This is a genomic window from Devosia sp. Micro-HW1 (assembly GCF_056341075.1).
This window is the reverse complement of the sequence record NZ_CP094375.1, coordinates 1,086,321-1,141,047: the sequence shown is the minus strand read 5'-3', so window position 1 is coordinate 1,141,047 and position 54,727 is coordinate 1,086,321. Positions and strand designations below refer to the sequence as shown.

General features: G+C 62.8%; 62 protein-coding genes (2 of these 62 only partly in view). 29 read left to right on the top strand and 33 right to left on the bottom strand.

The features are described from left to right. From MQW79_RS05315 to MQW79_RS05295, 5 genes are all read right to left on the bottom strand, one after another. On the bottom strand, nt 1-216 hold the start of the coding sequence (locus tag MQW79_RS05315) for a flagellin N-terminal helical domain-containing protein (RefSeq protein ID WP_476587259.1). The gene continues 1,686 nt to the left of window position 1, outside the view; 216 of the gene's 1,902 nt are visible here — the first part of the coding sequence; its start codon is at nt 214-216; its stop codon lies beyond the left edge, outside the window. A 210-nt stretch (nt 217-426) separates the two neighbouring features. Next, nucleotides 427-774 (bottom strand): hypothetical protein, encoded by a 348-nt coding sequence (locus MQW79_RS05310; protein WP_476587257.1) that lies wholly within the window; start codon nt 772-774, stop codon nt 427-429. Between the two features lie 97 nt (nt 775-871). Next, nucleotides 872-1,339 carry a hypothetical protein gene (locus MQW79_RS05305; RefSeq protein WP_476587256.1) on the bottom strand — a complete coding sequence of 156 codons (468 nt, stop codon included), beginning with the start codon at nt 1,337-1,339 and terminating at the stop codon, nt 872-874. Further along, nucleotides 1,336-1,677: a rod-binding protein gene (locus tag MQW79_RS05300; protein ID WP_476587255.1), complete on the bottom strand. Its 342-nt coding sequence runs from the start codon at nt 1,675-1,677 to the stop codon at nt 1,336-1,338. Before MQW79_RS05300 ends, MQW79_RS05305 begins: the two co-directional genes overlap by 4 nt. Next, nucleotides 1,677-2,801 (bottom strand): flagellar basal body P-ring protein FlgI, encoded by a 1,125-nt coding sequence (locus MQW79_RS05295; RefSeq protein WP_476587254.1) that lies wholly within the window; start codon nt 2,799-2,801, stop codon nt 1,677-1,679. Before MQW79_RS05295 ends, MQW79_RS05300 begins: the two co-directional genes overlap by 1 nt. 248 nt (nt 2,802-3,049) lie before the next feature. Here MQW79_RS05295 and MQW79_RS05290 point away from each other — a divergent pair, with 248 nt between their 5' ends. Together MQW79_RS05290 and dksA are read left to right on the top strand one after the other, a co-directional pair. Further along, complete coding sequence (locus MQW79_RS05290; protein WP_476587253.1) at nt 3,050-3,469, top strand: flagellar assembly protein FliX; 420 nt, start codon at nt 3,050-3,052, stop codon at nt 3,467-3,469. A 166-nt stretch (nt 3,470-3,635) separates the two neighbouring features. Next, on the top strand, nt 3,636-4,052 hold the full coding sequence (gene dksA / locus MQW79_RS05285; protein WP_476587252.1) for an RNA polymerase-binding protein DksA: 417 nt from the start codon (nt 3,636-3,638) through the stop codon (nt 4,050-4,052). A gap of 83 nt (nt 4,053-4,135) precedes the next feature. Here dksA and MQW79_RS05280 read toward each other — a convergent pair whose 3' ends face one another. From MQW79_RS05280 to flgF, 11 genes are all read right to left on the bottom strand, one after another. Next, nucleotides 4,136-4,555: a YciI family protein gene (locus MQW79_RS05280; protein ID WP_476587251.1), complete on the bottom strand. Its 420-nt coding sequence runs from the start codon at nt 4,553-4,555 to the stop codon at nt 4,136-4,138. A gap of 157 nt (nt 4,556-4,712) precedes the next feature. Further along, nucleotides 4,713-5,123 (bottom strand): curlin, encoded by a 411-nt coding sequence (locus MQW79_RS05275; protein ID WP_476587250.1) that lies wholly within the window; start codon nt 5,121-5,123, stop codon nt 4,713-4,715. 225 nt (nt 5,124-5,348) lie between these two features. Then, nucleotides 5,349-5,729 (bottom strand): curli-like amyloid fiber formation chaperone CsgH, encoded by a 381-nt coding sequence (gene csgH, locus MQW79_RS05270; RefSeq protein ID WP_476587249.1) that lies wholly within the window; start codon nt 5,727-5,729, stop codon nt 5,349-5,351. A gap of 59 nt (nt 5,730-5,788) precedes the next feature. After that, on the bottom strand, nt 5,789-6,223 hold the full coding sequence (locus MQW79_RS05265) for a curlin (RefSeq protein WP_476587248.1): 435 nt from the start codon (nt 6,221-6,223) through the stop codon (nt 5,789-5,791). Between the two features lie 176 nt (nt 6,224-6,399). Further along, nucleotides 6,400-6,744, bottom strand: coding sequence for a VOC family protein (locus tag MQW79_RS05260; protein WP_476587247.1), 345 nt, complete (start codon nt 6,742-6,744; stop codon nt 6,400-6,402). A gap of 25 nt (nt 6,745-6,769) precedes the next feature. Beyond that, nucleotides 6,770-8,269: a carboxypeptidase M32 gene (locus tag MQW79_RS05255; protein ID WP_476587246.1), complete on the bottom strand. Its 1,500-nt coding sequence runs from the start codon at nt 8,267-8,269 to the stop codon at nt 6,770-6,772. 51 nt (nt 8,270-8,320) lie between these two features. Then, nucleotides 8,321-8,491, bottom strand: a complete 171-nt coding sequence (locus MQW79_RS05250) for a glycine zipper domain-containing protein (RefSeq protein WP_476587243.1) — start codon at nt 8,489-8,491, stop codon at nt 8,321-8,323. Between the two features lie 231 nt (nt 8,492-8,722). Beyond that, nucleotides 8,723-9,460 (bottom strand): flagellar basal body L-ring protein FlgH, encoded by a 738-nt coding sequence (gene flgH / locus MQW79_RS05245; RefSeq protein ID WP_476587242.1) that lies wholly within the window; start codon nt 9,458-9,460, stop codon nt 8,723-8,725. A gap of 18 nt (nt 9,461-9,478) precedes the next feature. Then, nucleotides 9,479-10,426: a flagellar basal body P-ring formation chaperone FlgA gene (gene flgA, locus MQW79_RS05240; RefSeq protein WP_476587241.1), complete on the bottom strand. Its 948-nt coding sequence runs from the start codon at nt 10,424-10,426 to the stop codon at nt 9,479-9,481. Between the two features lie 11 nt (nt 10,427-10,437). Then, nucleotides 10,438-11,223, bottom strand: coding sequence for a flagellar basal-body rod protein FlgG (gene flgG / locus MQW79_RS05235; RefSeq protein ID WP_476587240.1), 786 nt, complete (start codon nt 11,221-11,223; stop codon nt 10,438-10,440). A gap of 18 nt (nt 11,224-11,241) precedes the next feature. Then, nucleotides 11,242-11,979, bottom strand: coding sequence for a flagellar basal-body rod protein FlgF (flgF, locus tag MQW79_RS05230; protein WP_476588188.1), 738 nt, complete (start codon nt 11,977-11,979; stop codon nt 11,242-11,244). Between the two features lie 286 nt (nt 11,980-12,265). On the opposite strand from flgF, the gene MQW79_RS05225 reads away from it, so the two are divergent. From MQW79_RS05225 to MQW79_RS05205, 5 genes are all read left to right on the top strand, one after another. Then, nucleotides 12,266-12,766, top strand: a complete 501-nt coding sequence (locus MQW79_RS05225; RefSeq protein WP_476587238.1) for a flagellar basal body-associated FliL family protein — start codon at nt 12,266-12,268, stop codon at nt 12,764-12,766. Next, complete coding sequence (gene fliM, locus MQW79_RS05220; protein WP_476587237.1) at nt 12,766-13,953, top strand: flagellar motor switch protein FliM; 1,188 nt, start codon at nt 12,766-12,768, stop codon at nt 13,951-13,953. The genes MQW79_RS05225 and fliM overlap by 1 nt, the downstream gene beginning before the upstream one ends. Nucleotides 13,954-13,991: 38 nt before the next feature. Next, entirely contained in the window at nt 13,992-14,381 is a 390-nt protein-coding gene (locus MQW79_RS05215) for a DUF6468 domain-containing protein (protein WP_476587235.1), read from the top strand. Next, nucleotides 14,378-15,400 (top strand): MotE family protein, encoded by a 1,023-nt coding sequence (locus MQW79_RS05210; protein ID WP_476587234.1) that lies wholly within the window; start codon nt 14,378-14,380, stop codon nt 15,398-15,400. The genes MQW79_RS05215 and MQW79_RS05210 overlap by 4 nt, the downstream gene beginning before the upstream one ends. Before the next feature lie 181 nt (nt 15,401-15,581). After that, nucleotides 15,582-18,926: a hypothetical protein gene (locus MQW79_RS05205; RefSeq protein ID WP_476587232.1), complete on the top strand. Its 3,345-nt coding sequence runs from the start codon at nt 15,582-15,584 to the stop codon at nt 18,924-18,926. Here MQW79_RS05205 and MQW79_RS05200 read toward each other — a convergent pair. The 3 genes from MQW79_RS05200 to MQW79_RS05190 are packed head-to-tail and all read right to left on the bottom strand — an operon-like array spanning nt 18,923 to nt 20,801. Further along, nucleotides 18,923-19,375, bottom strand: a complete 453-nt coding sequence (locus tag MQW79_RS05200) for a hypothetical protein (protein ID WP_476587230.1) — start codon at nt 19,373-19,375, stop codon at nt 18,923-18,925. The genes MQW79_RS05205 and MQW79_RS05200 overlap by 4 nt on opposite strands. Nucleotides 19,376-19,384: 9 nt before the next feature. After that, nucleotides 19,385-20,116, bottom strand: coding sequence for a flagellar type III secretion system pore protein FliP (gene fliP / locus MQW79_RS05195; protein WP_476588187.1), 732 nt, complete (start codon nt 20,114-20,116; stop codon nt 19,385-19,387). A gap of 25 nt (nt 20,117-20,141) precedes the next feature. Further along, nucleotides 20,142-20,801, bottom strand: coding sequence for a FliO/MopB family protein (locus MQW79_RS05190; protein WP_476587229.1), 660 nt, complete (start codon nt 20,799-20,801; stop codon nt 20,142-20,144). 221 nt (nt 20,802-21,022) lie between these two features. Here MQW79_RS05190 and flgB point away from each other — a divergent pair, with 221 nt between their 5' ends. The 8 genes from flgB (at nt 21,023) to MQW79_RS05150 (ending at nt 27,901) form a co-directional block, all read left to right on the top strand. Beyond that, nucleotides 21,023-21,430 (top strand): flagellar basal body rod protein FlgB, encoded by a 408-nt coding sequence (gene flgB, locus MQW79_RS05185; RefSeq protein WP_476587228.1) that lies wholly within the window; start codon nt 21,023-21,025, stop codon nt 21,428-21,430. 10 nt (nt 21,431-21,440) lie between these two features. After that, the gene (gene flgC, locus MQW79_RS05180; RefSeq protein WP_476587226.1) at nt 21,441-21,851 is read left to right on the top strand and encodes a flagellar basal body rod protein FlgC; all 411 of its coding nucleotides are present in this window, start codon (nt 21,441-21,443) and stop codon (nt 21,849-21,851) included. 22 nt (nt 21,852-21,873) lie between these two features. After that, nucleotides 21,874-22,206 (top strand): flagellar hook-basal body complex protein FliE, encoded by a 333-nt coding sequence (gene fliE, locus MQW79_RS05175; protein ID WP_476587225.1) that lies wholly within the window; start codon nt 21,874-21,876, stop codon nt 22,204-22,206. A 162-nt stretch (nt 22,207-22,368) separates the two neighbouring features. After that, on the top strand, nt 22,369-22,635 hold the full coding sequence (gene fliQ, locus MQW79_RS05170) for a flagellar biosynthesis protein FliQ (RefSeq protein WP_476587224.1): 267 nt from the start codon (nt 22,369-22,371) through the stop codon (nt 22,633-22,635). A gap of 2 nt (nt 22,636-22,637) precedes the next feature. After that, on the top strand, nt 22,638-23,405 hold the full coding sequence (gene fliR / locus MQW79_RS05165; protein ID WP_476587223.1) for a flagellar biosynthetic protein FliR: 768 nt from the start codon (nt 22,638-22,640) through the stop codon (nt 23,403-23,405). A 3-nt stretch (nt 23,406-23,408) separates the two neighbouring features. Then, nucleotides 23,409-24,497 carry a flagellar biosynthesis protein FlhB gene (gene flhB / locus MQW79_RS05160; RefSeq protein ID WP_476587222.1) on the top strand — a complete coding sequence of 363 codons (1,089 nt, stop codon included), beginning with the start codon at nt 23,409-23,411 and terminating at the stop codon, nt 24,495-24,497. 271 nt (nt 24,498-24,768) lie between these two features. After that, on the top strand, nt 24,769-27,336 hold the full coding sequence (cckA, locus tag MQW79_RS05155; protein WP_476587221.1) for a cell cycle histidine kinase CckA: 2,568 nt from the start codon (nt 24,769-24,771) through the stop codon (nt 27,334-27,336). A gap of 169 nt (nt 27,337-27,505) precedes the next feature. Then, nucleotides 27,506-27,901, top strand: coding sequence for a DUF2237 family protein (locus tag MQW79_RS05150; RefSeq protein WP_476587220.1), 396 nt, complete (start codon nt 27,506-27,508; stop codon nt 27,899-27,901). 178 nt (nt 27,902-28,079) lie between these two features. Here MQW79_RS05150 and MQW79_RS05145 read toward each other — a convergent pair whose 3' ends face one another. The 4 genes from MQW79_RS05145 to araD1 all read right to left on the bottom strand — a co-directional run bounded on the left by MQW79_RS05145 (nt 28,080) and on the right by araD1 (nt 31,206). After that, nucleotides 28,080-28,568 carry an SRPBCC domain-containing protein gene (locus tag MQW79_RS05145; protein WP_476587219.1) on the bottom strand — a complete coding sequence of 163 codons (489 nt, stop codon included), beginning with the start codon at nt 28,566-28,568 and terminating at the stop codon, nt 28,080-28,082. A 9-nt stretch (nt 28,569-28,577) separates the two neighbouring features. After that, the gene (locus MQW79_RS05140) at nt 28,578-28,931 is read right to left on the bottom strand and encodes an ArsR/SmtB family transcription factor (protein ID WP_476587218.1); all 354 of its coding nucleotides are present in this window, start codon (nt 28,929-28,931) and stop codon (nt 28,578-28,580) included. A 58-nt stretch (nt 28,932-28,989) separates the two neighbouring features. Next, the gene (locus tag MQW79_RS05135; protein ID WP_476587217.1) at nt 28,990-30,012 is read right to left on the bottom strand and encodes an aldo/keto reductase; all 1,023 of its coding nucleotides are present in this window, start codon (nt 30,010-30,012) and stop codon (nt 28,990-28,992) included. A 201-nt stretch (nt 30,013-30,213) separates the two neighbouring features. Beyond that, nucleotides 30,214-31,206 (bottom strand): AraD1 family protein, encoded by a 993-nt coding sequence (araD1, locus tag MQW79_RS05130; RefSeq protein WP_476587216.1) that lies wholly within the window; start codon nt 31,204-31,206, stop codon nt 30,214-30,216. A gap of 278 nt (nt 31,207-31,484) precedes the next feature. Here araD1 and recA point away from each other — a divergent pair, with 278 nt between their 5' ends. The 3 genes from recA to alaS all read left to right on the top strand — a co-directional run bounded on the left by recA (nt 31,485) and on the right by alaS (nt 35,878). After that, nucleotides 31,485-32,561, top strand: coding sequence for a recombinase RecA (recA, locus tag MQW79_RS05125; protein WP_476587215.1), 1,077 nt, complete (start codon nt 31,485-31,487; stop codon nt 32,559-32,561). Nucleotides 32,562-32,683: 122 nt separating this feature from the next. Next, nucleotides 32,684-33,178 (top strand): endonuclease domain-containing protein, encoded by a 495-nt coding sequence (locus MQW79_RS05120; RefSeq protein ID WP_476587214.1) that lies wholly within the window; start codon nt 32,684-32,686, stop codon nt 33,176-33,178. Between the two features lie 57 nt (nt 33,179-33,235). Then, nucleotides 33,236-35,878, top strand: coding sequence for an alanine--tRNA ligase (alaS, locus tag MQW79_RS05115; RefSeq protein WP_476587212.1), 2,643 nt, complete (start codon nt 33,236-33,238; stop codon nt 35,876-35,878). Between the two features lie 67 nt (nt 35,879-35,945). Here alaS and MQW79_RS05110 read toward each other — a convergent pair whose 3' ends face one another. From MQW79_RS05110 to MQW79_RS05085, 6 genes are all read right to left on the bottom strand, one after another. After that, on the bottom strand, nt 35,946-36,830 hold the full coding sequence (locus MQW79_RS05110; RefSeq protein WP_476587211.1) for a DMT family transporter: 885 nt from the start codon (nt 36,828-36,830) through the stop codon (nt 35,946-35,948). A gap of 74 nt (nt 36,831-36,904) precedes the next feature. Further along, nucleotides 36,905-37,912 (bottom strand): glycerophosphodiester phosphodiesterase family protein, encoded by a 1,008-nt coding sequence (locus tag MQW79_RS05105; protein ID WP_476587209.1) that lies wholly within the window; start codon nt 37,910-37,912, stop codon nt 36,905-36,907. A 98-nt stretch (nt 37,913-38,010) separates the two neighbouring features. After that, nucleotides 38,011-38,745 carry a GIN domain-containing protein gene (locus MQW79_RS05100; protein WP_476587208.1) on the bottom strand — a complete coding sequence of 245 codons (735 nt, stop codon included), beginning with the start codon at nt 38,743-38,745 and terminating at the stop codon, nt 38,011-38,013. 169 nt (nt 38,746-38,914) lie between these two features. After that, nucleotides 38,915-40,126 (bottom strand): NADP-dependent isocitrate dehydrogenase, encoded by a 1,212-nt coding sequence (locus tag MQW79_RS05095; protein ID WP_476587207.1) that lies wholly within the window; start codon nt 40,124-40,126, stop codon nt 38,915-38,917. 290 nt (nt 40,127-40,416) lie between these two features. Further along, nucleotides 40,417-40,746 (bottom strand): TfoX/Sxy family protein, encoded by a 330-nt coding sequence (locus tag MQW79_RS05090; protein ID WP_476588186.1) that lies wholly within the window; start codon nt 40,744-40,746, stop codon nt 40,417-40,419. Nucleotides 40,747-40,748: 2 nt separating this feature from the next. Continuing rightward, a complete protein-coding gene (locus MQW79_RS05085; protein WP_476587206.1) occupies nt 40,749-41,177 on the bottom strand; it encodes a GFA family protein in 429 nt (142 codons plus the stop codon). 110 nt (nt 41,178-41,287) lie between these two features. Here MQW79_RS05085 and MQW79_RS05080 point away from each other — a divergent pair, with 110 nt between their 5' ends. The 5 genes from MQW79_RS05080 to rpsD all read left to right on the top strand — a co-directional run bounded on the left by MQW79_RS05080 (nt 41,288) and on the right by rpsD (nt 45,704). Beyond that, complete coding sequence (locus tag MQW79_RS05080; RefSeq protein WP_476587205.1) at nt 41,288-41,866, top strand: GNAT family N-acetyltransferase; 579 nt, start codon at nt 41,288-41,290, stop codon at nt 41,864-41,866. A gap of 109 nt (nt 41,867-41,975) precedes the next feature. Next, nucleotides 41,976-42,593, top strand: a complete 618-nt coding sequence (locus tag MQW79_RS05075; protein WP_476587204.1) for a GNAT family N-acetyltransferase — start codon at nt 41,976-41,978, stop codon at nt 42,591-42,593. 36 nt (nt 42,594-42,629) lie between these two features. Further along, nucleotides 42,630-43,445 carry an RNA methyltransferase gene (locus MQW79_RS05070; protein ID WP_476587203.1) on the top strand — a complete coding sequence of 272 codons (816 nt, stop codon included), beginning with the start codon at nt 42,630-42,632 and terminating at the stop codon, nt 43,443-43,445. A gap of 193 nt (nt 43,446-43,638) precedes the next feature. Further along, nucleotides 43,639-44,931, top strand: a complete 1,293-nt coding sequence (locus tag MQW79_RS05065) for an MFS transporter (protein ID WP_476587202.1) — start codon at nt 43,639-43,641, stop codon at nt 44,929-44,931. A gap of 155 nt (nt 44,932-45,086) precedes the next feature. Continuing rightward, entirely contained in the window at nt 45,087-45,704 is a 618-nt protein-coding gene (gene rpsD / locus MQW79_RS05060; RefSeq protein ID WP_476587201.1) for a 30S ribosomal protein S4, read from the top strand. 199 nt (nt 45,705-45,903) lie between these two features. Here the strand turns inward: rpsD and sbmA are convergent, their stop codons facing one another. Beyond that, nucleotides 45,904-47,220, bottom strand: coding sequence for a peptide antibiotic transporter SbmA (sbmA, locus tag MQW79_RS05055; protein WP_476587200.1), 1,317 nt, complete (start codon nt 47,218-47,220; stop codon nt 45,904-45,906). A 218-nt stretch (nt 47,221-47,438) separates the two neighbouring features. Between sbmA and ttcA the strand changes: the two genes are divergently transcribed. The 3 genes from ttcA to MQW79_RS05040 all read left to right on the top strand — a co-directional run bounded on the left by ttcA (nt 47,439) and on the right by MQW79_RS05040 (nt 49,904). Further along, nucleotides 47,439-48,302: a tRNA 2-thiocytidine(32) synthetase TtcA gene (gene ttcA / locus MQW79_RS05050; protein WP_476588185.1), complete on the top strand. Its 864-nt coding sequence runs from the start codon at nt 47,439-47,441 to the stop codon at nt 48,300-48,302. A 133-nt stretch (nt 48,303-48,435) separates the two neighbouring features. Then, nucleotides 48,436-49,248 carry an inositol monophosphatase family protein gene (locus tag MQW79_RS05045; RefSeq protein ID WP_476587199.1) on the top strand — a complete coding sequence of 271 codons (813 nt, stop codon included), beginning with the start codon at nt 48,436-48,438 and terminating at the stop codon, nt 49,246-49,248. A 365-nt stretch (nt 49,249-49,613) separates the two neighbouring features. Then, nucleotides 49,614-49,904: a DUF4287 domain-containing protein gene (locus MQW79_RS05040; RefSeq protein ID WP_476587198.1), complete on the top strand. Its 291-nt coding sequence runs from the start codon at nt 49,614-49,616 to the stop codon at nt 49,902-49,904. Here the strand turns inward: MQW79_RS05040 and MQW79_RS05035 are convergent. Further along, a complete protein-coding gene (locus MQW79_RS05035; protein ID WP_476587197.1) occupies nt 49,891-51,090 on the bottom strand; it encodes a pyridoxal-phosphate-dependent aminotransferase family protein in 1,200 nt (399 codons plus the stop codon). The two genes, MQW79_RS05040 and MQW79_RS05035, sit on opposite strands and share 14 nt — an antisense overlap. A 99-nt stretch (nt 51,091-51,189) precedes the next feature. On the opposite strand from MQW79_RS05035, the gene MQW79_RS05030 reads away from it, so the two are divergent. Genes MQW79_RS05030 through MQW79_RS05020 form a run of 3 tightly spaced genes read left to right on the top strand, consistent with a single transcriptional unit; the run spans nt 51,190 to nt 52,487 of the window. Then, on the top strand, nt 51,190-51,504 hold the full coding sequence (locus MQW79_RS05030; RefSeq protein WP_476587195.1) for an ArsR/SmtB family transcription factor: 315 nt from the start codon (nt 51,190-51,192) through the stop codon (nt 51,502-51,504). Then, on the top strand, nt 51,501-51,815 hold the full coding sequence (locus MQW79_RS05025) for an SRPBCC family protein (RefSeq protein ID WP_476587194.1): 315 nt from the start codon (nt 51,501-51,503) through the stop codon (nt 51,813-51,815). Before MQW79_RS05030 ends, MQW79_RS05025 begins: the two co-directional genes overlap by 4 nt. 45 nt (nt 51,816-51,860) lie before the next feature. Further along, complete coding sequence (locus MQW79_RS05020) at nt 51,861-52,487, top strand: ATP-dependent Clp protease proteolytic subunit (protein ID WP_476587192.1); 627 nt, start codon at nt 51,861-51,863, stop codon at nt 52,485-52,487. Between the two features lie 3 nt (nt 52,488-52,490). On the opposite strand, the gene MQW79_RS05015 is transcribed toward MQW79_RS05020, so the two are convergent. Together MQW79_RS05015 and MQW79_RS05010 are read right to left on the bottom strand one after the other, a co-directional pair. Next, entirely contained in the window at nt 52,491-53,747 is a 1,257-nt protein-coding gene (locus MQW79_RS05015) for a multidrug effflux MFS transporter (protein ID WP_476587191.1), read from the bottom strand. Nucleotides 53,748-53,864: 117 nt separating this feature from the next. Continuing rightward, nucleotides 53,865-54,727 carry the 3' portion of an MFS transporter gene (locus MQW79_RS05010; RefSeq protein WP_476587190.1) on the bottom strand. The gene runs 367 nt beyond the window's last position, so the window shows 863 of its 1,230 coding nt (coding positions 368-1,230); its start codon lies off the right edge, out of view — the gene reads right to left on this strand; its stop codon occupies nt 53,865-53,867.

Below are 54,727 nucleotides of genomic sequence, written 5' to 3'. Positions count from 1 at the left end.
CTTGACGCCATTGGCCATGGAGTCGAGCAGGGAACCCAGATCGCTTGCGCGGTTGGTGAGGCCCTTGGCAGTGAACCAGCTGGAGGGATTGTCCAGAGCCGAGTTCACCTTGTTACCAGTGGCGAGGCGGTTCTGGGTGGAAGCCATCATGTCGGCAGTGCCCTTGAGGGACAGCAGGTTCGAACGGACGGCTTTCGAAAGAGAGATATCAGCCATTTGGCTTTTCCTTTTCTAGGATACGCAAACAAAAACACCTCTTCCTGAGGCTGAGGCGATCCTCATCCGGCAGGCTCTAAGGAACGGTTAAATGGATGCCGAAATATTGGGCAAATACTGCGCGAGAATTTATGTGCCCAGAATAGAAAAGCCCCGGAAACCGGGGCTTTTGCGTAAGGTGACGAATGGGAGTTCTAGCAAAGCGTTAACTTAAGCCAGAAGGTCCTTGAGCCGCGCCTGGGACTCCTGCGGGATTTCCGCCGAACCGATGCGACGGAGCAGCTCTTCCATGGACCTGGGCGTCGGCGACAGGGCGCCGGCAATGACGGCGGCGGCGAAATCGGCCGTGCGATTGCGCTCGGGTTCGACCGGCACGTCCTTGGCATTGGACTTCCGGCCGAAGGGCAGGGACTCGCGATCGCCCGGCTTGGCATTGGCCGCCGGCTTCTGCGGTCCTTCGGGCAGCACTGTCCGCTCGCCCATGGCGGGGCGATAGCGGAATTCACTCATCTGAGCAGCGCCCGAAGATACGGGCTCGACGGCGAGGTTCAAAACCATGACGTTCCCCCGAATGCACCTATTCGCGGAAACCCTAAGTGATGCCCCTTATGCTCGCGTAACCATCGCGTTGCGCATTTGAGTTAAATGTTCGGGATTACAAGGCGCGGTTGATGGCGATGCCTTTGGCCGAGGAGCTGGCGTCCGAGGATACCGTTCCGGCCGTGCCATAGGTCTTGGCGCGGTTCTGCTGGCCCACCATGCGCGCCACGTCCGTCAGCACGTCCTCGGTGACCGATTTGGCCGTGGCCAGAACGCGCAGGTTCTCGGCCATCTGGGTGGCAAGGCTTTCGTGGCCGGCCCGCAGGCGTTCCACCAAGGCAGGTGCTTCGACCGAAAGGCGGGCGCTCTGGCGCTGGATGGCGCGTGCGAACGTCACGTAGTCCTGGGCCAGGCGCGTCTTGTCGGGCGTCAACTGCCCGGCCTGGCGCAGGTGGCCGGCGCGCAGCAGCGTGGTCTCCTGGTTCATAACGTCGACGAGGGAGGCGAGCGCCTGTTCGGCATGGGTGCACAGCTCTACGGCCGGCAGGGCATCGAGAGCGGCAAGGCGGGCGGCTGCGGTCATTTTCCGTACACTCCGGTACTAGCGACAATATTGGATTGGGTGAGGCCACGGCTGGCATTGGCGGCTTCCTGCAGGGCGATCATCTGCCCCATCAGGTCGTCGGCCAGGCCAATGCCGCCGCTCTGGGCCATGGTGTTGGCGAGCTGTTCGGCCTGCATGGAGCGCCATGTCTCCTCGCCAAAGCCGCCGCCGAAATTCTCGTCGCCCTTGATCGAGGCGAACATTTCCTTGGTCAGCATGTTGAGAAACACGCCTTCAAGTTCCTCCGCCTGCTTGCGGATGGTCAGCCGCTGCGCGGGTGACAGGCTGCTGGACGCTGCGGGAGTTGCAATCGCCATCACAACACCTCGATCTCGGCCTGTAGGGCGCCGGTAGCCTTGATCGCCTGGAGGATGGCGATGAGGTCGCGCGGTGAGATACCCAGCGCGTTGAGTCCATCGACCAGCTGCTGCAGCGTCACCGATTCATTCACCACCTGGAGCGCGGTGTCGGACTGGTTGACGTTAAGATTGGTATTGGGCTCCTCGGCGGTCACCCCGAAGCTCAGCGGGTTGGGCTGAACCACTTCGGGGTTTTCGGCGATGGTAACGGTCAGGTTGGACTGGGCCACGGCGACGCTCGACACGCGCACGTCCTTGCCCATGACGATGATTCCGGAATTTTCGTCGATGACGATCTTGGCGGGCTGGTCGGTCTGCACCACCAGTTGCTCAATGTCGGTCAGCAGGTCGACGATATTACCGTTGAAATTGCGGGGCAGGGTGAGACGCACGGTGGCCGGGTCTTCCGGCACGGCGGTCGGGGCCCCAATGAAATCGTTGACCGCCAAAGCGATGCGGCGGGCCGTCGTCAGGTCCGGATTGCGCAGGGCGAGGCGAAGCGAGTGCTGCGAGCCGAGGTGAAACTCGATTTCGCGCTCGATAAGGGCGCCCGAAGACACTCGACCGGTTGTGGGTACACCCGAGACCACGCTGGCCGCGTCGCCCTCGGCGCTAAAGCCATTGATGGTCACGGCGCCCTGGGCGATGGCATAGACTTCGCCATCGGCGCCGAGCAGGGGGGTTGCCAGCAGAGTGCCGCCCTGCAGGCTGTCGGAGTCGCCGAGCGCTGCAACGGACACGTCCAGGCGCGAGCCCTGTGTGGCGAAGGGTGGCAGGTTGGCAGTGACCATCACGGCGGCAACATTTGCCGTGCGGACATTCTCGCCCTGAGTGTTGACGCCCAGCCGTTCCAGCATCGACTGCAGGGACTGCTTGGTGAAGGGGGAATTGTTGAGGCTGTCGCCAGTGCCATTGAGGCCAACCACAAGGCCATAGCCGAGCAACTGGTTCTCGCGGATGCCTTCCATATCCACAATGTCCTTGATGCGCGCCGGTGCAGCATGGGCGGGGGTCAGCGGCGTCACGATCAGCGCGGCGCTGAAAAGTGTGGCAACGATGGTTCTGAACAGGCGGTTCGGCATTTTTGTCCCCGAATGATGCCGCTCCATCCCCATGGCGCGGCCTTCGCAGTGATCAATGCCAGAAGCGTGCCAGTTTCTGCTTCCTCTTCTAGGTTGTTGAAATTGCAGGCATTTGCCGAGCATCTTGCCCTTTTCCGCCGCACATGGCTGCCATGGACTGCAATTCTTGCCGGGTGCGTTAATGCCTTGTTAACCGCGGTGGGCAGATTTTGCCGTCATTGCCATGCTTGCTGAGTGAGTCAGGACCCTTGCGCATTGATGCCCCCAATCGATCCAGCGGCGTTGCTGGCCGGAGTGCCGTCGGCAAGGCCGGCAGCGGGCCTGCCTTCGTGCCTGCAGGCGAGCAGGGCGCTGCACGGGTCAACACTGCGGCGCCGGTAGCGCCTGCCGCTGGCCTTGATGCCATTCTCGCGCTGCAGGCGGTTGGCGACTTCTCCGAGAGCCGGCGCAAGGCGGTCAAGCGAGGGGCGAGCCTGCTTGATCTGCTCGAGGAGATGAAGGCGGACCTCCTCATTGGGCGGGCCTCGCCGGAGCGGCTCGATGCGATGGTCACCCAGCTCGGTGCGTTGCGCGAGCGGGTCGAGCCCGGGCTCGATGGGCTGCTCGACGACATCGAACTCCGCGTCCGGGTCGAATTGGCCAAGATGGGGCGCTTTCCTCAGTTGTGATTTTGCAACGTTTTGGGCTTTCGTCATCAAGCTGTTGCGAGTTGGGAGCTATGCGCCTGATGCAACGAAGTTTCTTGCGTTAACGAGTCGTAACTTGTGCGCTTGCCGGGCGAGGCCGAGGCGCATATATAGGCCGCCAAGGGCGCATTGGAGGTTGAGTCTGCTGATGTCTTCGGTTGAACTTACGGAATATCGACCCAGCGAGGACGAGCCGTTTATGAACCCGCGCCAGCGGGAATACTTCCGGAATAAGCTTCATGCCTGGAAGGACGAGATTCTGCGCGAGAGCCGCCTGACTCTCGAAAATCTCCAGGAAGAAAGCCAGAACCACCCGGATATGGCTGATCGGGCCAGTTCCGAAAGCGATCGTTCGCTCGAACTGCGCACTCGTGATCGGCAGCGCAAGCTGATCTCCAAGATCGACGCAGCGCTCAAGCGTATCGACGACGGGACCTATGGCTATTGCGAGGAAACCGGCGATCCGATCGGTCTGGCGCGGCTCGATGCCCGTCCCACCGCGACGCTGAGCCTGGAAGCCCAGGAGCTGCATGAGCGCCGCGAGAAGGTCTATCGCGACGAATAAGTGGGTCACCTGCAAGAAGTGAAGAAGCCCGCAGCGATGCGGGCTTTTTGCTTTTCGTCCAGTCGGCGTGCCGGCCGTGGCACCTAGCGTTCGAAATTTTCGCGGTTCCTGTCGTGTATGGCCTGGATTTCCGGCGTCATGTGCTCTTCGAATGCGTCGAGTTCGAAGACCGGGCGGATTTCGATCTCGCTGTCTTCCATCATCGGGTTGGGGCAGCGCTTCACCCAGGCGACGGCTTCGTCCATGTCGCGCACTTCCCAGATCCAGTAGCCGGAGACCAGTTCCTTGGTCTCGGCAAACGGTCCGTCGATTACCGAGCGATCCGAACCGCTGAAGCGGACGCGCTTGGCATTGATCGAGGGTTGTAGCCCGTCGCCGCCCAGCATGATGCCGGCATTGATCAATTCCTCATTGTACCGGCCCATGGCTTCCAGCAATTCGCTGGGCGGCATGATGCCCTGTTCGCTGTCGGCGGTGGCTTTTACGAAAACGACTACGCGCATTGTTCTGCTCCTCGGAACGAAGGCGAAATTGCCTTCCTGCCGAGCCGACGAGTGGCCCGGTAGGGCTTCGACATTTTTTCTCGCACATTTTTCCCGGGGCGAAAACAAAAGGCGGGACCCGGAGGTCCCGCCGCTTCTTTGGTCGTTCGGATGCGGTTCAGAAGCCGAAGACAGTGGTGATGCCGGACTCGTTGCCGTTCTGGACGCATTGCGCGTCAGTGGCCTGGCCGAACTGGAACAGGCCGCAGCTGTTGTTGTTGCCGCTCTGGTGGATGGTACCGTTGTGGCCATTGCCTTCCTGCCAGACGACACCGTGATTGCCCCAGCCGCTCTGGCTGCCGCCGGCGGAATTGCCATTGCCATTCTGGTAGACGTTGGCGCCGGTGCCGGAGAAGCCCTTGACCAGCGAAAAGACCTGCAGGCCGATCCCGAGGGCCTTGGCCTTGTCCGGATCGGTCGGCGAAAAGCCGATGGCGATCTGGCCGCCGGCCATGGCCGGGGCAGCAGACAGGCCGAGCAGGGTGGCGGTGAGGGCGGCGGCGAAAGTCCTGGTGAAGCGAGTGGTCATTGAAAGTCTCCCGAAAGGTGTCTGGCGTTCCCGTTGGCTGGCCTTCCCAGCGCTTGAAATGACCCTATCGGGGCGGTGCTGAACCGGTTCGGAGCGGTGCGTTCAGACATCGTTCATCCGGCATGAGACAGCCCCGGGTCGCTTCCCGGGGACGGTGGTGTCCGGGTAAAAAATGGCCCCGCCGAAGCGGGGCAGTGGGGGAGGAATGGGGGCATTTGGGGGCGATCAGGTGCGGGTCGCAAGCGGGGAAGAGCAGTCAAACTGCTTGCCGTCGACAGTAATCGTGAAGTCGATGTCGATATTGCTGCTGGCATTGACCATTACCTGACCTACCGAGGCCGGGCTGTTGGCGGCGGCCGAAAACTGGCCGCCCTGGTTGATATTGGACGACCCGCCACCGCCCATGCTCCTGAGAGCAAAGCGATATTCGCCTTGGATAGTGGTGGGGCTGGTGACCACCCCGGCCACCGAGAGCATGCCGTTGCTGGTCTTGCTGTCGATACCGCAGTCAAAGGCGGGCGCGTTGCCATTGGCCTGGGCGGCGACGCCGGCAAGGGCCAGGGCACCCACAGCCACGGCGGCAATTCGGAAACTGGACTGAACCATGGTGTCCTCCTCGGGACGCGGGGTGGGGCCGGTTCAGTACCGACCCCAAGCCATTGGAATTACGGGCAGACCTGCACGAAGGCGCTGACATTATTGGAGCCGTTCTGGGAGATGTTGGCGTTGCAGCCATTGCCCACCTGCACGCCAGCGGCGACATTGCCATTGCCATCCTGGGTCAGGACCGTGGTATGGTTCTTGCCGAACTGGCCGACGCCGCCCTGGTTGTTCCAGCCATTCTGCCAGACATCACCGGTGTTGTTCTTGCCCTGCTGGCCAATGGCGGAAGTATTGTTGCCGCCATTCTGGTTAGAAATGGCCGTGTTCCACTTGCCATTCTGGTAGGCGCCGAACTTGTTGTTCCAGCCATTCTGCCCACCGCCGGCGGCATTTCCCCAGCCATACTGTTCGATGTAGAGGCCATTGGCCATGGCAGGGGCGGCTGCACCGATGAGGGCAGTGGCGGTCAGGGCGGTGATGAGAAGCTTGCGGATCATTTTTCGACGTCTCCTTGGGTTTATCTGCGGTCCCTCCGACCGCGTCCTTGATAGAGACTGTTTTAGACGGGTGATTTGGAACCGCTCATGAAGTGTCGATTCAGTTTGGGTTCATCAACAAGGCAGCGGAAAGTGATTCCACTGCCTAAGGTAATGTTCTGAAATGTCTGGTGTTTTTATTCGGGCTGACGCAGGCCGAACAGCGTGCCGTTGGGGTCGCTGACATAGGCCAGGCGCCCCTGGCCGGGGATGTCGTTGATGTCTCCCACCTGTGAACCGCCGCCTGCGACGGCCTTGGCCAGGGCGGCGTCGAGATCGTCGACGGCGAACCAGGCGATGACTGGCTGGGCCTTGTAGGTCTTGTCCATCACCGCGCCCACCGGGCCGTGTTTGGCAGTGAGCATCGTATAATTGGGTGCATAGGGCGACGGGTCGCTCCTGATGCCCAGGACCTCCGCATAGAAATCCGCCGTCGCCGCCACATCGGTGGCGGTGATTTCGACATGTACGAGCTTGGCCATTTGGGTCTCCTTGGTCAGGGACAGGTCAGTTGCCGCCGTAGCGCCGCCTCAGATGCGCCTTGAAGTGCTCGGCATTGAGCGGTTCACCGGTGGCCCGGGTAACAAGATCCGGCGTCGAGTAACGAGATGCCGGGGTCCAGACTTTGTCGGCGCGCCACTGGTTGATCGCGCCGAATTCGCCCTGGCGCATCTGGTCGCGCATGTCCGGAATGTCCTTCGTCATAGCTGCACCGAGCTGGGCCGCGATCATCGCACCCAACGTATAGCTGGGGAAATAGCCGAAGGCGCCGCCAGGCCAATGCACATCCTGCATCGGTCCGTCCTTGGGATTGTTGATCGTGGAAATGCCGAGATACTCGGTCATCTTCGCATCCCAGGCCTCTGGAATCTGGCTGGCCTCAAGCGTTCCGGAGACCAGCGCCTGCTCCAGCTCGTAGCGCAGGATAACATGGAGCGGGTAGGTGACTTCATCGGCATCGACGCGAATATAGCCGCGTTCGACATGGTTCACTTCGTTCAGCACGTCGGCAATGTCCCAGCCAGCGATGGCCTCCTCGCCCAGGTGCTGGTGCACCAGCGGCAGCAGGAATTCCCAGAATTCGGGGCTGCGGGCGAGTTGCATCTCCACGAACAGGCTCTGGCTTTCATGCATGCCCATGCCGCGCGCCTTGCCCAGCGGCCAATGCGACCAGTCCTTGGGCAGGCCCTGCTCATAAAGCGCGTGGCCGGTTTCATGCAGCACCCCCATCAGCGAAGACAGGAATTCGTCGGTGCGGTAGCGCGTGGTCATGCGTACATCTGATGGCACGCCGCCGCAGAAGGGGTGATGCGAGACAGCCAGCGAGCCATGGGTAAAGTCGAAGCCGACGGCGCGCATGGCAGCCAGGCCCAGTTCGCGCTGCTTTTCGATGGGGAAGGGGGCATTGAGAGACTTGCGTGGACGAGCGGCAAGGCGTCGCTCCTGCATGTCCAGTGCAGTGGGTACAAAATCCCGCAGGAAGCTCTTCAAATCGGCAAACACGGCGTCGATGTCGGCGGTGCGGTTGCCTGGATCATATTGATCCATCAGCGCGTCATAGGGCGCCAGTCCCGTTGCCGCAGAGCGCAGGGCTGCCTCCTCGCGCACCAGCGACACCACACCTTCGAGGGCGGGAAGAAAACTGTCCCAATCGCCCTTGCCGCGCAGGTCGCGCCAGAGCTGTTCGGAGCGCATCGTCGCCGCCGTCCGGCGCTCGACGAATTCAGTCGGGAGGCAGGTCGCGTTGATATAGGAGCGTTCGAACTCATTGAGGGCGAGTTTCTGGTCTTCGTTCAGGTCTTCGTCGCGCGCGGCATCGATCCAGTCAGCGATATCGGGCGCGCTGACCTGTGCGTGATACATGCCAGCCAGGTTGGCCATCGCCTCGGCCCGCTTCTCGCCGCCGCCGACGGCCATATGGGTCGCCTCGTCGGCCCCGAGAATAGATAGCGCGTGTTCGAGCGCCTCCAGCTTGCGGCCGAGATCATCGAGTTTTTGGAAGGACATGGCAGGCTCCAGATAGCGGTGTCCGATCTCTTCCATAGCCAGCCGAGGGGATCAAGACTTGTCAGCCGGTGGGCTCTTGGCGCCGCCGCGGGCCTGAAAGGCCAGGCTGATGGCGATGCCGAGAGCAAGGCCGATGCCGATCCCCATGGCCAGGTTGTCCAGCGCGATGCCGCCCCCTGCGCCAATGGCGATGCCGATGGCTATTCCGGCTGCGAGGGTCATGGTCTCCTCCTCTCCGATGAGCCAACACATCCGGCACGGGTCGGTTGCACCAGAAAAGGGAGAGGCGCAGCCGGGGAAGCTGCGCCTCGTGGGGAAAGGGCTCCGCGCCTGGGGAAGCTGGAGCCACAGAGAAGGCCCGGCGCTTTCTGCGCTTGGGGCCGTGCCGTTCCATTCTGGTCCGGCCGGGAAGCGGCGGCGCGATGGGGGATGCGCCGCCGGATGGGGTGATTTCTAGAAGGGCAGGATCGCGTCGAGGGCCTGCTGGCCGTAGCGAGGTTGCTGCACGTCGGTGATCTGGCCACGGCCACCGTAGGAGATACGGGCTTCGGCGATCTTGGTGGAGGGAATGGTGTTGTTCGCCTGGATATCGGAGGGGCGGACGATGCCTGCCACGATCAGGTCGCGAACCTCGAAATTCACGCGCACTTCCTGGCGGCCCTCGATGACCAGGTTGCCGTTGGGCAGGACCTGCGTGACGACCGCGGCAACCGAGGTCTCCAGCGCTTCGCTGCGGTTGACCGAACCATTGCCGGCGTCTCGCATCCCGGAGGTGAGGTCGACTGCCGATGTCGGGTCGATCTGGCCCTGGGAGATATTGTCGACCACGGCGCCGAAAATGCCGCCCATGCCAGCCGAGTTGGACGAGGTCCGGTTGCGGCTGGTGGTGTTGCTGATCTGGGCGCTGTCGTCGATGGTCACCATGACAGTGAGGATGTCGCCGACGCGGTGGGCGCGCTCGTCCTTGAAGAAGCCCTTGGCCGAGGTGCGGTAGAGCGAATTGGCCTGGTAGGTATCGGCGATGGGTTCCGGCATGGGCATGCGCACCGGCTGGTAGCCTGCCGTGGTGGTCGGATCGGCAATGGCGGTCAGGGCCGGAGCCTGGCCGACACTGGCGAGGCGATCCATGGTGTTGCAGCCGGCGAGGGCGGCGGTGAGGGTCAGGATGGTGGCGATCTTTGCGATGTTCATTTTCATCTGTCCCTTGAACTAGAGGCCGGCGAGAGTGACGGGGGCGGTGGAAACTTCCACGGCGCCGGGGGAGACGACGGTGGCACTGATGACGCGCCGGGAGACGAGGTTGAGGATTTGCACCGGGGCGCCGGCAGCGGCGCTGGTGACGGCCTGACCCTTGACGGTCAGGGTCATGGGGCCCTGGCGGTAGAAAATGGTCACAAGGTCATTCTTGGCGATAGCGAGCGGAGTGGAAACGTCGCTGGCGCGGAGCAGCATGCCATCCCGGCTCTGGCGGTTGAGCGCCATGCCCACCAATTGATCGAGCGAGGCGACGCCCTGGGCATCGGCCTGCTGGATCGGCAGGGCGCGCATGACGATATGCTCGGGGCGCAGGATCGTGCCCGCAGCAAGGCCCTGGGCGAGGTGCGGTGCTTCAATGCTGAGTTCCACTTTGCCGGTCAGGTCGAGCGGCTGATCGATGCCCGACAGCAGGAAGCGGGCGGAGAACGTCCCGTTGCCGGGCAGGTAGCGCAGGCTTTCCAGCCTGGCCGGGGCGTCGGTCGTGGCCACATTGATGGTGCCCACAGGATCGGTGAACAAAAGCGCGGCGCTCATGCCATTGCCCAGAATGCCGCGGTTGCGAAGGTCGTCGGTGATCAGGCCCGCCAGCAGGTCATGATCGACGGCTGCGGCAGAGCGGGACACGCGAACCTGCGACAGGCCATTGGCTTCGAACCGGGTGAGACCGATGCGGGTGGTGGCCGACCGAATGGCGGCAAGGTCGACATTGCCGGTTGTTCCGGGCAGGGGGGCGCGGAACAGCGGCTGTTCTGCCAGCAGACCCGCATCGTTGAACATGTCGCCGACGGTGACGACCGGACCTGTAATCACGATATCGGCCTTGAGCACGGGCGCTGCGCCGGCGATGCCGGTCGAGAGGACCAGGCCCAGGGCGATGGCAAGTGTGCGGATGGTGTTCATCGTCCCTCTCCTTAGCTCAGCTGGCTCGTGGCCTGCATCATCTGGTCGGCGCCGGAGATGACACGGGCGTTCATCTCGTAGGCGCGCTGGGCAGCGATGAGGTCGGCGATCTCGGTAACCGAATTGACGTTGGCCATTTCGAGATAGCCCTGCAGCAGGTTGCCCGTGCCATCGATATTGGGCACGCTCACCTGAGCCGGGCCGCTGGCGGCGGTTTCGAGGAACAGGTTGTCGCCCATCGATTCAAGGCCGGACTTGTTGACGAAGCGGGCGAGCTGCAGCTGGCCGATCTGGGTCGGCAGGGTGTCGGTGCCGACATAGGCTTCGACGGTGCCGTCGGGTGAAATCGACACGCCGCGCGCATCGCCGGGAATGGAGATGCCCGGGTCGAGCGTATAGCCGCTGGAATTGACGAGTGTGCCTTCAGCGTCGCGCAGGAAAGAGCCGTCGCGGGTATAGGCCGTGCGGCCATCGGGCAACTGCACCATGAAGAAGCCTTCGCCGCGGATCGCAACGTCGAGTTCGCCCTCGGTCATGTTGACTGAGCCCTGGCTCATCACGCGGGGCGTGGCCACGGTGCGCACGCCCGAACCGATCTCGAGGCCGGCTGGCACCATTGTGCCCTCGGCCGAGGTCTGTGATCCGGCGCGGGTGATCTGCTGGTAGAGCAGGTCCTGAAACTCCGCACGCTGGCGCTTGTAGCCAGTGGTGCGCATGTTCGCGATGTTGTTGGAGATGACTTCGACATTGCGTTCCTGAGCGCCCATGCCGGTCGATGCGATGTAGAGAGCTTTCATCGGTCTTGGTCCTCAGGTTCAGGCGTTGGCGTCGCCGAGACGCTGGATGGCGCTGCGGCGCATTTCATCCTGCTTCTGGGCCATGGAGGCAGCAGACTCGTAAGCGCGCTGCACGCGGATCATTTCGGCCATTTCCGACACGCCGGAGACGTTGGAACGCTCGACATGACCCTGCATGGCGCGGGTGTCGACGGCGGCCCGCGGCTCGCCGCCGGAGAAAAGGTTCGAGCCTTCGCGCTTCAGCTCCTGGGCATTGGCGAATTCGACGATGCGCAGTTGGCCCTTGGCGCCAGCGCTCGAAGCGATTGAGCCATCGGCGGCGATGGTGATGCCTGTCTCTTCCGGACCGAAGGTGATCGGGCCGCCGGTGCCGAGCACCGGATTGCCGGAAAGATCGACCAGATTGCCCTGATTGTTGATCTGGAAAGAGCCGGCGCGGGTCCAGCGTTCGCCGGCGGCAGTCTGGACTGCGAAGAAGCCCTCGCCGTTGAGTGCGACGTCCAGCTCGTTTCCGGTCTGAGTCACGGCGCCGCCGCTGAGGTCATGCACGGTGGCCCAGTCCTGCACGTAGGACAGGGGCTGGTCGAGTGTGGGGAAATTCTGATCGCGGGCGACCGGCATCACATATTCTTCGAACAGGATCTGCTCGGCCTTGAAGCCCGATGTGTTGAGGTTGGCGATATTGTTCGCCACCACATCCATCTGGCGCTGCAAGGCGATCTGCCTGGAAAGGCCGATGAGTTGCGCGTTCTCGATCATGTTAATCCCCGGTTGGTCCCCGAGACAGCCCACTTCCCCAAGCTGGCTGCCTCACCCGTTTACTTTGCAGAAACCATGCCAGGTCGGTAACATATTCAAAATCAATGGTTTAGAAATTTACCTCGTTTCACCAGCGGCAGGCATTGCCGTGCTGACCGGCAAATCTTGCTCGGCAAAATCTGCCGGTCAGGGGTAGTTTGTAACCTTTCGTTAACCAAGTGGGCCTTAGCTGGGCAGTGAGCCGGAATCGTCCGGAATTGCGCGCGTTTACAGGGCCTAGCACATGGCTGCGGAAGCAGAAGTCGGATCAGAAGCGCCAGCCAAGAAGGGCATTCCGAAGCTCTTCATCATTATTGGCGCGGCCGTCGTGGTTCTGCTGCTCGCCGGTGGCGGGTTGTTCTTCTTCCTCTCGTCCTCGGGTGGGGGAGAGGCGGCGGAGGGGCATGGGGAGGCTCCTGCAGCGGCGGAAGTGCATGACACCTTCATCTTCAACCTTCCGCCAATGATGGTGAATTTGAACACGCCGGCAGGCGAGGCAGCTTCGTTCATGAAACTGACCATAGCCCTGGAGGTCGCGGATGAACACATGATGACCGAGATCCAGCCGCGCCTGGCCAAGGTCACCGACGCGTTCCAGGTCTACCTGCGCGAGCTGCGCAAGAGCGATCTCGAAGGGTCAGCCGGCATCTATCGGCTCAAGGAAGAACTGTTGCGCCGCGTGAACCTGGCCATCTATCCGGCTCACGTCGAAAGCGTGCTGTTCAAGGAAATCCTGGTGCAGTAATGGCCGGACCGAGCGATCAGGACAAATTGAGCGAAGACTGGGGGCTGGACGATATCGGGTCAGCCGCCGGCAACGCCGCGCCCGATGAAAGCGAGATGACCGACGAGGAGCGCGCTGCTGCGGCTGCTGCCGAATGGGCCGCCATGCTCGAAGGCGGCGACGGCGACGGTGAAGGCGGGGCCGACCGCGTCCTCAATCAGGACGAGATCGACAGCCTTCTCGGCTTCGACGCCAGCGCCGGCAGCAATGTCGAGCTGACCGGCGTTCAGGCGCTGATCAATTCGGCGCTGGTGAGCTACGAGCGTCTGCCGATGCTCGAAATCGTCTTCGACCGCCTCGTGCGCCTGTCGACGACCTCACTGCGCAATTTCACGTCCGACAATGTCGAAGTCACCATGGATTCCATTTCCTCGGTGCGCTTCGGGGACTATCTCAATTCCATCCCGCTGCCGGCCATTCTCTCGGTCATCAAGGCCGAGGAATGGGAGAATTACGGCCTGCTGACGGTCGATTCCAACCTCATCTACTCGATGATCGACGTACTGCTCGGCGGCCGCCGGATCGGCGGCAATATCCGCGTCGAGGGCCGGCCCTACACGACCATCGAGATGGCACTGGCGCGCAAGATGATCGAGATCATTCTCGAGGACACGCACCGCGCCTTCGAGCCGGTGACGCAGATCAATTTCAAGCTTGAGCGCATGGAGACCAATCCGCGCTTCGCCGCTATTTCGCGGCCGGGCAATGCCGCAATCCTGATCGAGTTGCGCATCGAAATGGACGATCGCGGCGGCAAGATCGAAATTCTGCTGCCCTATGCCACCATCGAGCCGATCCGCGAACAGCTCCTGCAGATGTTCATGGGTGAAAAGTTCGGCCGCGACCCGATCTGGGAAGGGCATCTGGCCACCGAGATTTTCCAGGCCGATGTCGAGATCGAGGCCGTGCTGCACGAGCAGGAGCTGCCGCTCGCGAAGCTCCTCGACTTGAAGCCGGGCCAGACGCTGATGTTCGAGCGCAGCCCGTCCGATCCGGTGCGTCTGCGCTGCGGCGATGTCGAACTGACCGAGGCCATTATGGGCCATATCGGCAACCACGTATCCGTGCGGGTCACACAACCGCTCAACCCGCCCAAGGTCACCATGGCGGCCTTTGAGGCAATCGACGAGACTATGGAAGGACGATGATGTTCGGGCTGCCTCTTGGACTATTTGTGGAAGGCGCTGTGGCAATCCTGCTGGCCTTGACCATCGGTTATTGCGTCCTGCTCAACCGCAGCCTCAAGCGGCTGCATCAGGACAAGGATGCGATGCGCCAGATGGTGGCCGATCTGGTCAGCGCCACCAATCTCGCCAATCAGGCGATCAAGGAACTCAAGTCCACCGCAGTGGAGGCCGATCTCGCCCTGACGTCGCGCCTTGAGGAGGCAGAGCGTTTTGGCGTCGAGCTGGCCAACCATGTCACGGCGGGTTCGGTGCTGATGGAGCGTATCGCGAAGATCACCAGCGTGGCGCGCCATAGCCAGGCCATCGAGCCGGTGGAGCCGCCGAACAAGGTGCAGAACGCGCTGGCCCAGCTCTCCGAGCGCGTGCGTAGCCGCGGAGCCGCTGCGTGACCAATATTCGTCTGCTCCCGGTCGTCATCATGGCCGTTGCCGCCCTCCTGGTCCTCAAGACCATCGGGCTGGTGACCGAAGGCGGCTATGTGCTGACCGGGGTCAGCGTTGCGCAGGCCGCCGGTGGGGGCGGAGGCGGGAGCCATGGCGCGAGTGCCGCGCCGGGTGAAACCGTCACCCTGCCCAGCGAGCCGACGATCGAAGACAATAGCCCGACACTGGCCGACGGCACGCCCACTCTGGGCGAGGCAGCGGCAAGCGGTGGCCATGGGGCGCCAGCTGCTGCCGGTCATGGCGCGCCAGCGGCCGGGCATGGGGATGCCGCAGCAGGCGAGGCGGAAGCCGGCCACGCCGAGGCGCCTGCCGATGGCCATGGCGAGCCACCGGCCAATCAGGTCGCCAATGACAATGCCTGTGCGCCGCGTTCCGTGGCCAAGGAAGGCGAGGAAGATACGTCGGAAGGCCAGCTCCTGGTCATCCCGGGGGACTGCCCGCCCCTGACCGACGCACTGCCGCAGATCGTGACGCCCGATGGCACCCAGGAACTCGCCGCCGGGGAGTCCTCCCTGACCGAGCAGGTTCTCCTGGAGCGTCTCTCGACCCGCCGGACCGAGCTCGACTCCTATGAGCAGGAACTGGCCATGCGCGCCTCGCTGGTTGAAGCCGCGGAAAAGCGCATCGAGGAACGCCAGGCGACCCTGGAGGCCATCGAAGGTCAGATTGCCTCCCTCGTCGAGCAGCGCAAGGAAATGGAAGAGGGACAGTTCGCGGGCATCGTGGCGATGTATGAAACCATGAAGCCCAAGGATGCGGCCAATATCTTCAATGCGCTCGACATCGAAGTGCTGTTGCGGGTCGCCAAGATGATGAGCCCGCGCAAGATGGCGCCGATCCTGGCGGAAATGGACACGATGCGGGCGCAGGAACTCACCGTGCGCATGGCCTCGGCCACCACCGATCCGCTCGACCAGATGGCGCCGGAAGATCTCGCCTCGCTGCCGCAAATCGTGGGCCAGTAGCAATTGCGGTCATCCCCTTAGGGGGGTGTTAAGCAGCCATGGCTAGGGTGCAAACTCAGGCGCCCCACCCGTCAAGAACGACGGCAGGCGACTGAATGTTGTAACCCTCGCGTTTTTGAGGACTTCGGGAGCTTTCCCGTGTTCAATTTGCGCGACATGTGCGTCGGGCGGGCAGAAGGCCGTGAAGACTGCAATCATGTCAGGCTGGCGGCGGACACTTGGTGTCCTGGTCGCCTCGGCGCTGGTCAGCATGCTGGCCATGGCGACCTCGGCTTTCGCCCAGAATCAGGGTCAGCTCTATGCCACAGAGGAAGACGGCTATGCCCGTCTGATCCTCAGCTTTCCTTCGCTTGATGAATTGCCTCCCTACGAATTCCGCGTCGACAATGGCGTGCTCTCCGTGGAATTCGAGAGCCCGGTAGACATTCTTCTGCCCGATGTCGCCGTGACCATGCCCAATTACCTGTCGATGGCCCGCATCGATCCTGACAAGCGCGGCCTGAGACTGGCGCTCAAGAGCGGGTTCAACTTCAACCGTATCGAAGCGGGCGAAAAGCTCTTCGTTGATCTCATGCCGACGTCCTGGCAGGGCATGCCCCCGGCGCTGCCGCAGGAAATCATCGAGGAACTGGCCGAACGGGCGCGTCTGGCGGCCATTAAGGCCGAGCGCGACCGCAAGGCGCGCATGGCGGCCGAACTCGACCCGAAGGTCAATGTCCGCATCGGGCGCAATGCAACATTCCTGCGCCTGCAGTTCGACTGGACCGTCCCCACGGAGGGCGCGTTCAACCAGAAGGGCGAGATTGGCGCCGCGACGTTTGAGTGGCCGGTCAGCATGGACCTGGGCAATCTGATGACCAATATGCCTCCCGAGATCGTCTCGGCGCAGGCAGGGTCCTCGGCTGATGGCGCAGCGGCCACGTTTATTTTCGCAGAGGGGGTAGAGCCGCGCTTCTATGCGATTTCGCCCTCGCAATACGTCCTCGACATCGACATTGCCGGATATGCGCTGCCAGCGCTTTCGGCGGCCGACATTTCGGCCGAGGCGGAGCATCTCGCGGCCGAGCAGCATGCCGCGGCGGAGGCCGAAGCGCCGCAGATTGCTGCATTGCAGCAGGCTGCCTCGGAGACCGTTACCCCCTTCGTCAATGTGCTGGGCAATACGGTTCGCCTGGTGTTCCCCTTTGAGCAGGACACACCGGCCGCCGTTTTCCGGCGTGGCGATACGGTCTGGATGATCTTCGATACGGTCAGCGGGATTGACGCGCCGTCCGACACGAGCCAGCTGGAAACCATCGCGCACGATTTCACCGTCATCTCTGCCAGCGACACGCAGGTGGTGCGGCTGGACCTGTCGCAGGACCGTCTGGCGACCCTTGGCTCCGAGGGCATGGCCTGGGTCCTGTCGCTGGGCGACATGATGCTGAGCCCCACAGAGCCAATGACGCTGTCGCGCCGTCGCGATATCGAAGGGGCCTTCGAAATGGTGGCTGATGTCGCCCGGCCCGGTCGCGTGCATGAATTCCGCGATCCGCTGGTGGGCGACGTCCTGCAGGTGGTCACCGCCTTCCCGCCGGCCCGCGGTTTGACCCGTACTCTCGATTATGTGGATTTCGCCGCGCTGCGCAGCGTGCATGGACTGGTTGTGCAGCCCAAGTCACCCAATGTTGCGGTCAAGGTCGAGAGCCCGGAGGCCGTCATTTCGACAACCGGCGGCCTGACGGTTTCGGCGATCGATTCCCCGCGGCAGGTGGGGGCCGAGGCACAGGAGGCCGCCCGCGCCGGTTTCATCGATCTCGGCGCGCTCGAACAACGCGACCCCAAAGCCTTTGTGGCAGAGCGTGACCGGCTGGAGCAGGTTGCTGCGGCCAGTGAAGGGCGCGAGCGGGATATTGCTCGCCTGCGTCTGGCTCAGTACCTGATTGCCAACCGGTTTGGCATGGAAGCGCTTGGGGTGCTGCGAGTGCTCGAGAGCGAGCTCAAGGCAACCGACCTCACCCGCGAAGTCCGCAACACGACCGCAATTGCCAATGTTCTGGCTGGCCGGCCCCGGGATGCGCTGCAATTGCTGACGGCCGCCTCGCTGGAGCAGGAGCAGGATGCCTTGTTCTGGCGCACGATTGCGCGGGCGGACACCCAGGACTATGCGGGCGCTCGCTATGATGCCGTCGAGGCGCGCACCATTGTCGACAGCTATCCCGAATGGCTGCGCAACCGCTTCCGGCTGTCCGCCGCCCGTGCAGCCGTTGAGGCCGGTGATCCGGGCCAGGCCCAGCGCATGCTTGATGCCGTGGATTTTGCCAGCATGAGCGCCGAAGACAGTTCGCTCCATCACCTGCTGGCCGGGCGCGTCGACGAGGCCGAAGGCCGCTACCAGGAAGCTCTGGATACCTACGGTCAGGTCATTGCCTCGGAAGTCCGTCCGACGCGGGCCGAGGCCGTCTTCAGGACGCTGCGTCTTCTGGACAATGACGGTCGGCTCGACCTGGCAAAGGGCACGCAGACGCTGGCTGCGGAGGCGCTGTTGTGGCGCGGTGACGCGCTGGAAGCAGAAATGCAGACACTCCTGGCGCAGCTTTATTTCCGCAATGGCGATTACCGGATGGGATTCGAGACAGTGAAGGCGGCCGTCGCCAACTATCCCGAAAGCCCCTCGGTCAATGGCCTGCGCGACCAGGCCCAGTCGATGTTCTCCGATCTGTTCCTCAACGGCGTCGCCGACTCGATCGGGGCCGTGGAGGCCATGGCGATCTTCTATGATTTCCAGCACCTGACCCCACCGGGCGCCCGCGGTGACGAGATGATCCGCAACCTGGCGCGCAGGCTTGTGCGTGTCGACTTGCTGCCTCAGGCCGCAGACCTGCTGCAGTACCAGCTCGACAATCGTCTGCGCGGCGTGGCCCGTACCCAGATCGCCTCCGACCTTGCCGTCATCTATCTGGCTGACCGCAAGCCGCAGGATGCCATTCGGGTGCTCAACGATACCCAACTGCCCGGCCTGCCGGAGACGCTGCAGCGCCAGCGACGCATACTCGAGGCGCGCGCCATGATCGATGGCGGCCGTGACCAGCTGGCGCTCGACCTGATCAGCAATATGGACGGCAAGGACGTCGAATTGCTGCGCATCGACGCGCATTGGAAGGCCCGTCGCTACAGCCAGGCCGGCGAAATGATCGAAGCGATCTATGGTCGCGAGACCGATGGCAAGCCACTGAACCTGGCCGGTCGCATGAGCCTGATCAAGGCCGCAGTTGGCTATGTGCTGGCTGGAGATGAGTTCGGGCTGTCGCGCCTGCGCGCCAAATTCGGGGAGCAGATGGTTGCCTCGCCCGAATGGCCGATGTTCGACTATGTCACCGGGCCAATTCAGACCACGAGCCTGGAATTCAAGCGCGTCGCGGCGGAAGTAGCTGCCGTGGACAGCCTCACGGCATTTCTCTCGTCCTATCGGGAAACCTATGCCGGGGAAGGGGCCCTGACCCCCGTCAACGCCGCCAAGCCCAGCAGCGGCCTGGCCTCACTCTAGCCCCTGGCGCGCGCCGCAGCGCGCTGATGGTCGAAGCGCGCGATGAAGGCGCGGGCGCGGGGTATCGGGTTTTCCAGATATTGCCCCGGGCCCAGCATCTTGCGGGAATTGAGCGCGTGGGCGCCCAGAATGGGGAAGTCGACGCGTTCGATGTCGTAGTCCCAGCCGGGATGGTCGGTCTGCCACGATCGCCGGTGGTGGTCGAGGAGGCGTTGGCGCAGGCTGTAGCCGTGATAGTCGAAGGCGACCGTGCCGTCGGTCACATACATATGGCCGCCGGGCACTTCGCCATGCGGCATGATCCGCTCCGCATGAAAGCCGGGCAGCGGCGCTTCACCCAGATAGACGCCAGCCAGGATATGGCAGGCGCCGTGTCCGAAGAAAATGCGGTCGGGCAGGGCCCAGCGCCGTACATGGTCTTTCTTGATGCCCGGCTTGGCGCGGTACATGGGCGTTCGCTAGCCGCTGGTGAAACTGCGCACCAGCGATCCGGCCACCAGATACCAGCCATCGACCAGCACGAAGAAGACGAGCTTGAAAGGCAGGGAGATAACAACAGGCGGCAGCATCATCATACCCATGCTCATCAGCACCGAGGCCACGACCATGTCGATGACCACGAAGGGCAGGAACAGCAGGAAGCCGATTTCAAAGGCGCGGCGCAGCTCGGAGATGATGAAGGCCGGGATCAGCAGTTGCAGCGGCACGGCAGAGGGGTCGGCCGGGACTTCCGCATCGGTGAGGTCGTAGAAGAGGGCCAGGTCCTGCTCGCGCACATTGGCCATCATGAATTCCTGCAGGGGCGCGGCCGAGAGCTCGAACGCCTCGGCGAATTCTATGTCGCCGGCCATGAGCGGGGCGATGCCCTGCTCGTAGCTCTGCTGCAGGGTCGGCTGCATGATGAAGAGCGTCAGGAACAGGGCCAGCGACACCATCACCGAATTGGGCGGTGCGGTCTGCAGGCCGATGGCGGTGCGCAGCAGGGAAAGGACCACCACGATGCGGGTGAAGCTGGTCACCATCACGAGGATGGAGGGAGCCAGCGACAGCAGCGTGATCAGGCCGATGAGCTGGATGGCCCGCTCGGTCAGCGTCGTATCGTCGCCGAAATCGATGGAAACGTCCTGCGCGAAGGCGCCGCTGGTCCAAAGGATCAGCAGGCCGATCGCGGTAACTGCGGGCAGGACAATCCGCCAGCGCGGGATGCGCGCCGGTTCAGTGCCGGTTGGCCTGGTCGCCGTTCTGGTGCTCAAGCCCTTTGCCTTCGCTCGCGGTGTCGTTCCCGTTCTCTTTAGCTGAGTCGGCAGAACGACCGCCCGGCGCGTCCGGGTTTTGCACGGATAGTGTCGGGTCCTGCTCGGTCACCGGGCGCAGCAGGCCGGTCTGGCGCAGCGATACCCGCGCCTTGCGATTGCCGGGGTGGCCGGACTGCTGCAACTGCTCGAGCAGCGTGCCCGGTGCGCCCTCGGGCGCCTTGGCGGTGGTGGGCTGAACAGCAACGGCCGGCTGCGGCACGGAGGCCTTGACGTCGACGGGCTTGGGCGCCGCTACGGCCGGAACAGGTCGGCGGGCAGGGGGCTGCGGTGCCTCGGGCGCGGCGAAGCCGGTTTCCACGACCACATCCTGCGGTCCGCCAACCAGCACCAGGTGTTCCACATCGTCCCGGCGGACGATGATCAGCTGCCGCTTCTGGTCGATGGCCAGCGTGTCGACGATGGAAAGGCGCCGGTTGCGGCCGCGCGTGGCATTGCCGGACAGGTTGGAGATAAACTTGAGCAGCCAGACGGCCAGCACTATGAGGACGAGGACAATGCCCAGCGCAAAGAGCATGTTCAAAATGCTGCCGTCGCCGAACAGGCCGGAGATGAATTGCACGGACAGGGCCTCCAAATGTATTCCGCCACGGCACGCACATAGCGCGATTCCGACGGGGGCAATAGCCGCCGACCCGGACGGATCGGCACTTCCTGCCTAGTGATTTGGTCACTTTCGCATTTTGCATGGCCATTTGATGGCCTAGCGTGGGGTGGTTAACGCTTGATTAACCATTCACCCGGCAAGAATTGCCCAATAGAGACGTTTCCGGAGATCGGCCCATGGGCCTTATGGATATGCCCGTCTTCTCGGCATTGACCGACAAGATGCGATGGCACCAGACCCGCCAGGGCCTGCTGGCTGAAAACGTCGCCAATGCCGAGACGCCCGGCTATCGTGGCCGCGATCTCAAGCAATACGACTTCAACGACCGCATGGGGATGATGGCATCGTCCTCGGCCGTCGTCACCACCGTTACCCAGCCCATGCATTTCTCCGCCTCATCGGGCGAGGGGGCATTCAGTGCCCAGCGCATGGCCAATTTCGAGATTACGCCCGAGGGCAACGGCATCACGCTCGAAGACGAGATGATGAAGGTCACGACCAACATGATGGACTACCAGGCCGCGACCTCCCTCTACCAGAAATCCATCCGCATCCTGCGCGTGGCGATGGGCAAGAACGCCTAAGGAGTAAATCATGGACTTCAATTCCTCGCTCCGCATCGCTGCCACGGGCCTGCATGCCCAGACCGCACGCATGCGGGTCATTGCGGAAAACATCGCAAATGCCGACTCTGCCGGCAACGCGCCGGGCGACGAGCCCTATCGCCGCCGCATCCCCACCTTCCAGACCACCTTCGATGCCGCAGTGGGCGGGCGGGTGGTCGAGGTGGGGCGGCTTGCCTACGACCAGAGCCCGTTCACCTCGCGCTTCGAGCCCGGCCATCCGGCCGCCGACGAGAGCGGCTATGTGCAATATCCCAACGTCAACACGCTGATTGAAACCGTGGACATGCGCGAGGCCCAGCGCAGCTACGAAGCCAATCTCAACGTGGTCACCGTGACCCGCCAGATGCTCGGGCGTACGCTCGACATCCTGCGCGGCTGATTGTTCCTGAAAGGTCGCCGCCATGGCCATCAATACGCCATTCAACGCCGCTGCCACTGCCTACGGTAATGCCAGCCGCCTCATCAATCAGGCGGCCAAGCCGCAGGCCGACCTCACCGCGAGCGCGCCGTCCGCCGGCGGCAGCTTCGCCGACATCCTGGCGCAGAATGTCCAGGGCGTCGTGGACCAGGGTAATGCGGCAAACCAGATGGCCATGGATATGGTCAGCGGCAAGGCCAATGTCGTCGACATGGTCACGGCGCTGTCCGAAACCGAAATGGCCATCGAAAGCATGGTGACCATCCGCGACCGCGTGATCTCCGCCTACGAGGAAATCATGCGGATGCCGATCTGATAGATGCTCGGCACTGCGCGGTGCCGCCCTCGGGCCTGACATGAGGGCCACGCGCGATGCGATGTGTGTTGATAATGGCCCTCGGGTCGAGCCGGAGGACGGCCCGGAGGTGATGGTGGGCAACGCGGTCTGATAGACTGGCACCGAATCGAAGGGCGACCCATGACCGGCGCAGAAGTGCTCGACATCGCTACCCAGGGCATCTGGACCCTTATCATCGTCTCCATGCCGATGATGCTGGTCGGGCTGCTGGTTGGCGTCGTCATCGCACTTTTCCAGGCCCTGACGCAGATTCAGGAAATGACCCTGGTCTTCGTGCCCAAGATCATTGCCATCTTCGTCACTATGATCCTCACCCTTCCGTTTCTGGGCGCCACGATGGCGGGCTATATGGACCGCGTCATCGACATGATCATCGTGGGAGGCTGACGGTGACGCTCAGCCTCGACTGGCTGCCCGCCGTTGCCTTCACCTATCTCATCCTATTCATGCGCATCGGCGCCATGCTGATGTTGATGCCGGCCTTGGGCGAGCAGACCATCCCCGTGCGCATGCGCCTTGGCTTTGCGCTGGCCTTTACGATGGTTGTCTATCCACTGCTGAGCGAGATCATGCCGGCCATGCCGTCCGACCTCGCCGGCATGGTCGGGCTGATCTTCCATGAACTGGCCGTCGGGCTCATTATCGGAGCCATCATCCGCATCACCGTGATGGCTACGTCGGTTGCAGGAACCATCATCGCCTTTCAGGTCGGTCTGTCCGGCGCGCTTGCCGCCGATCCGACCCAGGCGGGCGTACAAGGCGTCGTGTTTTCCAGCTTTCTCTCATTCCTCGGAATCACGCTGATCTTTGCCACCAACCTGCACCATGTGGCGCTGGCAGCGATCTATGACAGCTACATGGTTTTCTCGCCGACCGATCCGTTGATGTTCGAGGATGCGATGCAACTGGCAGTGCGGGCAGTGGCGGGCGCCTTTTCCGTGGGGGTGCAGATGTCGGCGCCTTTCATCGTCTTTGGGCTGGTGTTCAATCTCGGGGCAGGCATCCTGGCGCGCCTGATGCCGCAATTGCAGGTCTATTTCGTGCTCATGCCGGCCAATATCATCGTGGGCCTGCTGCTGTTTGCGATCCTGCTCACCATGATGATGGGCTGGTATCTGACCGCGTTCGAAAGCCATCTGGCGATGTGGCGAGGCTAGCCCATGTCTGATGAAGCACCGGAACAAGACTCCAAAACAGAAGATCCTTCCCAAAAGAAGCTCGATGACGCCCACAAGAAAGGCGACGTCGCCAAAAGCCAGGAAGTGACCACCTGGTTCATGCTGCTGGGGTCGGCCATCGTCTTTGCCATGCTCTCGCCCTGGGCGAGCGTGGAAATGAGCCGGTCCCTGACGCTCATCTTTGCCAATGCGGACCAGTACGACATCGAAGGTTCGGGCTTTTCCGTTTTCTTCAACGGACTGGCCTTCTCGCTGATCGGGGTCGCGACGATCCCGCTGCTGGTGCTGATGGTCTGCGGCGTGCTGGCGAACCTGATCCAGCATAAGCCTGTCTGGTCGGTCGAGCCGATTACGCCGAAGTTTTCCAAAGTGTCGCCCATCGGCGGGTTCAAGCGTCTGTTCTCGTCGGATGCCCTGGTCAATTTCGGCAAGGGTCTGATCAAGATTATGGTCGTGGGTGCGGTCGTGGTGGCGGTGAGCTGGCCCGAGCGTGACCGGCTCGACACGATGATGACCGCCGATCCGATCATGATCCTCCTGGATTTCCAGGAGATCGGCATCAAGATCTTCATCGCCGTGCTGGCCGTGGTCACAGCCATCGCTGCCGCCGACTTCTTCTATATGCGCCAGAAATGGTGGAAACGGCAGATGATGACTGTCCAGGAGACGCGCGAAGAATACAAGCAGATGGAAGGTGACCCGCATGTGAAGGGGCGCCTGCGGCAGTTGCGTCAGGAGCGGTCGCGCAAGCGCATGATGGCGGCGGTGCCCGATGCGACAGTCGTCATCACCAACCCGACCCACTTCGCCGTGGCGCTCAAATACGACAAGTCCATGGCTGCGCCCAAATGCGTGGCCAAGGGCGCGGACGCGGTGGCCTTCCGCATCCGCGAGCTGGCCAAGGACAATGACGTGCCGATCGTTGAAAATCCGCCCTTGGCGCGCGCCCTCTTCGCCGCAGTGGACATAGACGAGACCATTCCGGGCGAACATTTCAAGGCGGTGGCCGAGGTCATCGGCTTCGTCATGGGCCTCAAGCGGCCGGGCGGTGGCTGGAGGCCGAGTGCCTAGGGATAGGCACTGAACAATAAACACCACTGTTCCGCCCTCGGGCTTGACCCGAGGGCCACTCGCGACGCAACTGGTACGGTGACCGTTCCATCGCCATCGCCGGTTTCAGTTGGCCCTCGGGTCAAGCCCGAGGGCGGTGCGGCGTTATTGGCAAGAACGCCTCATCCACGGCAAAAAGCCGCTTCGGTCTCCCATGGAACCGGTCCATTTGCTAGACCATTCCTGATGTCCCGATTCGGGACGGCCTTGTTTGGCGCTGGAGCAGAACACCATGGCATCGACGCCGCTCGGCGAGGACAACTATCCCGATCCGGTTCTGGATTCGGGTCGCGGCGGCGCCGGGCTGTGGCGCGTGCTTGTCCTTGGCATCATCCTGGTCGCCGTTGCCGTGGTGTTTTCGCTGTTCGGGGACCGGATTCCGCCTGAACTGGTGATGACCTTTGTCGGCGTTCTGGCCGTGGCCGGCGTGTTTTTCCTGTTTGGCCTGGCGGCCGGGCTCTTCCGTTTCGCCACCAGCGAGGATCGGCGTACGCTCAGCCATGCTGTGGTCGACAGCCTGCCTTTTGGCGCCGTCGTCGCGGACCGCGAAGGCAAGATCACCTATGTGAACGGCCATTACGGGACTTTCCCTGGTGCTTTGACCAATGGCGTGCCCGTGGGCGTCCCCCGCCTGTTCTCGGGCTATGCCGATGCCGGCGAAGCGATTTACCGCCTGTCGCGCGCAGCCCGCGATGGGCGCAGTGCCATCGAGGATATTCGCGTGCCGGGCGGCCTGGGTGGGTCGCAGTCCGAAGCGAGCCGCGTTTTCTGGTATCGCGTTTCGGTGCGGCCGCTGCCGCAGACCGAAGATGCGCGCAAGCCGCTGGTTGCCTGGTCGGTCGAGGACATTACCCGCGACCGCGAAAACAACGAGACCGCCTTCCGCGACCTGCAGCGCGCCATCGACTATCTCGACCATTCGCCCTCAGGCTTCTTCTCGGCCGATGCGCAGGGCCGCATCCAGTATCTCAACTCCACCCTGGCCGATTGGCTCGGCTATGACCTGGCCGAGTTCAATGCCGGGCAGCTCGCCCTGTCGGACATTGTGCGCGGCGATGGCGCCTCGCTGTTGATGCGGGGCAGGGGTGATGGCGAAATCCGCACGGAGATCATCGATATTGATCTCGTGCGCCGCAACGGCACCGCCCTGCCGGTGCGACTGCTGCATCGCGCGGCGCGCCTGGCCGATGGCGAACTGGGCGAGACGCGAACGCTGGTGCTCGACATGTCGAGCGCTCCGGATACCGAGGAGGAGCTGCGCGCTGCCGAAGTGCGCTTCTCGCGCTTCTTCAACGACACGCCCTTTGCCATTGCCACGCTCGATGGCGAAGGCCGGATCGTGCGCACCAATGCCCCGTTCGGCCGCATCTTCCACTGGTCCGGCGAGGACAAGAGCCTCGAATTGCAGCCGCTGCGCGATCTCGTGGGCGAAGCGAGCCGCGAAAAGCTGGCGCGGGCGCTCAGCGATGCCACCGCCCAGCGGACGGAAGTCGAGCCGGTCGACGCGCTGCTCAGCGTCGAGGGCGATCATGCCGTGCGCCTTTATATCTCTGCTTCCGAGGTCAGCGCGGGCTCGCCCGAGCAGGTGAATGTCTACGCTCTCGACATGACCGACCAGCGCAAGCTCGAGGCGCAATTTGCCCAGAGCCAGAAGATGCAGGCCGTCGGCCAGCTGGCAGGCGGCGTGGCGCATGATTTCAACAATCTGCTCACCGCCATCATCGGTTTCTCCGATCTCCTGCTGCTCAAGCACAAGCCGGGCGACCCGAGCTTCAACGAGTTGATGCAGATCAAGCAGAACGCCAATCGCGCGGCAGGCCTCACCCGCCAGCTCCTGGCCTTCTCGCGCCGTCAGACCCTGCGCCCGCAGGTGCTGGAACTGCCGCTGATCGTCGACGACCTCACCGTGCTTTTGAAGCGCATGATCGGCGACAAGAACCATCTCTCGGTCGAGCATGGCCGCAATATCTGGCCGGTTCGCGCCGACGTGGTCCAGCTCGAACAGGTCATCATCAATCTCGTCGTCAATGCGCGCGACGCCATGCCCAATGGCGGCTCGATTGCCATTCGCACGTCGAACGTCACCGAGGCCGAAGTGGCGGCCCTCAGATTTGAAGGCATGCTGCCGGCCGACTATGTGCTCATCGATGTGGAGGACACCGGAACGGGCATGAGCCCGGAAGTCCTTTCGAAGATTTTCGAGCCCTTCTTCACCACCAAGGAACTGGGCAAGGGCACGGGTCTCGGGCTTTCGACGGTCTATGGCATCGTCAAGCAGACCGAGGGCTTCATCTATCCGGTCTCGACCGTGGGCGTCGGAACGACGTTCAAGATCTTCCTGCCGCGCTACGTTCCCACCGCCGAGGAAGCGGCTGCCAAGGCCGCGGTCGCGGCGGCACCGGCCAAGGACCTGACCGGTCATGAACGCATCCTCCTCGTGGAGGATGAGGAAAGTGTCCGCGCCTTCTCTGCCCGCGCCCTCAAGGCGACCGGCTATGAAGTGTTCGAGGCCGATGGCGGCGAGGAAGCGCTCGAAGTGCTGGAGGATCTCGACTACGAGGTCGATCTCATCATCTCGGACGTGGTCATGCCGGAAATGGACGGCCCGACCATGCTCAAGGTCATCCGCGACAAGATGCCGAATCTCAAGATCATCTTCGTCTCCGGCTATGCCGAGGAAAGCGTGCGCCGCGACATCGAGGACGACCAGAGCGTCGACTTCCTGCCCAAGCCCTATTCGCTCGACCAGATCAATTCCAAGGTCAAGGAAGTGCTGCGCCGAATGGACAAGACGGAGTAGGGCTTTACTCTTTCCCGAGGGATAGGGGGCGTCGTCACCCCACCCTCGGTCCCTCCCCATCAAGGGGAGGGAGGCGCAGGGCCGAGGTCCCTGTGTTCATCGTCTCCCTCCCCTTGGTGGGGAGGGATCAAGGGTGGGGGTGTCTTCATCCCATCAGTTGAGAGTAGCCATGACCGCCGTCCCCCGCATCGAAGGCCCGAACGAGCTCAATGTCCTGGGCGAGCCGCTGCTATCCTGTTCCGATGATCCGCTGACCGGCTATTTCCGCTCCGGCTACTGTGCGGCGGGGCCTGAAGGCGCGGCGGTGCATCTGGTCTGCATCGAGGTCAGCGACGACTTCCTCGCCTACTCGGTTAGCGTCGGCAATGACCTGTCTACGCCCATGCCGCAATACAACTTTCCGGGCCTCGTGGCCGGCAACCGCTGGTGTCTCGTCGCCGCGCGCTGGGCCCAGGCCCACAATGCCGGCAAGGCGCCGCGGGTCTATCTGCGCTCGACGAACCAGCGCGTGCTCGACCTGGTTCCGCTTGAATTTCTAAAGGCTTATGCGCTGGACTTGAATTGATGAGTGCGGGCGGCGGTCTCCCACAACCGGGGTGACATCGGCGAGGTGGACCTTCGTCGCTGATAGCCAGCCTCCATCGTCATTGCCGGGCTTGTCCCGGCAATCCATCTGTTTGCGAAATCGCGAGGACCAACGGGACAAGCCCGGTGGTGACGTACTGCGCGGCAGTGTGCAGGGTCTACCCCTGTTCCGCCGCCAACAACTGATCCAGGCTCGAAAAGCTCATCTCCATGCCATCGGCCATGCCGGTCGCGGCGACCATGTCGCGATGGGCGAGGGAGGTGTAGGTCAGCGTGTTGACCAGCTTGGTGCCGCGACCTTCCAGCTCGAACAGCAGTTCCGAGCGATAGGCCGGTCCCATGACATTGTCGTCGAACAATTCGGAGCTGTCGATGTAGCGGATGGCATCGATCTGGGTGATGTCGCCCGACAGGGCCAGAGATTGTTCGCCACCCGGACCCTGCCATTCGAATCGGTAGGCGCCGCCCGCGCGTGCATCATAGGTGCAGACCGGCATGGTCCAGCCATCGGGCCCTGTCAGCCAGCGACGGATCAGGCTGGGCTGGGTATAGCAGGCATAGACCAGGTGCGGCGGGGCGATAAAACCCCTTGTTATGACGATCTGGGTTTCTGATGGTGTTGAAACCGAAAGCGGATCACCCAGCATGGTCGTCTCCTAGTTTTTTCCCGCCATCGCCTCGAGCGCCTGCAGTTCGTCCAGCAGGCCATCGAGCCGGCCGAACTGCGCCGACCAGTATTTTCTATATTCAATCAGCCAGCCGGTCGCCTCGGCCAGTGGTGCCGCTTCCAGATGCACGGGCCGCTTCTGTGCGTCGCGGCCGCGCGACACCAGCCCGGCTTTCTCGAGCACCTTCAAATGCTTGGAAATGGCCGGCTGGCTCATGGCGAAGGGCTCGGCCAGGTCCATGACCGTCACGTCGCCCTCCCGTGCCAGCCGCGCGAGAATGGCGCGCCGCGTAGGGTCTGACAGGGCCTGAAACGTCGCGTCGAGCCGCGCGCTGTCTTCCATGAAAACGATCCAGTTACAAAACCATATAGTTATTTATATAGCTGGATCGTCGGTGGGGTCAAGCGGTTCCGCCGGGGATCGGCGTGCCGGGCGCGAGCAGGCCTTCATCGGCCAGGGTGGTCCACAGCGCGTCGGGGATCTTCGTGTCCCACCACTCGAGTATGCCGTCGAGTTCCTCAGGCGAGCGGGGGCCTGCCGTGACGTTGCAGATGGCTGCATGGGTCAGCGGGAATTGCAGGGCGGCCGCGGGCAGGGGGACGTTGAACGACTTGCAAACGGCCTCGATGGCGCGCACGCGGGTCACAATCGCCTCGGGCGCCTTCTTGTAGTCGAAGGTTTCACCGCCAGCGAGAATGCCGGAATTGAAGGGGCCCGCCGCCACCACAGAGGCGCCGCGCTCGATACAGGTGGACAGGAACGGGGTCAGCGAAGTCTGCTCGAGCAGGGTATAGCGGCCGGCCAGCATGAAGACGTCCCAGTCGCCAATAGCGAAGGCGTCCATCAGCACCTGCCATTCATTGACACCGAGCCCGATGGCCTGGACCGCGCCGCCCTCGCGCAATTCGCGCAGCGCCCTGTAGCCGCCGCCCTTGGTGAACTGCTCCCAATAGGGCTTGTTGCCCTCAACGCCATGCGTGCCGGCGCCGATGTCATGGACATAGAGGATGTCGATCCGATTGAGGCCCAGCCGTTGCAGGCTGTCCTCGTAGGATCGCATGAAGCCGTCATAGGAATAGTCGTAGATCCGCTCGAAGGGGAAGGGCTCTACGAATTCTGTGCCATGCGCATAGGGGCCGCGCACCGCCTTCATCAGCCGCCCTACCTTGGTAGACAGCACCGCCTTGCCGGGACGCTCGCGCAGGGCGTCGCCCACGAAATGCTCGGAGCGGCCAAAGCCATAATGGGGCGCAGTGTCGACATAGGTGATGCCGTTGTCGATGGCATGGAGCACTGTTGCGCGCGCCTGCTCGGGCGGAACCGGCCGCCAGCTCCCTGCGAGCGTCGCGCCGCCAAGGCCGAGCGTTGTGACCTCAAGACTGGTCTGCCCAACCCGCCGCTTCTCGAACGTACGCGCCGCCATGCCATCCTCCCAAATCGCTGGCGGATAACTGACATGTTAGTTGCGGAGAGTAAAGGCCGGTCGCTCCAGCTCACACCGTGCCGCCCTCGGACTTGATCCGAGGGCCAGTTCGGGTGCCACGAAGGCAAGGCCCCCTGCCGTAATGCGAACGGCCCTCGGGTCAAACCCGAGGGCGGAATGGCGCAGGGGAGAGCCCCGGCATCAATATAGTCCCGAAATCACCACCGGCTTATCGGCTTCGACCTGCACAGGATTGCGCAGCGGCAGGCCGAACTGGCTCTCCTCGATTTCGAACGTGTCGCCCTGCCTGGTGGAGATTCCGTCGGCAAAGCTCAGGGTCGCGGTGCCGAACATGTGCACATGCACGTCGCCCGGCTGGCAGAACAAGTCATACTTGAAGTGGTGGTATTCGAGATTGGCGATGGTGTGGCTCATATTGTCCTCGCCCGATAGGAACGGCTTTTCCCACAGCACGGCGCCATCGCGGATGATGCGCGACTTGCCTTCGATATGGCGGGGCAGGTCGCCGACGCGCAGTTCCGGCCCGAAGGAACAGGCGCGCAGCTTCGAGTGAGCCAGGTAGAGATAGTTGATCCGCTCGGTGACGTGATCGGAAAATTCGTTGCCGAGCGCAAAACCGAGCCGGCGCGGCTGGCCGTTCTGGTCGATCACATAGATGCCGGCAATTTCCGGCTCCTCGCCAGCGTCGAGCGCAAAGGACGGCGAGGGGATGGGCTTGCCGGGATTGGCAACGATATGGCCATTGCCCTTGTAGAACCATTCGGGCTGCACGCCCTTTTCGCCGGCCTTGGGCTTGCCGTTCTCGAGGCCCATGCGGAACATCTTCATGCTGTCCGTCAGGTCTTCGGCCGGCTTGTCGTTCTTCTTGTGCATGGAATCGCGCGTGGCCGCGGACCCCAGATGGGTGAGGCCGGTGCCGGTGACATGCAGATGGGCTGGATCGGGATGGTCGATCGGGGTCAGCAGGCGCCCGTCGCGGGCGATTGCCGCCTTGTCGATGGCCTCGCCCAACCCCCGCGCCTCGATGGTGGCGGCAAGGCCAGTCTTGGCCGCCAGCGCGGACTGCACCAGCTCATAGACCGATCCCACGCCATTGACGCGGTGGGTCTGGCCGTCGCGCGTGACGCCGACGGCGCGGCTTCCCGTGTCGTCAAGAAACTGGATCAGGTGCATGGGGCAGTCCTCAGGGATGAAATTCGCCGCATAAAACTTGGCCCGGGGCCACCTGTCCAGTCAAAAATCATACTTTTTACTTCTGGCTGACGGGGCGACCAGAATCGCCCTATTCCCGGGAACGAGCACTGTCTTCCCTGTATGTGGCTTTGTTCTCATTTTGTCCCTTGACGGATATGAAACAAAATGAGAACAAATAAAGCACGGAACAAACACATCAGGCATTGGCCGCCTCTCGTTGCACCGCCTTCGAGAGCGTGAAATAAGGAGACAGCATTATGGCAGCTTCGCCGCTTCGCGTTGTTGAAGGTGGATCGATGGACAAGGACAAGGCTCTTGCAGCCGCGCTGAGCCAGATCGAGAGGAATTTCGGCAAGGGCTCGATCATGCGCCTTGGCGAGAATGCCGCGATCGAGGTCGAGGCCATTTCCACCGGCTCGCTGGGCCTCGACATTGCGCTCGGCATTGGCGGCCTGCCCAAGGGTCGTATCGTCGAAATCTTCGGGCCTGAATCCTCGGGCAAGACCACGCTGGCGCTGCATGTCATCGCAGAAGCCCAGCGCAAGGGCGGCATCTGCGCCTTTGTCGACGCCGAACACGCTCTTGATCCCGTCTATGCCCGCAAGCTCGGCGTCAATGTCGATGACCTCTTGATCTCCCAGCCGGATGCCGGTGAGCAGGCCCTCGAAATCACCGATACGCTGGTACGCTCTGGCGCCATCGACGTGCTGGTGGTCGACTCGGTCGCTGCGCTCACCCCGCGCGCCGAACTTGAAGGCGAAATGGGCGACAGCCTGCCGGGCCAGCAGGCGCGCCTCATGAGCCAGGCCATGCGCAAGCTGACCGGTTCGATTTCCAAGTCCAAGTGCCTGGTCATCTTCATCAACCAGATCCGCATGAAGATCGGCGTCATGTATGGCTCGCCGGAAACGACGACGGGCGGCAATGCGCTGAAATTCTACGCCTCGGTGCGCCTGGACATCCGCCGCATCGGTGCGCTCAAGGACCGCGAAGAGATCGTTGGCAACCAGACCCGCGTGAAGGTGGTCAAGAACAAGCTGGCGCCCCCGTTCCGCCAGGTCGAGTTCGACATCATGTATGGCGAGGGCATTTCCAAGACCGGCGAGCTGCTCGATCTCGGCGTCAAGTCCGGCATTGTCGAGAAGTCGGGCGCCTGGTTCTCCTGGGATAGCCAGCGCCTGGGGCAGGGCCGCGAGAATTCGCGCCAGTTCCTCAAGGACAATCCTGAAATCGCCGCCACTATCGAGCAGGGCGTGCGCGAAAGCTCGGGCCTGCTGGGCGAAGTCCTGCTGGTGGCCGGTGGCGAAGACGACGATAGCGGCAGCGACGAATAGTTCCTCCGCGATCCCATGCACTCACCCCCGCTCCGGCGGGGGTTTTTGTAACTATGCTTCGGAATTGCGTGTTCATCGCCTCCCTCCCCCTTGTGGGGAGGGATTGAGGGTGGGGGTAATTCATGAGTATTCAACGTTCACGCGAGTTGCGAAGGGCCATGCCGATCCCCGAGGCAAAGCTTTGGGTGGCGCTTCGCCAGTTGCGCCCCCGTCACCATTTCCGACGACAGGTTCAGATCGGTCCGTATTGTGCGGACTTTCTATGTCACTCGGCAAAGCTGGTCATAGAGGTCGACGGCGAGCCCCACTTCGTCCCTAGCGCTCAAGAGTATGATCGGTGCAGGGACCGGAGAATCGCGGCAGACGGTTTCCGGATTCTACGAATCCCTAATTCTGAAGTCATGCGTAACCTCGACGGTGTCATGGATGCTGTGCTTTTTGCCCTTGGCACCCCCACCCTTGATCCTCCCCACAAGGGGGAGGGAGACGATGAACACCAGCGTCTCGGTCTTTCGCTTGCCCCTCTGTTGCGGGGGAGAGCGCGGGTGTGGCAACTCCCTGCGCGCCCGAGCTTTGGACGTTTCTTGTGCTGGACACACGTCCTGCCGCCAAGCTAAAAAGCCCCGATTTTCCTAATGGGTGCACTCGCGCCCGCGCGCCATGAAAGCCTCTGCATGACCAGCGTTAACGACCTCCGTTCGAGCTTTACCGGCTATTTTGCCCGCAATGGCCACGAGGCCGTCGCGTCGAGCCCCCTGGTGCCGCGCAATGACCCGACGCTGATGTTCACCAATGCCGGCATGGTGCAGTTCAAGAACGTCTTTACCGGTGTCGAGAAGCGTCCCTATTCGACCGCCACCACGGCGCAGAAATGCGTCCGCGCCGGTGGCAAGCACAATGACCTCGACAATGTCGGATTCACCGCGCGCCACCACACCTTCTTCGAAATGCTGGGTAACTTCTCCTTCGGCGACTATTTCAAGGAACGGGCTATCGAGCTGGCCTGGAACCTGCTGACCAAGGATTGGGCTCTCCCCAAGGAGCGCCTCATGGTCACCGTCTACCAGGACGATGACGAGGCCATGGCGCTGTGGAAGAAGATTGCCGGCCTTTCCGAGGATCGCATTGTGCGGCTCGGCGCCAAGTCGAACTTCTGGCAGATGGGCGATACCGGCCCCTGCGGTCCGTGCTCGGAAATCTTCTACGACCATGGCGACAAGATCTGGGGCGGCCCTCCGGGTTCGCCTGATGAAGATGGCGACCGCTGGATCGAAATCTGGAACCTCGTCTTCATGCAGTTCGAACAGCATGCCGACGGTTCCCGGACCGGCCTGCCGCGTCCCTCCATCGATACGGGCATGGGGCTCGAGCGCATTGCCGCTGTGATGCAGGGCGTCCACGACAATTACGACATCGACCTGTTCAAGGCGCTGATCGGTGCGGCGGCCAATGCCACCAATGCCGATGTCAACGGCCCCGGCAATCGCAGCCTCCGCGTCATCGCTGATCACCTGCGCTCCATGAGCTTCCTCATTGCCGAAGGCGTGCTGCCCTCCAATGAAGGCCGCGGCTACGTACTACGCCGTATCATGCGCCGCGCCATGCGCCACGCCACCCTGCTTGGTGCCAATGAGCCGACCATCTACAAGCTGGTGCCGACCCTGGTGCGCGAGATGGGCCAGGCCTATCCGGAACTGAGCCGCGGCGAAGCCATGATTTCAGAGACCGTGCGTCTCGAAGAAGGTCGCTTTCTCAAGACGCTCGGCCGTGGCCTCCAGATCCTCGAGGCAGAAACCGCCAATCTGGGCGAGGGCGATACGCTGGCCGGCGCCACTGCCTTCAAGCTCTACGATACCTATGGTTTCCCGCTCGATCTGACGCAGGACGCGCTGCGGTCGCGCAACATTGCCGTCGACCAGGCCGGTTTCGACGCCGCCATGGCCCAGCAGAAGGCCGAGGCCCGCAAGAACTGGGCTGGTTCGGGCGAGGCTGCCACCGACACCGTCTGGTATGGCCTTGCCGACAAGCTTGGCCCGACCGAGTTCCTCGGCTACGAGACCGAGACGGCCGAAGGCGAGATCAAGGCGCTGCTGGTTGATGGCGCCGAAGTCGCTACCATCGAGGCAGGCCAGGACGGCATCGTCGTCGTCAACCAGACCCCGTTCTATGGCGAAAGCGGTGGCCAGGTCGGCGACACTGGCACCATCAAGGGCGAGGGCTTTGCCGCTGAAGTCGTCGATACCGGCAAGCATCACGGCGTCTTTGCCCACAAGGTCAAGGTCACCGAGGGCGCACTGAAAGTCGGTCAGGCCGTCGAGCTGGTGGTCGATCACGAGCGTCGCTCCGCCATTCGCTCCAACCACTCGGCCACCCATCTGCTGCACGAGGCCCTGCGCCTGGTGCTCGGCGATCACGTCGCGCAGAAGGGCTCCATGGTTTCGGCCGATCGGCTGCGCTTCGACTTCGTCCACACCAAGCCCATGACCCCGCAGGAAGTGGCTGAAGTGGAAGACATCGCCAATGCCATCATTCTCCAGAACACCCCCGTCGAAACCCGCCTGATGGGTGTCGAGGAAGCCAAGGAATCGGGTGCGCGCGCGCTGTTCGGTGAAAAATATGGCGATGAAGTGCGCGTCGTCTCCATGGGCGAACCCACGGGCAACGGTCTCGGCTGGTCTGTCGAACTCTGCGGCGGTACCCATGTGCGTCGCACTGGCGATATCGGCCTGGTCTCGATCGTCACCGAGACCGCTTCTGCCGCCGGCGTGCGCCGCATCGAGGCGCTGACCGGCACAGCCGCGCGCCACCGCGGCAATACCAACACCAACATCGTGGCCTCGGCCGCCGGGCTCCTCCGTTCGGGCACGCATGACGTGCTCGACCGTATCGAGGCCCTGCAGAACCAGCTCAAGAGCGCCGAAAAGGCCCTCAGCGATGCCCGGCAGAAGCTGGCACTCGGTGGCGGCGGCGAAGCCGGTCCCTCGAGCGAAACTGTCAATGGCACGACCTTTGTCGGCCGCGTGGTGGAAGGCGTCGCCGCACGGGACATCAAGTCGGTAGTGGATGCCGAGAAGAAGCGCATCGGCTCGGGCGTCGTCGTCATCGTGCTCAAGGGTGACGACGGCAAGGGCACCGTGGCCATCGGTGTCACCGATGATCTCACCGGCAAATATGCTGCCGGCACGCTGATCAAGTCTGCCACGGCGGCTCTGGGCGGGCAGGGCGGCGGCGGCCGTCCGGACATGGCGCAGGGCGGTGGGCCTGACGGGTCCAAGGGCGACGAGGCGATCGCCGCCATCAAGGCGCTGCTGGCCTAGTTCCAGTCCATTAGTCGATCAGGGCCACCCGGCAACGGGTGGCCCTTTTTGTTCGGGGGTGCGAAGTCTACTGTCCAATGCGGAAGAAGAAGATGCGCGGCTTCCAGCGGATCGGGGTCTTTTCGGTGAGGACATTGAGCAGGCCCGCCCCGACAACGACCAGCATGCCGACGACAGCGATCCAGTCGGGATATTCGTCGAAAAACAGCGCGCCAAAGAGGATGGCCCAGATCAGCTGGCTATATTGCACCGGAGCGATGAGGTTGGCCGGGGTTTGCCGGCTGGCCTGGATGAGCAGCAGACCTCCAATACCGCCCAGGATGCCGATGCCCAGCAGCACGGCGAGCTGGAAAGGAGTGGGAATGACGAAAGTCGGGGCCATGAGTATGCCATTGACCAGCGCCGAGTAGATGACCTGAAGGCCGACGAGGCTCACGCGCCTTTCCTTGGGTGCGACATGGCGGAGGATCGTGGTGGTGATGGCACCCATGACGGCGCCAAGCATCATCACGAGATGCCCGGTTTCGAGTTCGCGCAGGCCCGGCCGGATCACGAGGATAACGCCCATGAAGCTGATTAACAGCAGCATCCAGCGGTGCAGGGCGACATGCTCGCGCAGCACGAGGACGGAGAGCAGGGTGACGAACAGCGGCGTGGTGAAGCCGATGGCGTAGACCTCGGCGAAGAGAATATGGGTAAAGGCATACATGACACATGCCGTGCCGGTGATGGCCGTCAAGCAGCGCAAATGCACCAGCCAGGGATGCTGAAGCCTGTACATGTCGCGGAACCGCTCGCCGCGCTTGGTGAGCATGATCGGAATGATCGAGAAGCTGGTGGTGAAGAAGGCGATCTCGAACACCGACAGGGCCGGGCCGGTCGTCTTGATCAGGGCATCGGCAACAGAAAAGATGGCATAGGCCAGAAAGGCCAGGATGACGCCGACGGGCATCTCAAAAATCCAGTAATGCAAAAGGGATTCGTCAGGAGGAGGCGCTACCATACTAGCGCGTTCCGTCGCCGTCATCAGGGGACTGGCGGCAACGGCACTTCGGGGATGGCTTTCCAGGCGGGCCCGATGACTTCAATGCGGTTGGTCCAGACATAGCCATGGAAGTCCCGCGGCACCTGCGCGAGGGTTGCGACATCGTCGATGCCCGACGTGCCGGGGTCGCCGGCGCCATAGGGGCCGAGAAGGATGATCTCGCTGCCGGCATCGGCCATGCGCTGCTGGATCAGGTTGGGCCAGCCCCAGAGAAATGGCGCGATGTTGATGGGGATCATCACCTTGGTATCGCGGCAGGCCTCGGGCACATATCCACTCCACCCAAGACCCAGATACTGCGTCAGGCATTCGACAAGTCCGCGCCGCGACCAGACGTTGAGTCCGTCGATCTGCCCAGCGGCCTGATAGGTCGGCTCGTCCCCGCCATAGGCGCCCCATATGGCGTTGCGCCATTCGGGATGTGCCGTCACGAGGGCCGCCAGCATGTCCCCCTCGCGCGCCTCCCGGCTCTTGAAATTGATGAGAAAGCGCTGCTCGGGCAGGGCCGTCAGCACCTCCTGCAGTTCAGGCATCTCACCGGTATAGTGACCGCGGAACGGGAAGCTGGCGCCGCCATCGGCGGTATAGCCATAGCCGATGTCGAGCGCCCGCAACTCGTCCATGGAATGACTGCGCGTTTCGCCCGTGCCCTCGGTGCGGCAATCCACGGTCCAGTCGTGCATCACGGCAAACTGTCCGTCGGTGGTGGGATGCACGTCGAGCTCGACAATATCGGCGCCCGAGGCGAAGGCGGCCTGCATCGACGCAATGGTGTTTTCCTGCAAGGCATGGGTGGGCGGATGGATGCGCTCGGCCGTGCAGGTGTCGTTATCGAGGTTTTCGCGACTATAGGTCTGGTGCACGCCGCGATGGGCAATGAGCTGCACCGAAGCGTCGGGCTGCGGGCCAACGCGCCAGCCGGCGTTGAAGGCAAAAATGCCGCCGACCAGCGCGACGGCGACCAAGCCGACGATATAGCGCTTCCTCATGCCCCGAATCCCCCTGCTCCCCCGATCCATTCGCGGCCAAACTGGTCAGATCGGGGCGGAGTTGGCAAGGCGAAGGACGGTGGAGCGCGCTCCGCCGTTCAGTCGTCGAAGGCGATGTCGCCGCCGCTCGATGCGTCGAGGTCACGCTGGGTGGGATTGCCCGAAATGTCTATGTCTGCGCCGCTCGATGCCTGCGCCCGCACCGCCTCGCGCAGCGTGGCGTGGATATCGCTGCCGCTCGAAGCCTGCAGTTCGCCCCTCAGAGCCGCCAGGGCCTCGGCATCGATCTCCGAACCGCTCGAAGCATCGAAGCGGACATGATCGGCGCTGCCCGACACTTCCACATCCGAACCGCTTGATGCGTTGACTGTGAGATCCTCGATGGTCACGCCTTCGAGCGATACGCTGGAGCCCGAGGAGGCATCGAGGACGAGTGCCGGTCCACTGACCGCGCGGATGTCGACGCTGGCCCCCGAGGATACTGTTGCACGGGCGAGGGCCGGCAGGGTGATGTCGAGCGTCACGGCATTGCCGCTGTTGAACAGCATGCCCACGAGCCCGCCGCTGAGGATGAAATCGAGGAAGCTGGTCTCGAAGCGCGCCGTCAGCACGCCGCCTTCGATACTGAGGCGCAGGTTGTCCAGCGCATCGGAACTTGCCGAACGTGCGCGGATCGAAAATTGCCCGGCCTGCACCACGTTGGCGTCGATGCCGGTGGCGATGTCGATGCCGTCGAAGCCTGCGAGGTCGAAGGTTTTTTCCTGGGCCTCGGTCGTGGCCGTCAGGGCCATGCTGATCAGGCCCGCGGCAAATAGCGATCGGTTGGCTGGCATCGTCTTCTCCCTCTGGCGATGCTTGGCAGATGGGGCGCCGCTGGCCATGTTCAACCCGCCGCGACCGCAGATTTTTTTGCCTGTCCCGCTTGCTCCAGGGAAATCGGGACTGAAGGGCAATAAAAAAGCCGGGGCATTGCCCCGGCTTGATCAGTCAGTCCGGCCTGGCTTACGCCATGGCCTTCTGCAGGTTGGCGTCGACGGCGTCGAGGAAGCCCAGCGTGGTCAGCCACGGCTGATCGGGACCGACGAGAAGCGCCAGGTCCTTGGTCATCTTGCCTTCTTCAATCGTGTCGACGGTGACCTTTTCGAGCGTTTCGGCGAACTTGGCCAGCTCGGCATTGTTGTCGAGCTTGGCGCGGTGGGCGAGGCCACGGGTCCAGGCGAAGATCGACGCGGTCGAGTTGGTCGAGGTTTCCTTGCCCTGCTGGTGCTGGCGATAGTGACGGGTCACGGTGCCATGGGCAGCTTCGGCTTCCACGATCTTGCCATCGGGCGTGGCCAGAACCGAGGTCATGAGGCCAAGCGAACCGAAGCCCTGCGCCACGATGTCGGACTGCACGTCGCCGTCATAGTTCTTGCACGCCCAGACATAGCCGCCGGACCACTTGAGGGCCGAGGCCACCATGTCGTCGATCAGGCGGTGTTCGTACCAGATTTTCTTGGCTTCGAACTGGGCCTTGAATTCGGCGTCGTAGATTTCCTGGAAGATGTCCTTGAAGCGGCCGTCATAGGACTTGAGGATGGTGTTCTTGGTCGACAGATACACCGGCACGCCACGGGCGAGGCCATAGTTGAAGCTCGAATAGGCAAAGTCGCGGATCGAGTCGTCGAGGTTGTACATGGCCATGGCCACGCCCGAACCCGGCGCCTGGAACACTTCGTGCTCGATGACTTCGCCATCTTCGCCGGTGAACTTGATCGTCAGCGTGCCCTTGCCGGGGAAGCGGAAGTCCGTGGCGCGGTACTGGTCACCGAAGGCATGACGGCCGACGATGATCGGCTGGGTCCAGCCGGGGACGAGGCGCGGCACGTTCTTGCAGATGATGGGCTCGCGGAAGATCACGCCGCCCAGGATATTGCGGATCGTGCCATTGGGCGACTTCCACATTTTCTTGAGCTTGAATTCTTCGACGCGCTGCTCATCGGGGGTGATGGTGGCGCACTTGATGCCGACGCCATGCTTCTTGATGGCATTGGCTGCATCGACGGTCACCTGGTCGTTGGTGGCATCGCGATTTTCGACCGAGAGGTCGTAATATTCGATATCGAGATCGAGGTAGGGATGAATGAGCTTGTCCTTGATCGCCTGCCAGATGATCCGGGTCATCTCGTCGCCGTCGAGATCCACGACCGGGTTGGCGACCTTAATCTTGCTCATTGTTTTGCTCCCTTGAAATTGCGTACTCGGCCCAGGGCCAAGTTCGGTGGCCCGTATAGCATCGCCAGCGCAAACCGCAAAGACAGGCTCGGCAAGGGGCCTTGCCCGGATCGCTCGCAAAGGGCGAACGATGGCAATCGCGGGTCATTGAGAGGGCTCTTCGCCCCCAAAAGTTACCACCGGGCTTGTCTCGGTGGTCCATCCGTCAACGCGCTGGATTGCCGGGACAAGCCCGGCAATGACGAAGGAGAGTGCTCGGGAGCAAAACACCGAAGAAGGGCGATTGGCGCCTACTTCGCCGGCAGCGTCCGCACGAAGGCCCAGGCGCGGTCCACCCATTCGCCGAGACGCTCGTCATCCTCAACAGCGTCGCCGCTGACGAGCACAAAGCCGCCCATCGACTTGCCCGCCATGTCCATGATGCCGGCGCCCGGCTGGGCCAGCGCGTCATCCATGCCATCCTTGCCGACCCGCACCATCAGCGAGCCATCCTTGAGGGGGGCGACCAGAAAATTGCCATCCACCATGAAGGCGATCCCACCGAACATCCTTTTTTCGACGATGGATGCGCGGTGGGGTAGCGTGTTGCGAACGCGGTCGGCCAGTTCCTCGCGGGCCATGCTCACGACTGTTGCTCCGGGCGATAGGCGTCATGGTGGGGCATATGCGCCTCGATGAGATCCCACGCCATGTGGCTCCGGGCAAAGATCAGCTGATTGGGCGCGAACCAATCGTTCTGTCCGGCCAGGATGCCTGCCGGCACGATGCGGAAGGCCGGCGCCCGCGAGGACTCGGCGTAAACCGTCGTGCCGCATTCGGGGCAGAAATGGCGCGTGAACCGGGCGCCGGAAGCGGCCGGTCGCGCAAAGCTCTTGGTGGCGCCAGTCGCCTTGACGGCAGCGGCCGGGAGTAAAACAACGGAGGAATGCCCGCTGCCCGAAACCTTCTGGCAGTTTGTGCAGGCGCATTGAAACATCGAGATGGGGCGACCGGTGAGGGAAACCGTCATTGCGCCGCAATCGCAGCTTGCATTCAGGTCGAGATCTGGCATTGGGGTCTTGCTCATGGGGCGAGGCTGGCACGGGGCGGCCTCGCGGGCAAGCATGGCTTGCCAAGGTGCGGCACTAGCGCAAAAGTGCCGCCCTCCTTTCAGGAGTACTCATGACCCTGCGCCCTGATTTTCCGATTACGACTGCGCGGCTCAGCCTGCGACCGTTCACGCGTGGCGATGTCGATGCGGTCTATGAGTATCGCGGTCGCGACGATGTTGCTCGATACCTGTTCGATCCGCCGCTGAGCCGGGACGAATGTGCCATGGCGATCCAGCAACGCACTGCGCAAACTTGCATTGTCGAAGAGGGCGACCGCCTGGTCCTGGCAGTCGATCTTGGCGATGGCGGCCCTCTGGTAGGGGAGGTTTCGCTCATCTGGCGCTCGGTCGAAGCGCGTCAGGGCGAACTGGGCTGGATTTTCCATCCCGGCTTTCACGGCCACGGATATGCGACCGAAGCCACCAATGCCCTCCTGGATCTGGGTTTCGGTCCGCTCGATCTGCATCGCATTTTCGCGCGCTGCGACGCGCGAAACGAGCCTTCGTGGCGGCTGATGGAACGCCTGGGCATGCGGCGTGAGGCGCATTTCCGCGAACATGGCCTGTTCAAGGGCGGCTGGGACGAGGAATTCTACTATGCCATGCTGCGTGACGAATGGCTCAGCCTGCGCAATTCCACAGAGTCGTAAGCCTCTCGTTTTCCTCAGTGTTTTTGGGAAGATATTTCCTATCTTCAGCCGGAACTTCGCCGGTGGTCCCACCGTTTGGCCTCCAGTCTTGGGGACCTGGAGAGAGATCATGTCGACGCTGCAATTGCCTCTGGAAACCGATCATCTGGTCCTTCGTCCGATCGAACGTGGCGATGTGGATGCGGTGGCGCGCTATCATACGCTGCCTTCAGTGCAACGCTATGTCGAACGACCGACCCGCTATGCCGAGGATGTGGCGGCGGCAGTGTCGGTCATGCGCTCGCAGATTGTGCTGCACCGCCCCGGCGACACGCTGACCCTGGCCATTGTGCGCAAGGGCGATCGTGTGCTGGTCGGGCAGGTGAGCCTCAAGTGGTCGAACGCGTCGGCCGGTCAGGGTGAACTGCGCTTCGCCATCGACCCGGCCGAAAGCGGCAAGGGCTACCTGACCGAGGCACTCACGGCGCTGATTGACCTGGCCTTCGATCATTTCCGTATCCATCGGCTGATGGTTCGCTGCGACGGGCGCAGCCACCATTCGGTCAAACTGATGCAGAAGCTCGGCCTGCGTCTGGAGGCTCACTACCGGGAGCACGCGCTGTTCCAGGGCGAGTGGGACGAGGAACTGCATTTCGCCATTCTCGATCGCGAATGGCGGCCGAGCGCCAAGGTGGTGGATTTCCGGCCGCGCAGCGCAGCCCCCGATTTGCCCCGCGCGGCCATTTGAGCTATGCCGCCGCGGTTCTTCTAAGGATCGCGGCACATGGCAGGCACTGACAGTTCACAACCCGTATCGCTGGCACCCACGCCGGCGATAATCCTTTGTGAGCCCCAACTGGGTGAAAACATCGGCTCGGCCGCGCGCGCCATGGCCAATTTCGGCCTATGGGACCTGCGCCTGGTGCGTCCGCGCGACGGCTGGCCGAATGAAAAGGCCATTGCCGCGGCCTCCCGCGCCGATCACGTGCTTGAGCGTGTCCGCGTCTTCGAAACCCTTGAAGAGGCCATTGCCGACCTGACCCTGGTCTATGCCACGACGGCTAGGTCGCGCGACATGCAGAAGGAAGTGCTGGGACCCGAGGAGGCCTCGCTCAACATGGCCGGTCACATTGCCGGCGGCCAGAAGGCGGGCCTGTTGTTCGGCCGCGAGCGCTGGGGTTTGCTCAATGACGAAGTGGCCATGGCCGACGCCATCGTGACCCTGCCGGTTGAGGCCGCCTTTGCCTCGCTCAACATCGCCCAGGCCGTTTTGCTCATGTCGTATGAATGGCGGCGCACCAGCGAAACGGGCAGGGCGCTGCCTTTCTCCGATGGTCTTGACGAAGCCGCGCCGCGCAACGAATTGGTCGGCCTCTTCGAGCATCTCGAAGGCGTGCTCGACCAGACCGGCTTTTTCACGACACCCGACAAGAAGCCGAGCATGGTCAATAACCTGCGCACCGCGCTCACCCGCGGCCGCTTCACCAGCCAGGAAATCCGCACCCTGCGCGGTGTCATCTCCTCCATCGACCGGCGGCATGAGCGTCCGAACCCGAACCGGCAGAAGAAGGCGGAGAAGGACGTGGGAACGGAGAAGTAGTACCCACCGTCGACCTACCCACTGTTCCGTCCTCGGGCTTGACCCGAGGACCATTCGGAACATGCGCAAAGTGATCGTGGGAACTGGCCCTCGGGTCGAGCCCGAGGGCGGGCCAGAGATAATCCAAGCCCGTGACTTTCGAGACACACTCTCCCTTTGACCCTTCATCGCCAAAATGCGATGAGCGGGCATCATGAGCCCACACGCCCCCTCCGAGCCGAACAAGCTCGCCTTCACCTATGTCGGTTTCCGCTTCTTCTGGCTGACGACGCTGCTGGTCAGCTTCGCGGTGCAGATCATGTCGGTGTCCATCGCCTACAAGATCTATGAGGTGACACGCGAGCCGCTGCTGGTGGGCATGGTGGGCCTGTGCCTCTTCCTGCCGGCACTGCTGCTGATCCTGGTCACCGGCCTCACCGCCGACCGCTTTAACCGGCGTGGCATCATGGCCATCTGCCTCAGCGTCGAGTTGCTCTGCGCCATCGGCTTCCTGCTGTTCACCGAGGTGGAGGCGCACGAAGTCTGGCCGCTCTTCGTGATCCTTGTGATTCTCGGCATTGCCCGCGCCTTCTGGGGCCCCGCCGCCCAGTCTCTGGCCCCCAATCTTGTGCCGGCCGAAGCGCTGAGCAATGCCATCACCGTCAATGCCACGGCCTGGCAGATCGCCTCGATTGCCGGTCCCGCTGTGGGTGGCGTGCTCTACAGCTTTGCCGCGCCGGTGCCCTTCGCCACGGGCGCGCTGCTGCTTTGCGCCGCCGTCGTCAGTGTCCTGCTGATCCCCAAGCCACCGCAGCGCCAGTCGCATCAGGCGACCAGCATGGAGACCTTGCTGGGGGGCTTCCGCTATATCTTCTCCAACAAGGTGGTGCTGGGGGCCATTTCGCTCGACATGTTCGCGGTGCTGATGGGCGGTGCGGTGGCCATGCTGCCGATCTATGCAACCGACATCCTGCATGGCGGCTCGATTGCCAATGGCCTGCTGCGCGCCGCGCCGGGGATCGGGGCCATAGCCATGGCGCTGTTCCTCACCCGCTTCCCCATCCGCAATTTTGCCGGCCGCATTCTCTTCGTCTTCGTCGCGCTGTTCGGCGCCTTTACGGTCGTCTTCGGCTTTTCCACCTCGATCTGGCTGTCCATTGTCGCGCTGGCTCTGGTGGGGGCGTCCGACATGGTCAGCGTCACCATCCGCGAGACCATCATGCAGCTCTGGACGCCCGAGGAAGTCCGCGGCCGCGTCAATGCGGTCAATTCGGTCTTCATCGGCGCGTCGAACGAGCTGGGCGAATTCCGTGCCGGTACGGTGGCGCATTTCATCGGGCCCGTGGCCGCCGTGGTGATCGGCGGATTTGGCGCCATGGCCGTGGCCGGTATCTGGAGCGTGATGTTTCCGGGGCTGCGCGAGCAGCGGTCGCTGGATCACAAGATGGTGGCCGACGGAGTGGCAGAAAAACTCGATCCGGTGGCGGAAAGGCCTTCTGGCGCTTGACTCATCGGTGCGGCGCCTCTAAGACGCGCCCACCTATTCCGGCCTTCGGGCCCATAGGCGCACCCGGGATTCTCTGTTGGGAGTCTGTCGGTCCTGATGCAAATCAGGGCAGAGGAGGGCGCGATCCATTCAAACTGTTATGAAAAGGATACGCGATGTCGAAGCGTCATTCCGTAAAGTACAAGATTGACCGCCGTCTTGGCGAAAACATCTGGGGCCGTCCGAAGTCCCCGCTGAATGCCCGTGCCTATGGCCCCGGCCAGCATGGCCAGCGCCGCAAGGGCAAGCTGTCGGACTACGGTCTGCAGCTGCGTGCCAAGCAGAAGCTCAAGGGCTACTACGGCTCGATCACAGAGAAGGCCTTCCGCCGTCTCTATGACGAAGCTGCCCGCCGCAAGGGCGACACCGGCGAAAACCTGATCGGTCTGCTCGAAGGCCGCCTCGACGCCATCGTCTACCGCGCCAAGTTCGTCCCGACCGTGTTCGCTGCCCGTCAGTTCGTGTCCCATGGCCACGTCATGGTCAACGGCCAGCGCGTCAACATCCCGTCCTACCAGGTCAAGGTTGGCGACAAGATCGAAGTGCGCGAGCGCTCCAAGCAGCTCACCGTCGTTCTCGAAGCCGTCCAGCTGGCCGAGCGTGACGTTCCGGACTATGTGGAAGTCGACCACAACAAGATGACCGCGACCTATGCCCGCGTCCCGACCCTGTCGGACGTGCCGTATCCGGTCCAGATGGAACCGAACCTGGTCGTCGAATTCTACTCGCGTTAATCGCGGGTTCGACCCCAAGACTTGGAAAGGGCCGCTCTCCGGAGCGGCCCTTTTGTTTTGCTCAGGTGGCTTGCTCACCACCCACCAAAGGCAATCCCGACGCGTCCCTCCCTCTTCTTCGGAGGGAGGTTAGGTGGGGTTTCCCCGCGCAAGAAAAAGGCCGCCCCCAAGAGCGGCCTTCTCGTTCGTGCAGACCTTGTTACAGTCCCGCTGGCACGCCTTCCTTTCCGCCATCCGTGTCCGTCGGCAGCGGGGCGAATTCGGCGTCGGTGGCAAGGTAACGCGGGTCGTCATAGTCGACGCCGGAGACAGCACCATAGGGGATGTTGGCCTCAAAGGTGCGCAGGCGCTTGTAGACCGAGATCAGCGAAATGATCGTGGTCCAGCTATTGGCGAGGAACCGGAACGAGTCCTCCACCTGGCCGAAGGCATTGCTCACCTGCTGGAACAGGCCGAGCGTCAGCGCGCCGGCGGCGATTGACGGGGACATGGCGATGAGCGGCACGAAGTTGGCGCCCTGCAGGTACACGTAGCGCGCCACGTTGAAGTAGAGGTAGTGCCCATAAAGCCGGAAATAGTTGCGCTGCACGCCGAGAAAGAATTCCTTAGTGCTGAGCGGGCGGGCACGGTCATGGTGATCTTCGCCGTAGACCAGTTCCTTGCGGAAGGCCGCTTCCACGCGCTGGTTCTGGAATTCGAGGCCCGGCAGCTTGAAGCCGACAAGGCCGAGCAGGACCGTACCGGCCGCCGCCGAAACCAAAGCCACCCAGACGAGGCTCCCATTGACCGGCCCGACAATGGGCAGCTCGGTGATATTCTGCGAAAGGTCCCAGAGCAGCGGCAGGAAGACCAGCAGCGTCATCACCGAGGCAACCAGCGAAACCGCGAGGCCTTCGACAATATTGGCGAAGCGCTGCGCGTCTTCCTGGATACGCTGGGAGGCGCCTTCCACGCCGCGCAGCTTCGGCCAGTGGCTCATGTAGAAAAATGTCATCGCCCGGCGCCATCGGAACAGGTAGTGGGCGATGAAGAAGGCGTTGAGCACCAGCACTGCGATGCGTGGCAGCAGGACGTAGAGCACGGTCCACAGCTCGCCATAGATCTGATCGAGCGTCACGCTGCCCGGAGTGGTGAGGGCGCCCTGGAACATGTTGTAGAAGTCGCCATACCAGGCGTTCATCCAGGCGCCGATCTGCACATCGAAGAACACGACTTCGATAATGGTCACGGAGCCAACCACGCTCCACCAGTACCAGCGGCGGTTATCGCCGATCCAGTACCAGGGCACGCAGAACAGATACCCCGCCATCAGCACATATTGGTAGAGCCAGACCTTGTCTGCCGTCAGGAAGACATCGGGGTCGGCTTCGGTCGGAACCTGCGCCAGCCAGGGCGCCAAGCTGATCACGTTGGAGAGAGCAGGGCCCACCGTGAACCAGATGATCATGGCCAGTACGGTCCAGGCCAGGGCCGCGGTGAAGAAGAGCCGGGGATTGGGGAAGAATGAGCGGAACACCGGGAGACTCCAGGGTGTCGTGAGGATGTGTCATCTAACTGTGGCATTCAGCGCGAAACAAGGACGCAAACTTAAGCTTTGGTAAGGTTTGCACCGGTCCGAGCGACTATTTCCGCTCCACGCATGTCACAAGAACAGGCGCCGGACTTTCCATCGCGCCTTGAGAGCGCTATCAGCTACGCAACCGTTCAAACGAGAGTTTCGCCATGTCCGCGGTGATGGAAGCCCCCGCCACGCCCGACGAGGACGCCGATACCGGCGCCCATCCGATCTTTGCTCATGCACCGCGCTCGGTGGAGTTCAACAAGCTCCGCAAGCGCCTCATCCGCAACACGCGCGAGGCGCTGGACAAGTTCGTCATGGTACGGCCGGGCGACAAATGGCTGATTGCCCTTTCGGGCGGCAAGGATTCCTATGGCCTTCTGGCGCTGCTGCTCGACCTGAAATGGCGCGGCCTGCTGCCGGTCGAGCTGCTCGCCTGCAATCTCGATCAGGGCCAGCCGAATTTTCCCAAGCATATCCTGCCCGAATTCCTCACCGGTCTCGGTATCGAGCACCGCATCGAGTACCAGGACACCTATTCCATCGTCACCGACAAGCTGCCCCAGGGCGCGACCTATTGCTCGCTCTGCTCGCGCCTGCGTCGTGGAAATCTCTACCGCATCGCGCGGGAGGAGGGGTGCACGGCGCTGGTGCTCGGTCACCACCGCGACGACAGCCTCGAAACCTTCTTCATGAATCTCTTCCATGGCGGCAAGCTCGCAGCCATGCCGCCAAAACTCGTCAATGACGAGGGCGATCTCGAAGTCCTGCGCCCGCTGATCTACTGCGCCGAGGAAGACCTGCAGCGCTTCTCCGATGCCATGCAGTTTCCGATCATCCCCTGCGACCTCTGTGGGTCACAGGACGGCTTGCAGCGCAATGTCACCAAGGCCATGCTCACTGACATGGAAAAGGCCATGCCGGGCCGCAAAGATGTGATGATCCGCGCGCTGGGCAATATCAATCCGAGCCACATGCTCGACCCGCGCCTCTTCGATTTCGCCGCGCTCAGCATCAGGCGGGTGCAGGCCGAAGAATAAGGGTGGACCACCGGGACAAGCCCGGTGGTGACGATGGTGGGAACTGGGTGCTCGCCTCCATCGTCATTGCCCGGTTTATCCGGGCAATCCATCTACTAAGTGGCCGAAGGCCTCCCTCCCGAAAGGACTGACAATGAATGTTGATCGCCTCGCCGCAATCCTGAAACAGGCTGCACAGGAGGAGATCATGCCGCGCTTCCGGCGGCTCGACGATGGGACGGTAAGAACCAAGTCCGGCGCCTTTGACCTTGTCACCGAGGCTGATGTGGGCGCGGAGCGGGTCATCACCGCGGCGATCAGGGCACATCGCCCGGACTATCTCGTCATCGGCGAGGAAGCGGTCGCCGCCAATCCAAAACTGCTCGAAACCAGCCTTGAGGATCGAATCGTCATTTACGTCGATCCCGTTGATGGCACTGCCAATTTTGCCGGTGGCCTGCCGCTGTTCGCGGTCATGGCAGCGGTGGTCGAGAATGGCGAAACCGTTGCCGGCGTCATCTATGATCCCGTGGGCGACGACGTTGTAATGGCCGAACGCGGCTGCGGCGCCTTTCAGGTCTTTCCTGATGGCCGCATGATCCGCCAGAAGTTCGCCGATCCGGTGCCGCTCTCGGAAATGGGTGGCGCCGCCTCGACATCCTTCCTGCCGTTCGAGCAGCGACGAACCGTGCTGGGCAACCTGGCCAAGGTGAAGATGCTTGCGGGGTATCGCTGCGCCGGGCACGAATACCGCTATGCCGCCGGCGGCAACGTCCACTTCCTCATGTACAACAAGCTCATGCCCTGGGACCATGTCGGCGGCGCGCTGATCATGCGCGAATGCGGCGCCCATGTCGCAAAATTTGACGGCAGCGAGTACCGGCCTTCCGACACATCAGGCGGCCTGCTGGTCGCTGCTGACAAGGACAGCTGGGGCGAACTGCGGCGCGAGGTTTTTACGGTTTAGCGCTGGCGCCGTCACCCCACCCTCGGTCCCTCCCCATCAAGGGGAGGGAGGCGCAGGGCCGAGCTGCCATTGCTCATCGTCTCCCTCCCCCTTGTGGGGAGGGATCAAGGGTGGGGGTATCTCTCCCACCAGTCGTCACCTCGGGCTTGCCCGAGGGCTTTTCACTTGCCGGGCCATCCACGGACCGCCCGATCAAGTCGGGTAGTGACGATGAGCAAGGTGTTCAAGGTTACGGCGATACCCGAACCCTCCACCCCGTCGTTGCCCGGCTTGACCGGGCAATCCATACTTCCCCCCGACCCCACAACAATGTGTCGAATCCCGCCATCGCCGTCCGTCGCATCGGCGTAACCACGGAGAAAACCATGTCTTTCCAGGCCTATCTCGATGCGGTCGAAATCAAGACCGGCAAGACCCCGCGCCAGATCGTCGACGAGGCGAAAGCCAGGGGTTTTGACGATCCCAAGCTCAAGGCCGGCGTCATCCTCGACTGGCTGAAGGCCGAATACGACCTGGGCAAGGGCCACGGCATGGCGCTGGTCCATGTGATCCGCAAGGGCCCGGAAATCGACAGCAAGCATGTCGGCACGTCGGGCGTGCACCGGGACGAGAGCAACATGCTCTGGCTCGACGGCGCGGCCACTAAGCCGCGCTGAGCGACCGCGCCGCCGCCTCCACAGCCCCCGCGCCATGCGGAATGCCCAGCGCGCAGAGGCCAGCCTCCATCGTGCCGAGCACGCCCATCACCATATGGGCATTCACATGTCCCATATGGCCGATGCGCAGGTAGTCGCCATATTCGGGCTCGTGCGACATGGCCATGCCAAGGCCAATGCCAAGCGTGACCCCGGCCTCCTGTTCGAGCCACGTTCGCAGTTTTCCCGCGCCGCCATGGGGAATGGTGGCCGCCGTGACGGAATGACCGCGTGACCCGGTGTCCTTGACGTTGAGGCCGATGCCGCTGCCGTTCTGGCCCCAGGTTTCGAATGCCGTCCAGATGGCGCGGGCGAGCTTGCGGTGCCGTGTCCAGGTGGCTTCAAGACCCTCCTCGACCAGGATCATCTTGAGCACTTCTTCCAGCCCATAGAGATGCTGGGTCGGCGGGGTGCCGCCGAACAGCAGCCAATATTCGGTCGGGTCGATGCGCGGCACGGCGCTCCAATAGGGCGTGGCGAGGTCCGCTGTTGCGGCTGCCTTCAGCGCCCTGTCCGACAACCACAGCAAAGCCAGGCCCGGCGGCAGCATCAGACCTTTCTGGCTGGCCCCGACCACAAGGTCGACATCCCAGTCGTCCATGCGGAATTCATCGCAGCCCATCGAGGCAATGGTGTCGACGGCGAGCATGGCCTTGTGGCCCGCAGCGTCGATGGCGGCCCGCACCGCCGCCACGTCATTCCTGATGCTCGAGGCAGTGTCGACATGGGTCATGGTCACCCACTTTATTTTCTGCCCGGTATCGGCACGCAAGGCTGCTTCAATGCGGTTTGGGTCGGCCGCAGAACGGCCGAAGTCGAGCAGTTCCACCTCGACGCCCATCCGCTGGGCCGTGCGTGCCCAATTGACGCCGAAAAGCCCCGTGCCAATTCCCAGCGCCTTGTCGCCGCGCGAGAACATGTTGGTAATGGCCGCCTCCCAGCCGCCATGGCCGTTGGCGATGTAGATGGCCACGTGGTGTCTGGTCCCCGCCAATTGCTTGAGCCCATCGAGGGCGCGCCAGGTGAGGTCGATGATCTCGCCCTGATAGATATTGGGCGAGACCCGGTGCATGGCATTGAGAACGCGTTCGGGAATGACTGAAGGGCCGGGAATGGCGAGATAGGTGCGGCCGGTAACAGGAGGCATCGGGGAATCCGTCAAGAGAGGCCTCTACCGTATCCGTCCCAAGGGCGCATGCAAGCACCCCCTTGTCACGACTCATAAGTACGTGCTTATGTGTTTGACATGAGCGAAACTGAAATCTTCAAGGTCCTTTCCGATCCGACGCGCCGCGCCATTCTCGAACGCCTGTCGGCGGGCGAGGCGACGGCGACCGATCTGCGCGAAGGCTTTGCCATTACCCAGCCGGCGATGAGTCAGCACCTGGCGGTGCTGCGCGGGGCAGGGCTGGTGACCGAGCGCCGCGAGGGGCGGTTTGCCCATTATCGGGTCGACCCCAATGGCTTCGCGCCACTGCATGAATGGCTCGGGCGCTATCGCGCCTTCTGGCCAGAACGCATCGACAATCTCAGGGACGTGCTCAAGGAGATGGATCAATGAGTGACGCCGACAATGACCTGGTGTTCGAGACCGTCCTCGATGCGCCGAGCGAGAAAATCTGGCGGGCACTGACCATTCCCGAATATCGCGACCGCTGGCTGGACAAGCCCGCTGACGTTGAAGTCGAATTGGTGGCCGCCAATGCTAACAATGTGCTGACTTATTGCTGGCGGGAGCGGGACGAAATCAGCTTCGTCACCATCGAGCTGACGCCGCAAGACGACGGCCAGACCGGGTTCCGCCTGACGCATCAGCCGGTGATCGTACCGGCCGCAGCCAACGCCAATGAACCCATGATGCTGGCCGCCTAGTCCGCATCCGTCGTCCAAACCATTGAAATCATAAGGAGATCGCCGATGCGCGATATGATGAATCTCGTCCCTATGGTCATCGAGAATTCAAGCCGGGGCGAACGCGCCTTCGACATTTACTCGCGACTGCTCCGCGAGCGGATCATTTTCCTCAATGGCCAGATCGAGGACAACATGGCCTCGCTGGTCAGCGCCCAGCTGTTGTTCCTCGAAGCCGAAAATCCCAAGAAACCCATATACTTGTACATCAATTCGCCGGGCGGTGTGGTGACCTCGGCGCTGGCCATGTATGACACGATGCAGTTCATCCGCGCCCCGGTGGGTACCCTTTGCATGGGCATGGCCGCCTCGGCTGCGACGCTGATCCTGGCCGCCGGCGCGCCGGGCATGCGCGCCAGTTTGCCCAATGTTTCCATCATGTTGCACCAGCCCTCGGGTGGTTATCAGGGGCAGGTGACCGACATCATGATCCATGCCGAGGAGAGCCTGCGGCTCAAGCGGCGCACCAACGAGATCTACGCCAGACATTGCGGCCGGACTTATGAGGAGGTCGAAGCGGCGCTGGAGCGCGACCGCTATATGGCGCCGGAGGACGCCAGGGCCTGGGGCCTGGTGGACCACATCTATAGCGACCGGTCCCAGCTGGAATTGCCAGGACCGGCGGCAGTTTAGGGGTTAGTGGGCGTCCATGACGGGCGCGTCGTGACCCTCGGCATACTGCTCGCCCACGCCGAAGAGACGGCCCTTTTCGGCAACGAGAATGCAGATCAGGGCCAGGATGCCCATGGAGAAGTATCCTGCGGCGGCGGGAATGGTGGTGCCATCGAACAGCTGGCCGATATAGCCGCCGATCAGCGCACCGCCAACCGTCTGGATAAAGCCGAAGACTGACGCGGCCGTGCCGGCCACCGCGCCCAGCGGTTCCATCGAGAGTGAGTTCATGTTCGAGGCACACCAGCCGAAGGAGAACATGATGATGCAGAGCAGGCCGAAGAACAGCCAGAGCGGCAGGAAGCCTGAAAGGGCAAAGGCCAGCCAGATGCCGGCAAAGCCGGTGAAGCTCAGCATTGCGCCATGCGACAGGCGCCGCATGCCCAGCCGCCGCACCACCCGCGAATTGGTGAAGGACGAGATGGCCATCAGACCCGCCATGGCCGCGAAAGCGACCGGGAAATAGACGCCGAGCCCATAGATGTCGACATAGATCTGCTGGCTGGAGCTGATGAAGCCGAAGAGCGCACCGAAGAGGAACGTGCCGGCGAGGCCATAGGAAATGGCGACGCGGTTGGTGAAGACGATGCGGAAGCCGTCCACCACACCGGAAATGCTCAGCGGCCGGCGCTTGTCGAGCGGCAGCGTCTCGGGCAGGCGGAAGAAGGTCCATGCCCAGAAGGCCAGAGCCAGCGCGCCCATGAAGATGAAAATGGTCTGCCAGGGACCAGTCAGCAGCAGAACCTGGCCGATGCTCGGCGCGATGACCGGGATGGCCATGAACACCATGAAGACCAGCGACATGACCTCGGCCATTTCGCGGCCGGAATACCGGTCACGCACCACGGCGGTGGTGATGACACGCACGCTGGCGGCACCCATGCCCTGAATGGTCCGCAGCACGAGGAGCATGGCGAAACTCGGGGCGAAGGCGGCGGCGATCACCGCCACGATATAGATGGCAATGCCGACCAGCAGCGGCCCGCGTCGGCCGAACCGGTCGGTCAGCGGACCAAAGGCCAGCTGGGCGACGCCCATGCCGATCATGTAGGCGGAAATGACGAACTGACGCTCGTTTTCATGACTGATGCCAAGGGCTTCGCCCATATAGGGCAGGGCCGGGAGCATGACGTCGATGGCCAGGGCGTTGAGGGCCATCAATGCGGCCATGAGGGCAATGAATTCAGGGCGCGAGAGAACCCGCGTGTAATGATCTGACATGATTGAAACTCGTCGAGGCCGAGGGAGGCCCGGCCGAAGGAAGTGGCCGGACCATGAACCTGTTGGGCGACTTTGGCAACCCTTCAATCGGCAAAAGCCGATGGAAGCGGGAAAGTCTTATTCCGCCGGCTTCAGGACGAAGCCATCGTCGCGGCGCTCATTGATCGGGATATGCAGGGCTGCGGAGGCGAGACCCAGGATGATGCCAAGATACCAGACCAGGCTGTAGGAGCCGGTCTGGTCGAACGCGACGCCGCCTAGCCAGATGCCCATGAACGAGCCGACCTGATGGCTGAAGAAGGCCACGCCATAGAGCATGCCCATATAGCGCGGACCAAAAAAGGTGCTGACAAGACCCGCCGTGGGCGGGACGGTAGAGAGCCAGAGCAAGCCCATGGCAGCGCCGAAGGCGTAGGCGCTGACCTCGGTCACCGGGATAATGAGAAAGAGGCCGATGGCCACCGTGCGCAGGAAGTAGATCGAGGCCAGCAGCATCTGCTTGGGCAACTTGCCACCGAGATAACCGGCTGAGAGTGACCCGATGATATTGAAGAGGCCGATAACGGCAATGGTCCAGGCACCGACTTCTGGCGTCAGGCCGCAGAGGACCAGGTAGGCCGGCAAGTGAACGTTGATGAATGCGATGTGGAAGCCGCATACGAAGAAACCAATAACCAGCAGCCTATAGGAGCCAAAGTTCCAGGCGCGACGCAGGGCCTTGCCGAAGGGCATGTGGGCTTCCCCGGCGGGCGCCTCGGCCTTTCCGCGCAGCGCATAGCTCAGCGGAATGATCAGCAACAGGGCCATGCCGAGATAGACCAGCGCCTGCTGCCAGCCAAAGGCATTGATGAAGCCCTGGCTGATTGGCGCAAAGGCGAACTGGCCGAAGGATGAGGCGGCGGTGGCCACGCCGAAGATCAGCGAACGCTTCTCGGCCGGGACCGAGCGTCCGAAAGCGACCATTACCACCGAAAAGGACG

Excerpts from the sequence above, each read along its gene's own strand:
- ttcA (WP_476588185.1), top strand. The coding sequence starts at position 47,439 with ATGGAAGCCCCCGCCACGCCCGACGAGGACGCCGATACCGGCGCCCAT.
- MQW79_RS05295 (WP_476587254.1), bottom strand. The coding sequence starts at position 2,801 with ATGCCGAACCGCCTGTTCAGAACCATCGTTGCCACACTTTTCAGCGCC.
- MQW79_RS05150 (WP_476587220.1), top strand. The coding sequence starts at position 27,506 with ATGACCGCCGTCCCCCGCATCGAAGGCCCGAACGAGCTCAATGTCCTG.
- MQW79_RS05025 (WP_476587194.1), top strand. The coding sequence starts at position 51,501 with ATGAGTGACGCCGACAATGACCTGGTGTTCGAGACCGTCCTCGATGCG.
- dksA (WP_476587252.1), top strand. The coding sequence starts at position 3,636 with ATGTCTTCGGTTGAACTTACGGAATATCGACCCAGCGAGGACGAGCCG.
- flgC (WP_476587226.1), top strand. The coding sequence starts at position 21,441 with ATGGACTTCAATTCCTCGCTCCGCATCGCTGCCACGGGCCTGCATGCC.
- MQW79_RS05070 (WP_476587203.1), top strand. The coding sequence starts at position 42,630 with ATGGCAGGCACTGACAGTTCACAACCCGTATCGCTGGCACCCACGCCG.
- MQW79_RS05140 (WP_476587218.1), bottom strand. The coding sequence starts at position 28,931 with ATGGAAGACAGCGCGCGGCTCGACGCGACGTTTCAGGCCCTGTCAGAC.
- fliQ (WP_476587224.1), top strand. The coding sequence starts at position 22,369 with ATGACCGGCGCAGAAGTGCTCGACATCGCTACCCAGGGCATCTGGACC.
- MQW79_RS05250 (WP_476587243.1), bottom strand. The coding sequence starts at position 8,491 with ATGACCCTCGCAGCCGGAATAGCCATCGGCATCGCCATTGGCGCAGGG.
- MQW79_RS05015 (WP_476587191.1), bottom strand. The coding sequence starts at position 53,747 with ATGTCAGATCATTACACGCGGGTTCTCTCGCGCCCTGAATTCATTGCC.
- araD1 (WP_476587216.1), bottom strand. The coding sequence starts at position 31,206 with ATGCACCTGATCCAGTTTCTTGACGACACGGGAAGCCGCGCCGTCGGC.
- MQW79_RS05020 (WP_476587192.1), top strand. The coding sequence starts at position 51,861 with ATGCGCGATATGATGAATCTCGTCCCTATGGTCATCGAGAATTCAAGC.
- MQW79_RS05035 (WP_476587197.1), bottom strand. The coding sequence starts at position 51,090 with ATGCCTCCTGTTACCGGCCGCACCTATCTCGCCATTCCCGGCCCTTCA.
- MQW79_RS05305 (WP_476587256.1), bottom strand. The coding sequence starts at position 1,339 with ATGACCGCAGCCGCCCGCCTTGCCGCTCTCGATGCCCTGCCGGCCGTA.
- MQW79_RS05280 (WP_476587251.1), bottom strand. The coding sequence starts at position 4,555 with ATGCGCGTAGTCGTTTTCGTAAAAGCCACCGCCGACAGCGAACAGGGC.
- MQW79_RS05100 (WP_476587208.1), bottom strand. The coding sequence starts at position 38,745 with ATGCCAGCCAACCGATCGCTATTTGCCGCGGGCCTGATCAGCATGGCC.
- flgG (WP_476587240.1), bottom strand. The coding sequence starts at position 11,223 with ATGAAAGCTCTCTACATCGCATCGACCGGCATGGGCGCTCAGGAACGC.
- MQW79_RS05065 (WP_476587202.1), top strand. The coding sequence starts at position 43,639 with ATGAGCCCACACGCCCCCTCCGAGCCGAACAAGCTCGCCTTCACCTAT.
- MQW79_RS05040 (WP_476587198.1), top strand. The coding sequence starts at position 49,614 with ATGTCTTTCCAGGCCTATCTCGATGCGGTCGAAATCAAGACCGGCAAG.
- recA (WP_476587215.1), top strand. The coding sequence starts at position 31,485 with ATGGCAGCTTCGCCGCTTCGCGTTGTTGAAGGTGGATCGATGGACAAG.
- MQW79_RS05225 (WP_476587238.1), top strand. The coding sequence starts at position 12,266 with ATGGCTGCGGAAGCAGAAGTCGGATCAGAAGCGCCAGCCAAGAAGGGC.
- flgA (WP_476587241.1), bottom strand. The coding sequence starts at position 10,426 with ATGAACACCATCCGCACACTTGCCATCGCCCTGGGCCTGGTCCTCTCG.
- MQW79_RS05145 (WP_476587219.1), bottom strand. The coding sequence starts at position 28,568 with ATGCTGGGTGATCCGCTTTCGGTTTCAACACCATCAGAAACCCAGATC.
- flgB (WP_476587228.1), top strand. The coding sequence starts at position 21,023 with ATGGGCCTTATGGATATGCCCGTCTTCTCGGCATTGACCGACAAGATG.
- MQW79_RS05255 (WP_476587246.1), bottom strand. The coding sequence starts at position 8,269 with ATGTCCTTCCAAAAACTCGATGATCTCGGCCGCAAGCTGGAGGCGCTC.
- MQW79_RS05300 (WP_476587255.1), bottom strand. The coding sequence starts at position 1,677 with ATGGCGATTGCAACTCCCGCAGCGTCCAGCAGCCTGTCACCCGCGCAG.
- MQW79_RS05265 (WP_476587248.1), bottom strand. The coding sequence starts at position 6,223 with ATGATCCGCAAGCTTCTCATCACCGCCCTGACCGCCACTGCCCTCATC.
- csgH (WP_476587249.1), bottom strand. The coding sequence starts at position 5,729 with ATGGTTCAGTCCAGTTTCCGAATTGCCGCCGTGGCTGTGGGTGCCCTG.
- alaS (WP_476587212.1), top strand. The coding sequence starts at position 33,236 with ATGACCAGCGTTAACGACCTCCGTTCGAGCTTTACCGGCTATTTTGCC.
- fliM (WP_476587237.1), top strand. The coding sequence starts at position 12,766 with ATGGCCGGACCGAGCGATCAGGACAAATTGAGCGAAGACTGGGGGCTG.
- flhB (WP_476587222.1), top strand. The coding sequence starts at position 23,409 with ATGTCTGATGAAGCACCGGAACAAGACTCCAAAACAGAAGATCCTTCC.
- MQW79_RS05080 (WP_476587205.1), top strand. The coding sequence starts at position 41,288 with ATGACCCTGCGCCCTGATTTTCCGATTACGACTGCGCGGCTCAGCCTG.
- MQW79_RS05045 (WP_476587199.1), top strand. The coding sequence starts at position 48,436 with ATGAATGTTGATCGCCTCGCCGCAATCCTGAAACAGGCTGCACAGGAG.
- MQW79_RS05200 (WP_476587230.1), bottom strand. The coding sequence starts at position 19,375 with ATGTACCGCGCCAAGCCGGGCATCAAGAAAGACCATGTACGGCGCTGG.
- MQW79_RS05135 (WP_476587217.1), bottom strand. The coding sequence starts at position 30,012 with ATGGCGGCGCGTACGTTCGAGAAGCGGCGGGTTGGGCAGACCAGTCTT.
- MQW79_RS05260 (WP_476587247.1), bottom strand. The coding sequence starts at position 6,744 with ATGGCCAAGCTCGTACATGTCGAAATCACCGCCACCGATGTGGCGGCG.
- MQW79_RS05095 (WP_476587207.1), bottom strand. The coding sequence starts at position 40,126 with ATGAGCAAGATTAAGGTCGCCAACCCGGTCGTGGATCTCGACGGCGAC.
- flgH (WP_476587242.1), bottom strand. The coding sequence starts at position 9,460 with ATGAACATCGCAAAGATCGCCACCATCCTGACCCTCACCGCCGCCCTC.
- MQW79_RS05085 (WP_476587206.1), bottom strand. The coding sequence starts at position 41,177 with ATGCCAGATCTCGACCTGAATGCAAGCTGCGATTGCGGCGCAATGACG.
- MQW79_RS05090 (WP_476588186.1), bottom strand. The coding sequence starts at position 40,746 with ATGGCCCGCGAGGAACTGGCCGACCGCGTTCGCAACACGCTACCCCAC.
- fliE (WP_476587225.1), top strand. The coding sequence starts at position 21,874 with ATGGCCATCAATACGCCATTCAACGCCGCTGCCACTGCCTACGGTAAT.
- MQW79_RS05310 (WP_476587257.1), bottom strand. The coding sequence starts at position 774 with ATGGTTTTGAACCTCGCCGTCGAGCCCGTATCTTCGGGCGCTGCTCAG.
- rpsD (WP_476587201.1), top strand. The coding sequence starts at position 45,087 with ATGTCGAAGCGTCATTCCGTAAAGTACAAGATTGACCGCCGTCTTGGC.
- cckA (WP_476587221.1), top strand. The coding sequence starts at position 24,769 with ATGGCATCGACGCCGCTCGGCGAGGACAACTATCCCGATCCGGTTCTG.
- MQW79_RS05120 (WP_476587214.1), top strand. The coding sequence starts at position 32,684 with ATGAGTATTCAACGTTCACGCGAGTTGCGAAGGGCCATGCCGATCCCC.
- MQW79_RS05030 (WP_476587195.1), top strand. The coding sequence starts at position 51,190 with ATGAGCGAAACTGAAATCTTCAAGGTCCTTTCCGATCCGACGCGCCGC.
- MQW79_RS05110 (WP_476587211.1), bottom strand. The coding sequence starts at position 36,830 with ATGCCCGTCGGCGTCATCCTGGCCTTTCTGGCCTATGCCATCTTTTCT.
- MQW79_RS05075 (WP_476587204.1), top strand. The coding sequence starts at position 41,976 with ATGTCGACGCTGCAATTGCCTCTGGAAACCGATCATCTGGTCCTTCGT.
- MQW79_RS05105 (WP_476587209.1), bottom strand. The coding sequence starts at position 37,912 with ATGAGGAAGCGCTATATCGTCGGCTTGGTCGCCGTCGCGCTGGTCGGC.
- MQW79_RS05275 (WP_476587250.1), bottom strand. The coding sequence starts at position 5,123 with ATGACCACTCGCTTCACCAGGACTTTCGCCGCCGCCCTCACCGCCACC.